41 protein-coding genes, 1 tRNA gene and 1 pseudogene are annotated in these 57,671 nt (G+C 42.0%); 28 read left to right on the top strand and 15 right to left on the bottom strand.

The genetic code is table 11. The features are described 5' to 3' along the window. Positions 1-33: 33 nt before the first annotated feature. Together DX073_RS05725 and DX073_RS05720 are read right to left on the bottom strand one after the other, a co-directional pair. Complete coding sequence (locus DX073_RS05725; RefSeq protein ID WP_115006534.1) at positions 34-921, bottom strand: class II glutamine amidotransferase; 888 nt, start codon at positions 919-921, stop codon at positions 34-36. Position 922: 1 nt separating this feature from the next. Next, positions 923-1,609 carry a hypothetical protein gene (locus DX073_RS05720; protein ID WP_115006532.1) on the bottom strand — a complete coding sequence of 229 codons (687 nt, stop codon included), beginning with the start codon at positions 1,607-1,609 and terminating at the stop codon, positions 923-925. Positions 1,610-2,866: 1,257 nt separating this feature from the next. On the opposite strand from DX073_RS05720, the gene DX073_RS05710 reads away from it, so the two are divergent. The 5 genes from DX073_RS05710 to DX073_RS14665 all read left to right on the top strand — a co-directional run bounded on the left by DX073_RS05710 (position 2,867) and on the right by DX073_RS14665 (position 9,884). Continuing rightward, positions 2,867-3,880: a hypothetical protein gene (locus tag DX073_RS05710; protein WP_115006528.1), complete on the top strand. Its 1,014-nt coding sequence runs from the start codon at positions 2,867-2,869 to the stop codon at positions 3,878-3,880. A 21-nt stretch (positions 3,881-3,901) separates the two neighbouring features. After that, complete coding sequence (locus tag DX073_RS14680) at positions 3,902-4,036, top strand: hypothetical protein (protein ID WP_258556890.1); 135 nt, start codon at positions 3,902-3,904, stop codon at positions 4,034-4,036. 139 nt (positions 4,037-4,175) lie between these two features. After that, positions 4,176-5,180: a hypothetical protein gene (locus DX073_RS05705; RefSeq protein WP_115006526.1), complete on the top strand. Its 1,005-nt coding sequence runs from the start codon at positions 4,176-4,178 to the stop codon at positions 5,178-5,180. Continuing rightward, positions 5,167-9,738, top strand: coding sequence for a putative Ig domain-containing protein (locus tag DX073_RS14890; RefSeq protein WP_115006524.1), 4,572 nt, complete (start codon positions 5,167-5,169; stop codon positions 9,736-9,738). The genes DX073_RS05705 and DX073_RS14890 overlap by 14 nt, the downstream gene beginning before the upstream one ends. 14 nt (positions 9,739-9,752) lie before the next feature. Beyond that, complete coding sequence (locus DX073_RS14665) at positions 9,753-9,884, top strand: hypothetical protein (protein ID WP_258556889.1); 132 nt, start codon at positions 9,753-9,755, stop codon at positions 9,882-9,884. 129 nt (positions 9,885-10,013) lie between these two features. On the opposite strand, the pseudogene miaB reads toward DX073_RS14665, so the two are convergent. Continuing rightward, positions 10,014-11,516: pseudogene (gene miaB, locus DX073_RS05695) on the bottom strand (tRNA (N6-isopentenyl adenosine(37)-C2)-methylthiotransferase MiaB). Positions 11,517-11,806: 290 nt separating this feature from the next. Between miaB and pstS the strand changes: the two are divergent. From pstS to DX073_RS05650, 9 genes are all read left to right on the top strand, one after another. Further along, positions 11,807-12,985: a phosphate ABC transporter substrate-binding protein PstS gene (gene pstS, locus DX073_RS05690; protein ID WP_115006522.1), complete on the top strand. Its 1,179-nt coding sequence runs from the start codon at positions 11,807-11,809 to the stop codon at positions 12,983-12,985. 327 nt (positions 12,986-13,312) lie between these two features. After that, a complete protein-coding gene (gene pstC / locus DX073_RS05685) occupies positions 13,313-14,284 on the top strand; it encodes a phosphate ABC transporter permease subunit PstC (RefSeq protein ID WP_115006520.1) in 972 nt (323 codons plus the stop codon). Between the two features lie 445 nt (positions 14,285-14,729). Then, entirely contained in the window at positions 14,730-15,647 is a 918-nt protein-coding gene (gene pstA, locus DX073_RS05680; RefSeq protein WP_404932925.1) for a phosphate ABC transporter permease PstA, read from the top strand. Positions 15,648-15,833: 186 nt separating this feature from the next. Continuing rightward, positions 15,834-16,709, top strand: coding sequence for a phosphate ABC transporter ATP-binding protein PstB (pstB, locus tag DX073_RS05675; protein WP_404932924.1), 876 nt, complete (start codon positions 15,834-15,836; stop codon positions 16,707-16,709). Between the two features lie 120 nt (positions 16,710-16,829). Further along, positions 16,830-17,501: a phosphate signaling complex protein PhoU gene (gene phoU, locus DX073_RS05670; RefSeq protein WP_115006518.1), complete on the top strand. Its 672-nt coding sequence runs from the start codon at positions 16,830-16,832 to the stop codon at positions 17,499-17,501. 108 nt (positions 17,502-17,609) lie between these two features. Next, positions 17,610-18,290, top strand: a complete 681-nt coding sequence (gene phoB / locus DX073_RS05665; RefSeq protein WP_115006516.1) for a phosphate regulon transcriptional regulator PhoB — start codon at positions 17,610-17,612, stop codon at positions 18,288-18,290. Positions 18,291-18,344: 54 nt separating this feature from the next. Further along, the gene (locus DX073_RS05660; RefSeq protein WP_258556888.1) at positions 18,345-19,571 is read left to right on the top strand and encodes an ATP-binding protein; all 1,227 of its coding nucleotides are present in this window, start codon (positions 18,345-18,347) and stop codon (positions 19,569-19,571) included. 197 nt (positions 19,572-19,768) lie between these two features. Beyond that, positions 19,769-21,256, top strand: coding sequence for a Ppx/GppA phosphatase family protein (locus DX073_RS05655; RefSeq protein ID WP_115006514.1), 1,488 nt, complete (start codon positions 19,769-19,771; stop codon positions 21,254-21,256). 122 nt (positions 21,257-21,378) lie between these two features. Then, positions 21,379-21,454, top strand: a tRNA-Gly gene (locus DX073_RS05650). Between the two features lie 260 nt (positions 21,455-21,714). Here the strand turns inward: DX073_RS05650 and DX073_RS05645 are convergent. From DX073_RS05645 to DX073_RS05595, 11 genes are all read right to left on the bottom strand, one after another. Continuing rightward, positions 21,715-22,254, bottom strand: coding sequence for a hypothetical protein (locus tag DX073_RS05645; RefSeq protein WP_115006512.1), 540 nt, complete (start codon positions 22,252-22,254; stop codon positions 21,715-21,717). Beyond that, a complete protein-coding gene (locus DX073_RS05640) occupies positions 22,251-22,751 on the bottom strand; it encodes a polymorphic toxin type 44 domain-containing protein (protein WP_115006510.1) in 501 nt (166 codons plus the stop codon). The genes DX073_RS05645 and DX073_RS05640 overlap by 4 nt, the downstream gene beginning before the upstream one ends. Positions 22,752-23,143: 392 nt before the next feature. Beyond that, entirely contained in the window at positions 23,144-23,572 is a 429-nt protein-coding gene (locus DX073_RS05635) for a hypothetical protein (RefSeq protein ID WP_115006508.1), read from the bottom strand. Beyond that, on the bottom strand, positions 23,565-24,341 hold the full coding sequence (locus DX073_RS05630) for a hypothetical protein (RefSeq protein WP_115006506.1): 777 nt from the start codon (positions 24,339-24,341) through the stop codon (positions 23,565-23,567). The genes DX073_RS05635 and DX073_RS05630 overlap by 8 nt, the downstream gene beginning before the upstream one ends. Beyond that, positions 24,341-24,979 (bottom strand): hypothetical protein, encoded by a 639-nt coding sequence (locus DX073_RS05625; RefSeq protein WP_115006504.1) that lies wholly within the window; start codon positions 24,977-24,979, stop codon positions 24,341-24,343. Before DX073_RS05625 ends, DX073_RS05630 begins: the two co-directional genes overlap by 1 nt. 24 nt (positions 24,980-25,003) lie before the next feature. Continuing rightward, positions 25,004-25,645: a hypothetical protein gene (locus DX073_RS05620; protein WP_115006502.1), complete on the bottom strand. Its 642-nt coding sequence runs from the start codon at positions 25,643-25,645 to the stop codon at positions 25,004-25,006. 8 nt (positions 25,646-25,653) lie between these two features. Continuing rightward, positions 25,654-26,628, bottom strand: coding sequence for a type VI secretion system baseplate subunit TssG (gene tssG, locus DX073_RS05615; protein ID WP_115006500.1), 975 nt, complete (start codon positions 26,626-26,628; stop codon positions 25,654-25,656). 2 nt (positions 26,629-26,630) lie between these two features. Then, positions 26,631-28,460: a type VI secretion system baseplate subunit TssF gene (gene tssF, locus DX073_RS05610; protein WP_115006498.1), complete on the bottom strand. Its 1,830-nt coding sequence runs from the start codon at positions 28,458-28,460 to the stop codon at positions 26,631-26,633. 16 nt (positions 28,461-28,476) lie between these two features. Beyond that, positions 28,477-28,932 carry a type VI secretion system baseplate subunit TssE gene (locus DX073_RS05605; RefSeq protein WP_115006496.1) on the bottom strand — a complete coding sequence of 152 codons (456 nt, stop codon included), beginning with the start codon at positions 28,930-28,932 and terminating at the stop codon, positions 28,477-28,479. Between the two features lie 3 nt (positions 28,933-28,935). Beyond that, the gene (locus DX073_RS05600; protein ID WP_115006494.1) at positions 28,936-29,697 is read right to left on the bottom strand and encodes a type VI secretion system accessory protein TagJ; all 762 of its coding nucleotides are present in this window, start codon (positions 29,695-29,697) and stop codon (positions 28,936-28,938) included. A 76-nt stretch (positions 29,698-29,773) separates the two neighbouring features. Continuing rightward, positions 29,774-30,259 (bottom strand): Hcp family type VI secretion system effector, encoded by a 486-nt coding sequence (locus tag DX073_RS05595; protein ID WP_062500990.1) that lies wholly within the window; start codon positions 30,257-30,259, stop codon positions 29,774-29,776. Between the two features lie 249 nt (positions 30,260-30,508). Between DX073_RS05595 and tssI the strand changes: the two genes are divergently transcribed. The 4 genes from tssI (at position 30,509) to DX073_RS05575 (ending at position 39,649) form a co-directional block, all read left to right on the top strand. Next, entirely contained in the window at positions 30,509-34,231 is a 3,723-nt protein-coding gene (gene tssI / locus DX073_RS05590; RefSeq protein ID WP_115006491.1) for a type VI secretion system tip protein TssI/VgrG, read from the top strand. A 4-nt stretch (positions 34,232-34,235) separates the two neighbouring features. Further along, positions 34,236-35,243: a hypothetical protein gene (locus DX073_RS05585; RefSeq protein WP_147279685.1), complete on the top strand. Its 1,008-nt coding sequence runs from the start codon at positions 34,236-34,238 to the stop codon at positions 35,241-35,243. 37 nt (positions 35,244-35,280) lie between these two features. Further along, positions 35,281-36,576: a type VI immunity family protein gene (locus DX073_RS05580; RefSeq protein ID WP_181814383.1), complete on the top strand. Its 1,296-nt coding sequence runs from the start codon at positions 35,281-35,283 to the stop codon at positions 36,574-36,576. A 208-nt stretch (positions 36,577-36,784) separates the two neighbouring features. Continuing rightward, on the top strand, positions 36,785-39,649 hold the full coding sequence (locus DX073_RS05575; RefSeq protein WP_115006485.1) for a type VI secretion system Vgr family protein: 2,865 nt from the start codon (positions 36,785-36,787) through the stop codon (positions 39,647-39,649). Between the two features lie 27 nt (positions 39,650-39,676). Here DX073_RS05575 and DX073_RS05570 read toward each other — a convergent pair whose 3' ends face one another. Beyond that, positions 39,677-40,375, bottom strand: a complete 699-nt coding sequence (locus DX073_RS05570) for an IS1 family transposase (RefSeq protein WP_115004781.1) — start codon at positions 40,373-40,375, stop codon at positions 39,677-39,679. 163 nt (positions 40,376-40,538) lie between these two features. Here DX073_RS05570 and DX073_RS05565 point away from each other — a divergent pair, with 163 nt between their 5' ends. The 10 genes from DX073_RS05565 (at position 40,539) to DX073_RS05520 (ending at position 57,549) form a co-directional block, all read left to right on the top strand. Next, entirely contained in the window at positions 40,539-41,792 is a 1,254-nt protein-coding gene (locus DX073_RS05565; protein ID WP_115006483.1) for a type VI immunity family protein, read from the top strand. Between the two features lie 9 nt (positions 41,793-41,801). Continuing rightward, the gene (locus tag DX073_RS05560) at positions 41,802-43,115 is read left to right on the top strand and encodes a VRR-NUC domain-containing protein (protein ID WP_115006481.1); all 1,314 of its coding nucleotides are present in this window, start codon (positions 41,802-41,804) and stop codon (positions 43,113-43,115) included. Positions 43,116-43,304: 189 nt separating this feature from the next. Then, positions 43,305-46,124, top strand: a complete 2,820-nt coding sequence (locus DX073_RS05555) for a type VI secretion system Vgr family protein (RefSeq protein ID WP_115006479.1) — start codon at positions 43,305-43,307, stop codon at positions 46,122-46,124. Positions 46,125-46,147: 23 nt separating this feature from the next. Next, entirely contained in the window at positions 46,148-47,266 is a 1,119-nt protein-coding gene (locus DX073_RS05550) for a DUF6402 family protein (protein WP_147279684.1), read from the top strand. Between the two features lie 2 nt (positions 47,267-47,268). Next, positions 47,269-47,733, top strand: a complete 465-nt coding sequence (locus tag DX073_RS05545; protein ID WP_115006425.1) for a hypothetical protein — start codon at positions 47,269-47,271, stop codon at positions 47,731-47,733. Positions 47,734-48,102: 369 nt separating this feature from the next. Then, complete coding sequence (locus DX073_RS05540; protein ID WP_115006423.1) at positions 48,103-49,200, top strand: PoNe immunity protein domain-containing protein; 1,098 nt, start codon at positions 48,103-48,105, stop codon at positions 49,198-49,200. A gap of 153 nt (positions 49,201-49,353) precedes the next feature. Next, positions 49,354-52,158 carry a type VI secretion system Vgr family protein gene (locus tag DX073_RS05535; RefSeq protein ID WP_115006421.1) on the top strand — a complete coding sequence of 935 codons (2,805 nt, stop codon included), beginning with the start codon at positions 49,354-49,356 and terminating at the stop codon, positions 52,156-52,158. A 119-nt stretch (positions 52,159-52,277) separates the two neighbouring features. After that, complete coding sequence (locus tag DX073_RS05530; protein ID WP_181814382.1) at positions 52,278-53,351, top strand: DUF2931 family protein; 1,074 nt, start codon at positions 52,278-52,280, stop codon at positions 53,349-53,351. A gap of 20 nt (positions 53,352-53,371) precedes the next feature. Continuing rightward, positions 53,372-54,757, top strand: coding sequence for a phospholipase effector Tle1 domain-containing protein (locus tag DX073_RS05525; protein WP_115006416.1), 1,386 nt, complete (start codon positions 53,372-53,374; stop codon positions 54,755-54,757). 221 nt (positions 54,758-54,978) lie between these two features. Next, positions 54,979-57,549 (top strand): type VI secretion system Vgr family protein, encoded by a 2,571-nt coding sequence (locus DX073_RS05520; RefSeq protein ID WP_115006414.1) that lies wholly within the window; start codon positions 54,979-54,981, stop codon positions 57,547-57,549. Positions 57,550-57,671: the final 122 nt, after the last annotated feature.

The raw sequence follows: 57,671 nt of genomic DNA, 5'->3' as shown, positions 1-57,671 counted from the left end.
TTCTTAATTGGTTGCCATTGATTGCCATGCCCATCACACGCTTGCCCCCACACTTCTTGCCAAAGCGATGCCGTCTTCGATAGATAGATAGGTTTTTTTGCTGGGCGTATCCTTAAACACCACGTCGCCGTCCCTAAATACCACACATTCGTCCACGGCAATCTGTTGCCATTTTTCGTTGTTGGTGAGCGGTATGGTAACGATGACGGTAACTTTGTCTTTGGCAGTGGTCAAATCGCCAAAATTTACGCTCATCTCGCCGTCTGACAGATGAGCCTCGCCAAAAGGGGCTTTGCGAGTGAGATAAAACAAAAGACTGCCTGCATAGGCAAATTGCCAATTTCCATTAGAAATCAAGCAGTTAAAAAGCCCATTGGCGGACAGATAACGGCATTGTGCGGTCAAAAAGGCAAACAACGCCTCATCGGACGGACGGGATTTAAAAGTGGCTTTTAGGCGGTTTAACAGATAACAAAACGCAAGCTCGCTGTCGGTCGTGCCTACGGGCGTATAATGCTCGGCATTGCCGTTGGCGTGTAGGCGTTCGGTGCGACTGATAAAGCTCGCTGTCATCTGCCCGTTGTGGGCAAATACCCACTGCTCGCCCCACACTTCACGCACAAAGGGGTGTAGGTTGGATAGGTTGCTTTTTTCGCCTGTGGTCGCCCGTCTGATATGGGCGATGACGTTCATGGCTTTTATGGGGTAATGGTTTATCAAATCCGCCACGGGCGATAGGTAGCTTGGCTTGTTGTCGTGAAATTGGCGAAGTCCGATGTTGCCCGATTCGCTTTTTTCAAAAAACGCAATGCCAAAACCGTCCTCATGGTGGTCGGTCAAGCCCCCACGCTGGCGAAAGCCTGTAAAGCTAAATCCGATGTCGGTGGGGGTGTTGCAGTTCATTCCAAGTAGTTGACACATATTAGTTGGCTCGTTGTAATAATTTGGGTTGGACATAGGTTTTGTGATGCCAGTCGGTCATTTGCTTGGCTGTCATTTTGACCCAATGCTCGGTGTTAATGGTTTTGTCTTTTTCAAAATCTTTTAAAAGATTTAGGGTGTCTTTGAGTGTTTGCTTTGCCAATAAATAAAAAGTGTTATTTGGCATATTTAATACAACATCATAATTGTCAGGCATATCATTTTTATAAATGGCTAATGATGATTGATTGATATAATCAATGCGTTTTAGAACAAATAAATAATCCCCCAAATGCTCTAATTTTGCGATGTCGTTTTGATGATAAATAGGGATTTCATTAACCCTTAGATTGTATAATAATTCGTATGTTTGGGTTTGTAAAAGTTTGCCTGTTTGTTTATCCAAAATAAATCGTCTGTTGCGTCTATCAGTTGCGATAATATGTTTATCAGTGGTGTATTGAATGCAAGTGATATTAAACTGAACATCGGCTTCTAAATGCGGGTCTAGCACTTTGTCATTTTCCAATAACTTAGTATGCCAAAGTATTTGCTTATTTTCAATTGGCTTTGGGTGGATTGTGTTTGTTTGATTGTGCGTGGTGTAAGACGCTTCCACAAAATTGCCATGACTTCTATAACGGATGTTATTTTCATCAATGGCAGGGCAATTGGCAATTTTAGCCATGCTTGATTGGGGTATTGACCATAAGCATGAAAATAATACCAAGACGGATAAGTGTTTAGTAGATTTCATCAAATATAATTTCCATACAGCTGGTTGAATGATGATTTATCAATCAATAAATTTACCAAAACCGCATTTAATATTGGCTTGGGTATGATGGTTTTCAAATAGTTGGTATATGATTTTCTCTTTTTGTAATCTTGCCTGACAAATTATGCAAGTTTGCACTATAGTGAAGGTTAATACACCCCCAGACCCTACCTAATTCTTTGAACAAAGATAATCTTAGATCTTTTTTTGCAGTTTTTGAGCCTTAAACATACAGTCCAATCACAACCAATGAAAAGATATTCATTATTGCTCATAATATTGTTACCACACAAATCAAAAAGTAACCATGAACACCTACAAACATCTTAGCATAAATGAACGAGAAAAGATAATATTAATGCTTGCACAAGGCACAAAACCGAGAAAATCGCAAGCATGTTAGGACGTTCTTGTTCAAAAATGCCAAGAGAACGGTCGAAAAATTGGAGATGTCAAATTGGTTCATCGTAAGCTACACCATAAGAACAAGACATGCTAAGAATCATGATGAAAAGCATGGTAAAATCAAAATATTACTGCTTTTTTTGACGTTTTGGTATATTGCAACTTGGCGACCTAGATGGTAGTTGGGATATTACACCCAAGAAACTTTAAAATTACTAAAAATACAATGATGTGTGGACGTAGGGGCGTGCTGAGCACGCCTTGTATGGTAATATCACCAAAGGGTGTGCTCAGCACACCCCTACAAACCCGTGGTAAATATCAAGTTGGTTGGGTGTATTTGGTTTATCATTTGGTTGCTTTTTGCTTTTGCAGTATTACTGCTACGGCTATTTGAAGCAGGTTGTGCGTGGCGACAATCTAATAGTTGGTTTGGAAGATTGATTGGCTGGGCATTTGCTTTGTTTCACTTGCTTTTTGCATTTTTAACTTTTGCTATTGGCGTGGTGATTATTTTATGGATTTTGTATAACAAGCCTCTTTTCAAGCTAAGCATAAGCCCTTGTAAATACTGGGGTTAAAGTTTTTAAAAATCGACAAAAATGTGGGTTTGATTGGGTTGAGGCACGAAACCTAACAAGTTCAAAACCTAAACTGTTGGGTTTCACTATCGTTCAACCCAACCTACGAGCTGAGAAAATATATTGACAATGTATTTTTGCTATGTTAAATTAAAAAGATATTTAAACATATGTACCAAAAATGCCCCACCACACCAACACCATTGCCGACTGGCTTATTTCCAACCGTCTGTATGAAGACAATCTGTTTTATTATGCTCTTATCATCTGTTTTTGGTTTTTTTGGGGGTTTGCTTTTCTTGGCTTTGAGCTAGAAGGATTTAGCTTACAGCAAAATCTGTTCTTTAACTTCATCTATTATCTATTTATCTGCACCATGATGGCACTTTGTCCTGTTTGGTTTAGGTTGTTTTTTGGGAAAACCCACACTGCAAAACGAGAACAAGAATTACAACAAGCCCTAGATGAACTTGATGATCATGACAGGGCGGAAGTAGAAGCAGAGCTTGCCCATACAGGAGGGCTTGCCATGCGACCTATCCAAAGGTGGGCGTTGGTATTTCTTGGGTCATACTTTTTATTTGAAGTGTTTTTTATTTCGGCGTGGGTGAAGGATTTGACGTTGGTGTGGCAACCTGATTGGGTGATGGGGATTGTGGAGTGGGTGAGAGTAAACACCAACTTACCGCCGTTAAATGTAGATAGAAAGTTGTTTATTTTGGATATTGGTTCATCAAGTGATAAAATCCTGCATACTATGTATAATTCTGAGATAGAATTTCTTAATTCTGAATTCGGTAAATCAGCTTTATTTTTTCACTTTGTTCGTTTTATCGGTGTCCCGTGTATTATTATTGCAATTAATCCATCTTTCTTGGGTATTATTGGCTGGAGTGGCTTAAATAAATTTAAACATAGTCATAACGGTGATTTATTTTCATTTTTAAAATCTTATTTATGGACTTCATTTTTGGCGTTTTTCTGTGCTTTGATGATGTGGGGTGGAATACTTCTTGTTCAATCCGTAGACATATCTGCCGAGATGTCTATGAATATTGTAATGTGGCTAGATAATTTGTATTTAAATTTTTGTCTAGTCCTTATGATTATTAGTTTTTTTATTATTGTTTCTTGGCTTAAAATGAGCAAACTACTTATTTTGGGCGTTATTGATTTTATTAAACAATTTTTTTAAACTAACCTAACGAGGTATTTTATGAGCAATCTAACTGGTCTAGCAGATGCTTTCTTTATTGAAGAAGCAAGAAAAATTCTTGAAAAACATTCATTTGGTTCTGTAACCGACAAAGAGGACTATGAAGAAGTTTGGGAAGCTCGTAGGTTGGGTTGAGGTACGAAACCCAACAAGTTCAAAACTTAAACTGTTGGGTTTCACTATCGTTCAACCCAACCTACGAGCTGAGAAAATATATTGACAATGTATTTTTGCTATGTTAAATTAAAAAGATATTTAAACATATGTACCAAAAATGCCCCACCACACCAACACCATTGCCGACTGGCTTATTTCCAACCGTCTGTATGAAGACAATCTGTTTTATTATGCTCTTATCATCTGTTTTTGGTTTTTTTGGGGGTTTGCTTTTCTTGGCTTTGAGCTAGAAGGATTTAGCTTACAGCAAAATCTGTTCTTTAACTTCATCTATTATCTATTTATCTGCACCATGATGGCACTTTGTCCTGTTTGGTTTAGGTTGTTTTTTGGGAAAACACATACTGCCAAACGAGAACAAGAATTACACGCCCATCTTGATGAACTAGATGATGAGGACCGTCAGGAAGTCGTTGCTTATCTCAATGAAACAGGACAGCTTGCCATGCGACCTATCCAAAGGTGGGCGTTGGTATTTCTTGGGTCATACTTTTTATTTGAAGTGTTTTTTATCTCAGCATGGGTTAAGGATTTGGCACTTGTATGGGAACCAAGATGGGCAAGTGCATTGATTGAGTGGGCGATTAGTCATACCAATGTACCACCATTGAATGTGGATAGGGATATTTTTGTCTTGGATGTACTTGATGATGGCATCAATGAGCTTGGCTATAAAGACGACTATTTTTTTATGAACTCAGATTTTGGTCATGCAGTCATGCTGTATCGGGTGATAAAAACTTTTACTTTACCATTTGTGATGTCATCATTAATTGTTATTTTGTGGAAACCTATTGATTGGCTTGGATTTTATCGGGCAGACCCAAGACATATTGATGGCGTTTCATCTTTCCTATATAGCGTGTTTTTAAGTTTTGGGGCTTTTTTATTATTCATTGGTGCAACATTGGCATTTGTTTCTGATGTGGAGCTAGTTGTTCACTATATTTTTGGCAAATTTAACTGGCTAAGTTTATTCTGGCAACATATTGGGCTAATTTTTATACTTTTCTATTTTAAATTTTTGTTCGGCTGGTTTGTGTTTATCAAGCAGTCTATTTTTTCAATCTTTGGCTTAGGAGCTAAATATGAGCAATGTTAATCAAAGCAGTAGTCTTTCAGATTTTGTTAATGAAAGAATTATTGATTCACTAAAAGCTGTGCGTGATAATACCATTAATACAAGCGTTGGGTTTTATGTTGACAGTGAGGGCAATGTACAATCCGATGCTAATGCCGGTATTTTTGTATCCAACGCCAATAAACTGCTATCCGCGATAATACTAGAAGAAACTCTACAATCATTATATGGTCTTAAAGCAATAGATAAAATTAAGAACATCTCTGATGAGTCTTTTAATGCTATTGGCTTGTCTGTACAAAAGCAATGGCTAAGCGATGCAATTAATCAACTACAAGATAGTGCTAATAAAACTGATAATCTTGCCAAAAAAGAAATTTATCAGAATTCCATTAACACCATTAATGCACAATTGCAAAATGTAAATAATAACATTCAATCAAAATTATCCCATATTGGCGTTAGTGGCGTAGATGTCCATAAGAGTAATGCCCAAGAAGTTATGCAAAAAATCTTTGATAAAGATTTGGGGAGTTATGCCAATGGTATTGATGATAAGATTTTTAAATCATTGAGCCATGTGTTTAATGGTGGAACCTTGGCTTTTTTGCTATCCAATGAAATTGATGCTAAAAATCCTGAGGAATTGCTAGATAGAGCGACTTATTGGACAAACTGGGCAACATCTAGCATTTTGACAATATTTCCAAAATGGGATGTGCCTTTTAATGATGGAGCATTTAAAATGCTATCTCAGGTAAAATCATTATCCCACCCCAATTTAACCGCTTTGGCGGCTCGGGGTGTTATTGTGGGCATTGCAACTGATGTGGCTTTTAAGGGTGGTTACTGGCTTGGAGAGGAAATTATTTGGGGTAAAATTTTTGAAATTGCTTTTGGTCAAGAACTTTACGAAATGGACTGGTTTATTGAATTTTCAGATAAATTTTATTCAGCTTATTTGGGGCATTTAGATGCAACAGAACTCAACGCCGTCATCGCCTTTAACACCATGATACTGGGTAACTTTGTTAATAAACAAGGCAAATCAGTAGTAATGGAAGACACTGCCATTTTGTTTAGTGCCAAAGATTACCAAGAAATGAGCTTTGAAAAAGCCCTGCATATCTATAAAGTTTTGCATAAAGCCATCACAGGCACAGACAGTGCTGATAACATCACCACTGCTGATGACATGATTCAATCAATGGAACAAGCCTACCCATTCTTTAAAGAACTGCGTGGTAAAACAATGATTATCCCACAAAGTTTCAAAGAAACAACCAATTATGGCGAACTTGCCCTGCAAGACAATGAGCTTGCGATGGCATATCGGTTTTCATTACAACACCTGCTACCAATGGTGATTACAGACCTAGATTATTCTAAATACAATCAAAATGGCGAATTGGAGTTATATTCAAAAGACAACCCTAATGGCATGACCCAAGAATATCTAGAAGCTAGAAATGAGATGTTGAGCTTTAAGCTTCAATATTCTGATATGGATATTGATTATGATGATAAACTGCAAGTATTTGGATTGCTACCTTTACCAGTTGTTCAAGGAGACCATATCTACCAAGACTTAGACAGTAACTTAAAGTTAGACATTGATGGGGTGGATATTGACGGAAATCATTATAATGTATTTGGCGGTAAGGGTAACGATACAATTAAAGGTGGTTCAATTACTGACAAGCTCTTCGGCGGTAAAGGCAACGACACCCTAGACGGTGGCAAGGGCAATGACTACCTAGAAGGCGGTGCTGATTTTGACACCTACCACATCAAAGACCACGACACCATCTATGACGCTGACGGCAAAGGACATATTCTCTTTAACAACAAACCCCTACCCACAGACTTTATCCTAAAACAAGGCGCATCAGGCATATGGGAAGCCAAAGACAGTGCAGGCAATGTGCTATATACTGCTCATCGTATTGGCGATGATTTATCCATATATGACACCAAAGTGCCTGACATTGCTAGAATCAAAGACTTCTTTAATATCGCCATCGCCAATGGCACGACATACACCGCATTGTCTATTAATTTAGGCGACAGCCAAGAAGACATTGATAAAAATCGCACCTACACCATCAAAGCCATTGATGGTTTTTTATCGCATATAGGTACAGGCGCTTTTCCTGCTCAGTACTTAGACATCTATGGTTCAAACAAGACTGACACCATCTTTGGCACAGGCAGAAAATACCTAAACATCGATGCAGGTGATGGGCATGACCTGATATTCGGTGGCGATATGGCGGATGTGATCAGAGGTGGGGCAGGTAATGATGTTATATCAGGTTCGCCCATCTCTTATGAACTAAGAGACCCAACCGACCCAGAAATACCCAAAGAAGACCATGATCTGCTTATCGGTGGAGAGGGTAACGACCTAATCTCGGCAGGGATTGGCGATGACATTATTTGGGTGGATCATGAGTATAAATCAAATGGTAAAACACCGATACATACCGACTCAAATAATCCCAACAACACCCATAACAACAAAAAAGGCGATTGGGCATTGGGCGGACGAGGTGATGATGTGATTCATGGTGGTGCAAACCAAGACTTCCTACAAGGTGGGGCGGACAGTGACATCATCTATGGGGGTGGCGGTGATGATGTGATATTGGGGGATGGGTATGTGAGATTTGGGGTAAAATCTGTCAGTATTGTTCATAATGATACCGTGATTCATACACCCACACCCATAAGCGTACATCCACTTGTTCCTGTCTTTACGAACTTAACCCCCACCATCATACCAGCCAAAAAACCCACAATAGAATATGGCTACACCAATGGCAAGTATTTGGAAACCAGACTGGGAAATGAATACATAAGAGATGCAAAAACATTTGATTGGCAATTACAGATAGATGCAGACAAAGGTGATTATACCATCACACCACATGAAGAAGTGAAGCTAAGTTATGATAAGCATGCTTTTGAATCAGAACATGCCAATGACTTTTTGTACGGCGGCAAGGGAGACGACCTTATCATCGGTCAGTATGGTAATGATTATCTAGATGGTGGTGAGGGTGATGACATCCTATGGGGTGATGATAACAGAGATGAGAATATTGAAGGGAATGACACGCTAAAAGGCGGTGCAGGACGAGATAGGCTAATTGGTGGCAAAGGGAATGATACGTATGTGTTTGACCTAGAAGACCTAGCCAAAAGTGGGGCGGATGACAAAACCATCATTGACAGTGATAATAGTGGCATCATCAAAATCAATCATTATGATCTAACAGGCACACAGTTTTTTAAATCCGCCAATGCCAGCAACCTCTACCAAAGCGATGATGGCAAATTTGACTTGATAAGATACGATAACGGCAACTACAGCCTATTAAGCAAAGACTTCAACGCCTCCATTGCCATCAAAGACACCCCCACCACAAAAGATGGCGACAATGACATCTTGCTAGGCATGATACTAAAAGAAACCAAAAACACCGCTCCCATCGTTCATAATCGTGTCTCTGACCAGATGGTGTTGGCAGGGCGAGACATCGCGCTCGGTCTTGGCGAGGTATTCCTCGATGCTGATGGTGATGAGCTGACGTATAGCATCCAAGGGGCGGATGGACTGCATTTTGACCCTGCTACGAAGATGCTAACAGGCAGGGCGCCTGATAAAGGGGTATTTAACATCACATTGACCGCCACCGACCCCAAGGGCGAGCATGCCAATACCAGCTTCACACTAAGAGTAAATGAACGGCCAACGCTCGTCTCTGCCTTGACTCTACCGCTTGTGCTAAGCCAAGATGATGCCATGATGCAGATGGGTCTAGATAAGCTGTTTGTTGATAACAATGGTGATGCGTTAAGTTATTCGCTATCGGCAAATTCTTTGAGCGGTATCTACATTGACAACAATCATCTCATCATAGACCCTGCGACCACAGAGATTGGCATGCATGACATTACCATAACAGCGACAGACAGCTTCGGTCAGAGTGTCAGTACCAATGCCAGCTTTACCATCAAAGGCAGTGAGCCCATCGTGATGCCAGAGCCTGTTCTGCCCATCACGCCAACGCCTGACCCCATCACTGTTGGCAAGCGATATGTGGGCAAGCTCGGTGCTGATGACATCACAGGTGATGATAAAGCCAATACCATGAGTGGTCTGACAGGAGATGATGTCCTAAGTGGCGGTCGTGGTAATGACACGCTCATCGGTGGATTTGGTCATGATACCCTAATTGGCGGACTCGATAACGACCTGCTTATCGGTGGCTATGGCAATGATACTTATCTGTATCACAAAGGCGATGGTCTGGACACGATTCGTGATGTTGGTGGGCTCGATATCTTAAAGATTTCGGGGCTGACGTTGTCTGATTTGGGCTTTGCCAAACAGGGCAATCATCTGTTTATCGATGTCAAGCAAAATGATGATGGCATTATTATTGAAGATTATTTCAAATCAGGCAGTATCATACCAAGCCAAAAATCATTCCCCAACATAGAACGTATCTACATCAATGATAAGTTTGTCGGGCATGATGAGATCATCAAGATGGCGGATGTGGTGATTTAGACTTAAGGCCAAGCGTGTTAAAAAGAGTGTTTAATAACACTCTTTTTTATGGTCTGCTGATGGCGGATTGTGCTGATTGGGGTGTGCCTGCCTTTGGTATTTGCATGAAAGATGAGATTTGGCTATTTTTATGCAAAATTGGTTAAAATTGTCAAATTTTTTACCTTAATTTTATAAAAATGTCATCAATGGTAGGTATGCCCTAATACGCCTAAAAACTTAACATGGTGTATTTGTCATAAATACACCAATCTTAGTATCTTACCTATTGTCCATTATCCTAATACCGCCACCAGCTCGCCTTCTACCAAATGCATACTAATCGCCTTATCAATGCGGACATTGACAAATTTACCCAGTAGCTCATCACTGCCACGAAAAATCACCGAACGAGTGTTGTCGGCTGTGCCATGCAAATAGCCGTCTCTGCGGTTGGCTCGCTCCTCGACCAGCACTCGCACGGTTTGACCGACCATCGCTCGGGTCTTGGCAAAGGTGGACTCCTTGATGACTTCCTGAAAAGTCGCTAGACGTTCTTTTTTGGTCTCAAAGCTGACATTGTCAGGCAAATCAGAGGCAGGCGTGCCAGGGCGTTTTGAGTAGATAAAGCTGTATGAATGGTCAAAATCTAACTCTTTGGCAAGATTTAGTGTATCGGCAAAGTCTTCATCGGTCTCATTAGGAAAGCCGATAATAAAGTCGCTAGATAAGTGCAAATCAGGGCGAATGGCTTTTAGTTTGTTGATTTGATTGATCTAAATGTCAATGGTGTGATTGCGTTTCATCGCTTGCAAAATGGCGTTGGAGCCAGATTGGACAGGCAGGTGCAAATGCGAGACGAGTTTGGGAATATGCCGATAAGCGTCAATGATGTCATCGGTAAACTCTAAGGGGTGGCTTGTGGTGTAGCGAATGCGTTCAATGCCGTCAATGTGGGCGACATAGTGCAAAAGCTCGCTAAATCGGCAAATCGTGCCGTCATCTTTCTCGCCCCGATAGCCATTGACGTTTTGCCCTAATAGGTTAATTTCACGGACACCTTGTTCGGCAAGTGCGTCAATCTCGGCAAGCACGTCATCGAGCGGACGAGATAACTCTTCGCCACGAGTGTAAGGCACGACACAAAACGAGCAGTATTTTGAACAGCCTTCCATGATAGAGACAAATGCCTTATAGCCTTCGACCTTTGGCTCGGGCAAAAAGTCAAATTTCTCAATGCTAGGAAATGACACATCAACCACGCCAATGCGAGTTTTGCCGTTTTTGCCAGTGTTGGTATGTTCCACGTTTAACGCTTTGGCACGAGCGGTCTTGGCGGTCAGCTCATCATACATCTGGGGCAGGCGGTGCAAGGTCTGGGGGCCGAAAACCATGTCCACATAGGGGGCACGTTTTTGGATATTATCGCCTTCTTGGGACGCCACACAGCCCCCCACGCCGATGACCAAATGGGGATTTTTATCTTTGAGTTTACGCCAGCGACCCAACTCGGAGAATACTTTTTCTTGGGCTTTTTCACGGATAGAGCAGGTGTTCATGATAAGCACATCGGCTTCATTGATGTCATCGGTAACTATCATGCCATGAGAGTCGCCCAACACGTCGCCCATTTTTTGGCTGTCGTATTCGTTCATCTGACAGCCTTGGGTGGCGATAAAGACTTGTTTGGGGGCGGTTGGGTCTTTGGGTAATTGTTCTAAGTGAGACAAATCCAACTGCGATAGCGTGGGGGCGTGGGGTTTGGTGTCGGTTTTGGGATTAAAAGTAGCAACGGTCATGGTTTTCTCCAAGGGTTTGCCAAATGGGGGATAAAGGGGCTATTATAGCACATGGCAGTGGTATTTTGGAAAAATATGGCTTGCTCATTTGGCGGTTTATTCTTTTTTAAATTGTCAAACTGTCAAATTGCTAATTTTACCCGTCCCATGCCCATCCCTTTTTACCCTGTCATAAAACTGTCATCAAACATTCACTAAGCTGTCATACAAACACGGCAAAATACGCACAGCGATTGTAAATTGCCATCTGCAAGCAGTCGCACCAATTTTCCCATTACATCGGAGTTTGTATGTCAGTTCAGTTATCTTTTACTCACAAACTGCTTGCTCTAAGCGTGGCAGGCGTATTTGCCCTAACAGGGTGCAACCAAAACACCCCTGCCGAAGGCACGCCCATCGGTGCCGATGGCAAACCTGCCGAAACTGCCCCCGCTACCACCGCCACATCTGACGGACAGACAGCCGCCCCAAGCACAGGCGAATTTGCTGAGCTAAAAATCACAGGGGCAGGGGCATCATTCCCACAGCCTATCTATGCCAAGTGGTCGGCTGATTTTAATTCTGCCACAGGCGGACAAGTCAATTACCAATCCATCGGCTCATCAGGCGGTATCAAGCAAATCAAAGAAAAAACCGTGGACTTTGGGGCATCGGACGCACCGCTTACCGTGGACGAGCTAAACGCTGATGGACTGATTCAGTTCCCAACCGTGATTGGCGGTGTTGTGCCTGTCATCAATGTTGATGGCGTGAGTGCAGGGCAATTAAAGCTAGATGGCGACACGCTTGCCAAGATTTATCTGGGCAAAATCACCAAATGGAACGACCCCGCCATCACTGCCCTAAACGAAGGCGTAACCTTGCCTGACGCCAACATCACCACCGTGTTCCGCTCGGACGGCTCAGGCACGACCTTCAACTTCACCGACTATCTCACCAAAGCATCGCCTGACTGGGCAAGTGCAGTTGGCGTGGACAAAGCGGTCAAGTGGCCAACGTCCGCCACAGGTATGGGTGGTAAGGGCAATGACGGCGTGGCAAGCTACGTGGGGCGTGTCAAAAATTCCATCGGCTATGTGGAATACGCCTTTGCCAAACAAAACAACATGGCTCACGTCTCCTTAAAAAACGCCAAAGGCGAATTTGTCCAACCATCGGCAGACAGCTTTGCGGCGGCAGGGGACATTGACTGGTCGGCAGAAGCAGGCTTTAACAAAGTGCTGACCAATTCAGACACGGCAGGGGCATGGCCGATTGCGGCGGCGACCTTTATCATCGTCCACAAAAATCCCCAAAACCCCGAACAAGTCAAAGGCGTGCTTGAATTCTTTAATTGGGCGTATGCCAATGGCGATGACTCTGCCAAAGCCTTGGATTATGTGCCATTTAGCGACACGGCAGTCGGTCTGTTTAAGGCAAGCTGGGCACAAATCAAAGGGGCGGACGGTCAGCCGTTGTTTAATAAATAATGTGGATAAAAAATAAGGGCGGATATTCTCGCCCTTATGCCAAATTAAATTAGGTTAATTAAAAATATATAAATCGCAATTTAAAATAATTTGGAACTCATAATGTTTTAAATGATTAAAAACAAGTTACTCCCAACCAACTTGATATTTACCACGGGTTTGTAGGGGTGTGCTGAGCACGCCCTTTGATGATATTACTATACAAGGCGTGCTCAGCACACCCCTACGTCCACACATCATTGTATTTGTAGTAATTTTAAAGTTTCTTGGGTGTATTTTGCATTACCATTTAAATAAAGTTTAATTTAAAAATCAAAAAGGTCAATCATGACAACACACACCGCCCGTGCCGACAGCCTAAAAGATCAATTAAACAAACAAAAAAAGCTAGACGCCATCTTTGTGCTTGCCACCAAATTTTTTGCCCTGCTTGTATTGTTGTCATTGGGTGGGATTTTGGCATCTTTGGTCATTGGGGCGATTCCGAGTATGCAAGCCTTTGGCTTGGGCTTTTATACCAGTAGCGAATGGAATCCTGTGTCGGGCGAGTATGGGGCGTTGGCTCCGATTTATGGCACGCTTGTTACGTCATTTATCGCCATTTTGATTGCCGTGCCAGTGAGTTTTGGCATTGCGGTGTTTTTGACCGAACTGTGTCCAAAAATGCTCAAAAAGCCCCTAGGCATCGCCATCGAGCTGTTGGCAGGCGTGCCGTCTATCATCTATGGAATGTGGGGTTTGTTTGTGTTTGCTCCGTGGTTTGGCGATAAGGTTCAGCCGTGGCTCATTCATCATTTGGGCGGATTGCCTGTGGTCGGCACGCTGTTTAATGGGGCTCCCATGGGCATTGGGCTGTTTACCGCAAGCCTTGTCCTCGCCATCATGATTATCCCCTTTATCGCTGCCACCATGCGAGACGTGTTCGCTGTCGTGCCTGACCTGCTAAAAGAATCCGCCTATGGCGTGGGGGCGACCACGTGGGAAGTCATGACCAAAATCGTTCTGCCCTACACCAAAGCAGGCGTGGTTGGCGGTGTGATTTTGGGGCTTGGGCGTGCGTTGGGCGAGACGATGGCGGTAACGTTTCTTATCGGCAACACCTTTAACATCACGCCCAGTATGTTCGCATCGGGGGTGTCCATCACGTCCGCCCTTGCCAATGAATTTGCCGAAGCGTCCAGCGAACTTCATTTATCATCGCTACTGCATTTAGGCTTAATCTTATTTGTCATCACCTTTATTGTCTTGTCAATTTCCAAAATTATGCTGATGAAAATTGATAAAAAGGCAGGGAAATGATTAAACGCTTTGTGTATTTTAAAGTTGTAGGGGTAATTTATTCGCCCAAATTTAAAAAATTTGGTATTGTTAAATAAAGATAGATTTTAAGGTTTTCCGTTCGGACTGAGCTTGTCGAAGTCTAGGAAAACCGTTATGGTTCGACAAGCTCACCACGAACGGCTTTCTAGAAAAGTATACTCAATTAACAATACCAAAAATTTAATTTGTTTAATTAAATGCCTTTTTAAATTATAAATTTGTAAAGACAAATAAAACGCCAAAAAATAAATGCGTTGCATAAATAATTTAGATAGGAAAAGGTAATTTTCCCCTACAAATCCGTTCAAAGGCGGTATTGATTGACAATGACAAAATATTAAAACCATGTAATTTAAAATTGTAGGCGAAATTTATTCGCCCAAATAAATACATCACCAACCCCAAAGGTTAAAAGAAGGTTATCATGACCACACTCACGCACGAAAAGCCAACTGCCCCAACGCCCAAATTCCATGAGCGGATGAATGGCACGTTGTACCAAAAACGCAAATTCAAAAACGCCCTTGGCATCGGCTTTACCATGTCAGCGATGGTGTTTGGGCTGTTTTGGCTTGTTTGGATTTTGATTACGCTGTTTTCTCGTGGGGCGACAGGCTTTATGGAATTGCCCATTTTTACCGCCAACACCCCGCCCCCTGCCACCGTGGGCGGTCTCAAAAACGCCATTGTTGGTTCGGCAATGCTTGCTTTCTCGGGACTGTTTATCGGCACGCCCGTGGGACTCATGGCAGGGATTTATCTGGCGGAATTTGCCGATAATGATGGCAAATTTGGGCGGACGCTTGGCGGTGTTACCCGTTTTTTAAATGACATTTTGCTGTCTGCTCCGAGTATCGTCATCGGTCTGTTTGTCTATGCTCTGATGGTGTCGGGCGGTCGGGGTTTTTCGGGCTGGGCAGGGGCGACCGCTTTGGCTCTGATCGTCATTCCTGTGGTCGTGCGTACCACCGAGAATATGCTCGCCCTTGTGCCAAATACCCTACGAGAATCCGCCTACGCCCTAGGCACGCCTAAGTACAAGCTCGTGGGACACGTTACCCTAAAATCCGCCAAAGCAGGCGTGATTACAGGCGTACTGCTTGCCTTTGCTCGTATCACAGGTGAGACCGCTCCGCTACTGTTCACCGCTTTAAATAACTTGTATTTTAGCATGGACATGAGCCAAACAATTGCCAATTTGCCAAATACGATTTATCAATTCTCCATGAATCCTGATATGACTTGGAATAAATTGGCGTGGTCGGCGGCACTCTTGATTACCCTTGCTGTCTTATCATTAAATGTCTTGGCAAGATTTATTGGCGGTAAGGAATATAAATAAGTATTTTAAAATTTAGCATTGCTTAATAAATATATATTTGAAAAATTGGACGTGTAGGGGCGAATCACATTCGCCCAATTATCAAAATCCAATAAAGGGCAAATTGCAATTTGCCTCTACAAATCCACCCAAAGGTAGATTGAATTAACAATACCAAAAGTTTAATTATCCATTAGGAAAAATCCCATGTCAGCGTTATTAGAAAAACCCACCCAAACCCATACTTCATTTACCAATTATCAGGCGGATTTTATGACCCTAAACGCCCCCATTGTGGATAACCATATCCGCCAAACCGACAAAGTCATCGTGCCAAAAATGTCGGTGCGTGAATTGGACTTTTATTATGGTGATTTTAAAGCCCTAAAAGGCATCAATTTAGACATTGCCGACAAAAAAGTAACCGCCTTTATCGGACCTTCAGGCTGTGGCAAATCCACCTTACTTCGCACGTTTAATAGAATGTATGATTTGTATCAAGGCATGAGAGCGGACGGGCAGATTATCCTAGATGGCGAGAATATTTTGGATAAATCGGTGGACGTGAACTTACTCCGTGCCAGAGTGGGCATGGTGTTCCAAAAGCCCACGCCATTTCCAATGTCCATTTATGACAATGTCGCCTTTGGGGTAAAACTGTATGAAAAACTCTCAAAATCCGAGATGGACGACAGGGTGGAGTGGGCATTAAAAAAGTCTGCCCTATGGAATGAAGTCAAGGATAAGCTAAAAGCGTCAGGGTTGTCCTTATCAGGCGGACAACAGCAACGCCTATGTATCGCCCGTGCCGTGGCAACCCGCCCCGAAGTTTTGCTACTTGATGAGCCAACGTCTGCCCTTGACCCGATTAGCACAGGGGCGATTGAAGATTTGATTGATGATTTAAAAGAAGATTATACCATTGCCATTGTTACGCACAATATGCAACAAGCGGCACGGTGTTCTGATTATACCGTTTATATGTATTTGGGTGATATGATTGAAATGGGCGAGACCAAAGAGATATTTACCAATCCCAAACAAAAGGCCACCGAAGATTATATTACAGGGCGGTATGGTTGATTTGTTTTTATTTAAATACTGATTATAAAAATTTAACTTTAAAAAATGATTTTTTAAATGATTTTTTAAAAAATACAATTAACAATGCCGATAATTTTTAATTAAAATTTGGAAAAAATAATGGATAAACACACCTCAAAATCCTACGACCACGAATTAACCGCTGCCAAAGAGTTGCTCCTAACGATGGGCAATTTGGCAGTCAGTAATGTCGGTAAAGCCATCAAAGCCCTATCCGATGGCGACAAGGAGCTGGCACGGGCGGTCATTGAGTCGGACAAGACAATCAATGACCATGAAAGACAGCTTGATGATAAGGTGGTCAAACTTGTTGCCATGCGTCAGCCCACGGCGGTGGGTTTGCGGTATATCATGAGCATGAGTAAGGCGGTGATTGACCTTGAACGGATTGGCGATGAAGCGGTAAAAATCGCTCGCATTGCCCTATATGACACGCCCATTCATGCCAACGTCCACACCCTTGCCGACAATGTGCGTATGATGATGCTGGACGCTCTGGAAGCCTTTAATAACCACGATAGCCGTTTTGCTTTTGATGTCATGCAGATGGACGAATTGGTGGATAGCGAGTATGGCGAGCTTTTGGCAGGGTTGCAGGACAAAGATGAGATAAAGTCGTCCGAGATTATGCACACGCTGTGGGTGTTACGAGCGTTGGAGCGGGTGGGCGACCATGCCCGTAACGTGGCGGAGCTTGCCATCTATACCAGTAGCGGTACGGACATTCGCCATAGCGAGATGAGTGTGGTGCGTGATGTTGTGGGGGAGTAGGGTGGTTGCAAATAGTTACCCACTTTTGTGATGTTTTGTGTTATTGTTATAGTATTGTTATTTTTTGGCAATGCCCTGTATGGGCTGTTGTGTAAATTAAGGAAACCCATGCCTACCATTTTAATCGTTGAAGACGAACCTGCCATTAACGAACTGATTGCTACGACGTTACAGATGGCGGATTTTGAGACGGTGTCGGCGTATGATGTCAAGACGGCTCATCGTCAGATTGTGGATGCTCGCCCTGATTTGATGATATTGGATTGGATGTTGCCCCAAGGCACATCGGGGTTGGATTTTTGTCGCTTGCTCAAAAAAGACAGCAGTACCGATGACATTCCCATCATCATGCTGACCGCCAAAGGCGAAGAAGACAACAAAGTACTGGGGCTAGATGCTGGGGCGGATGATTACATGACCAAGCCATTTAGCACCAAAGAGCTGGTTAGCCGTGTCAAGGCGGTGTTACGCCGTAGTATGCCAACCGATAAAGTGCTCAGCGTGGGCGAGCTGTGCCTTGATGACAAAAGTCAGCGTGTCTCGGTCGCTGAGTCGCCTGTGGCGGTCAGCAGCACTGAGTATAAGCTGTTAAAATTTTTCATGACCCATCCTGAGCGAGTGTACAGCCGCAGTCAGATATTAGACCATGTGTGGGGCGGTAATGTGTACATTGATGAGCGTACCATTGACGTGCATATCCGCCGTTTGCGTAGGGTGCTTGCCCCGCATGGCGTGGATGGGCTGATTCAGACAGTGCGTGGGACGGGTTATCGGTTTTCTAATCAATGATTAATAAAAATATTTGAAAATTCAAAATGATATAACAAAAGCAAGGCAAGTTTCATGTTGGACGATAAAGGGCTTGATAAGAAAGGGCTTGATAAGACAGACACGACGGCAGATGTTGTCGGTCAGTCATCGGCTGTCAATGCAAAGGCTGTCAATATAAAGTTGGGTACAGCCCCTGATTTATCCGATGATTTTTATCAGATATTAGAATCGTCCGATGACATGCTGATGATATTAGACGAGCATGAACAGATAGTGTGGCATAACTCATCGGCACTGTTTATCTTGACCGCTTATGTGGATAAGCCCATCATCGGTGCTAAGGTGTCATCGCTGATTTTAAATCATGAATTTTTGGAAAAATTCCCTGATATTTTTCACGCCATTTATCAATCTGTCAAACTGACCAATACCGCCAAACCTGCCGAGCCTACCGCCAAATCCGCCAAACAAGCCTTTGAGTTTTTTGGGCAGATTTACCGTGTCGAGATTTATAAGGTCACGCTCGCTAGGATTAATAACGCCCACAACCACGTGCTTTTGACCGTCGCCAATCACACCTACATTCATCATCTAGAACAAATGCGAACCGACTTCGTGGGCAATGTGTCGCACGAAATGCGAACGCCTTTGACGGTGCTGATGGGCTATATTGAGACATTCTCAAACGCCCCAAGCCTAGAACCCAAATGGCAACGGGGCTTTGCCTTGATGAGTGAGCAAGCACGGCGGATGAATAACTTAGTCAATGACCTGCTCATGTTGTCACGACTAGAACATGATGACAGTGAGCAACAAGTGGCGGTGGACATGCCCCGACTGCTCATGCAGGTCTTTGATGATGCCCGTGCGACCAACAAAGAGTTCGGGCATTTGTTAGACATACACTTAGACACCGAGCGTCATGTGTTAGGCATTGAGAAATATTTATACAGTGCCATTTTAAATCTTGTCATCAACGCCATGAAATACACGCCTACAGACAGCACCGAGACAGGCAGGCAGGGCGAGATTAGCATTTTGTGGGAAGAGACATCAGATGGCGGACTGCTGAGTATTGCCGATAATGGCATTGGCATTGAAGAGACGCATTTGGCACGCCTGACCGAGCGGTTTTATCGGGTGGATAGTGGGCGTTCTCGTGCCACGGGTGGGACGGGGCTTGGGCTTGCCATTGTCAAGCATGTTCTGCACAAACATGGGGCGAGCTTGCATATTGATTCGGTGCTGGGTCAAGGCTCTACCTTTAAAATCCTATTTCCCAAAGAGCGGTTGGTTTGATGATTTTAAAATTGGGCGTGACCATGATTTAGGGTTTTTTAAAAATATGTTAAAAACATATTAAATATGGGTGTGCAGATATTGATAACACCAAATTTTAAAATCCTTCTAAACCTTCTAAACCTTCTAAACCTTTTAAAATCAATCTGACAATTTTATCCTTTTTATCCACTTAGTCACACAGCCAAAGGACAGTTATGTCAAGTATCATCGATGATGAACTCTTATGTGCCATTGATTTGGGGTCAAACAGCTTTCACATGGCAATCGCCTATGTCAAAGATGGCGAGCTAAAAAAAATTGCATCCATGTCCGAAAAAGTCCAATTGGGGGCAGGGTTAGATGAGCAAGGTCATCTAAGTGCCGACGCCCAAGAGCGTGGGCTGGCCTGCTTGTCTCGCTTTATGGGTCGCTTAGATAACGTGGCAGGCGAGCGTTTGCGTGTGGTTGCGACCAATACCCTAAGACAGGCGACCAACAGCGATGAGTTTATTGCCAAGGCAAATCAGATTTTGCCCTGCCCCATTGAAGTCATCTCAGGGCGTGAAGAAGCTCGCCTTATCTATCTGGGCGTGGCGAACACAAACCCTAGTGATGAGCTTCGGTTTGTCATTGACATCGGCGGTGGCTCAACTGAGCTTATCATCGGACAGGGCAGGCAGTCGCTCCTGACTGAGTCGGCACAGATGGGGGCGGTGAGTTTTACGCAGAAGTTTTTTAAAAATGGCGTGATAAATGACGAAGCCTTTGGGTATGCCATGCGTTCTGCCAAAAAAGAGATGGCTCAGCACATCAAGCGTTATCAGAAAATGGGCTTTGAGCGAGTGATTGGCTCATCAGGGACGATTAAGGCGGTGCTTGGGGCGTTGACGGGGCTTGGACTTATCAAGCATGGGCTGATTACCAAAGGGGCGGTATTGGCTCTAAAACAGCATTTGATAGATGCTTGGCATATTGAGAACATTGACTTACAAGGGGTCAAGGCTCATCGCAAGGCGATTTTCCCTGCTGGTGTGGCGATACTGCTGGCGGTGATGGAAGCCTTTGGGGTCAAGGCGATGAGCTACTCTGATGGGGCTCTTCGTGAAGGGGTCATGTATGACATGCTCTCACGTTTTGACAGTAATGACGCCCGTGATGGTGGGGTGATGAAGCTCATTGATAAGTTTAATGTGGACAAAAAACAAGCCAAACGGGTCGCCAAGACCGCCCGTCTGCTTTTTGATGTCGCCAAAGAGCCACTGGGGTTAAACCAAAACGACCATGACCTGCTCAGACGCTCGTCACTATTGCATGAGATTGGCATGAGTATCGGGCATAGTAGTTATCATCGCCACAGTGCGTATATCTTGGAGTTTGGCGAGATAGCAGGCTTTTCGCAGATGGAGCAGACCAGACTGGCAGGCATGGTGCGTTACCATCGCCGAAGAATCACCGCAAACGACCATAAGGCGTTGATGAGTATCAGCACCGACAGAATGACCAAGCTGGCATTGCTACTGCGTTTGGCGGTGGCGATTAACCACACTCGCACCGACATCCAAAAATCCGACATCAAATTCACCCTGTACAGTCCGACACACTGGGTGCTGGACATGCAAAAAGAGAAGCTATTCACGGGGCTTGTTGATGAGATTGATAACTTTCTGTCGTGGGGCGTGACTTTGGATGTGCTAAGTCGTTGATTTGTTTTTAAAAATTTATAACGGCTAAAATTTTTTGAATTTTTTTTTAAAATTTTTAAAAAAGTGCTTGACGTCTGCCAAAAATCCTATATAATACGCACCCATACAGCGAATGCTGATATGCGGGAATAGCTCAGTTGGTAGAGCACAACCTTGCCAAGGTTGGGGTCGCGAGTTCGAATCTCGTTTCCCGCTCCAAATTTTAAAAAGTCCAAATCGAAAGGTTTGGGCTTTTTTGTTGTTTGAGACTTAAGGAATATAGGGGAGTGAATTTTGATTGAAGATGGTTATTACAGAGTTGCTCAGTTTGTCTATATGAGCTATGGCTGTTTTGTATTAGAGTTCTTGCGAAATTCAAAAATTTTGGCTTGCAAACCTTGATTTTATTGGATTTAGAATTTTGACAAGCTCAATAAAATCGTAATTTCGCAAGAGGTCTATTATACTAAATATCACACCTAAATATCATAAAGATTAAAATTCTCATAGTTATACATCGGTTTTTTACAAAATCGCTTATAGGTTGGTGTTATCACAGTTCTGTCAGAATAAACTTCTATTTTAAAAGAACAGGAGGGTTTTTGATGATTTTCTATTGGTTTTGTAGAAAAATTTACATGAAAACGTTCATAAATATTATTGTTAGTTAAATCTTTTCCGCCATATCTTGTTTCAATAGAAACGTAAACCTGATTTTGTTCATGGTGATACTTTGGATTTAAGAAAGATTTTGATTTTCCATTCCTTTTTATGTCATAATAATATTTAAAACTTTTATATTCATCCTCATCTTCAAAATCAAAACTATCTTCATTTTTATGTTTGTATTGAAAATTTGAGAAAGAAATTTGTTTGCCTGTTTTATTGTGTATTTCAAATACTGTATCGTAAAAAAATATAGATAATTGTACGTATAAATACATTGTTATGATGCAAAAAATAAAAAAAGAAGTTTTTTTATATTTCTTTATTAATTTTACTAAATTTAATTTTTTCATTTTTTAATCCTATTTGGATTGCTTGGATTGTTACACCAATGGATTTGTTTTGATTCTGGCATTTTACTGATATCTGTGTCATGCAAAATCTTCAATATATCTTCAGGGGTTAATTTGTCAGCAAATTTACCACGTTTTTTATAAAGCTCAAAGCCAATTTTCATTGCAGTATTGTCATCTAAGGTATCTGCTCTTGGCAATCTTCTTTCTTTGAATGCAGATATAATATCACTCCCAGCTTGTTGCACCCAAGATCCTGACAGTAAGGCCTGCTCGGAAAACCCAACACTAAGCCCAACATAGCCATAGTGAATGTTTGACCATACATCATAGAAATAATCATAATCTTTATATTTGTGATAATGACTTTTAGATAGTGGGGAATTTGGCTTATTAGATCTTAAAGGTCTATGTACAGTAATTTTGCTATTTTTGTTAAACCTATCATCCTGTACGAGTTGCCACTTATGATCCCAAGGCTTATTCGTATCAACCATGTCATACCATAATTTAAGCGATATTATGGGGTTTCTTTGGGTTTCTGGGTTACGAATGGGTTGTCCGAATTCAAATGGGTCTTTAATTTTGCCAATTCTCTCATTTGACTTATCAAACTCTCTTTGTAATTCCGCTCCTATCTCTCCAGTATTATGATAACGAATTTTTTGAGCAACCAGGGATTTTACGTTTCTCTTAATCTCATCAACAATATATTTCGCTACTTCTATCGCTCCATCTTGATTGTGAGGACAGATTGCTGTTTGTTTGTTGTGATTGGGGTTTTGTGCATTGGTGGCGGTGGTGGTTTTGTATTTGCGTTCATAAATACGGTTTTTTATTCATGGTGTCAAAAGTTGAACATCACTTGTATGTTAAATAACTTTAGGTATTAATCAGGAACATCACAACCCCCAGATTGTAAATAGTTATCAGAAAAATAATTAAAATACTCACAATAGACAGTTTCATTAATATGGGGGTTAAATGGATAAAATTTAACATCAAAAATAATAAAGTCTCCATTGTATAAAACCACAAGAAAACAAAGAGAAAAAAGTATTATTTTAAATCTTTTTAATAACAATAATTTTACTTTTTTATTTAAAATCAACAATAAATAAATAAAAGGAGTTAAAACCATAAGGTTTAACAAAAATCCAAGATAATAAAATTCAAAAAAATTCACTATGGACTTGGAGCACCAACTCCAAATAAAAGTGTATATAGATTCTCCAAAAATGACACTAACCCAATAAAAATTGGTAATAATCCAAGCAGCTATAAGAATGGCGTGTGATAAAATTTTAATATTAATCATCAATTCTAAATCCTATACCAGAAGTTTGGGTATTGTCTTTATGAAGAGCCGCTCTAACTTTCCATTTTTTGTTTAAATATAAAAACACAGAATCACTGCCATCACAAGCAAAGGCGTGAATACAGCCCTCACCTTCAAATAAGTTTCTAAATTTATAATAGCTCATTTTTGCGGTTTTATCCTCTTCTAAAAATATCACCACATTACCATTGGATTTGATACCAAAGCCTATTTTTCCCACACCTAATGATTTGCTGTTTAGTGTTGAAAATTTAGTAGAACTTCTCTGTATGAGATATTTTTTATGTTCTGGTTTGGGTTCTCCATATGATACAACATCTTGTAAATCGCTTTTGGTATACACATTTTTTTCTCCATAAAGCAGACTATTAATAATTAAAGGACACAGTCCCCCTATCCCTGTATGATGCTGTGTTGTTGGGTCTCCTTCTTTTACTATCCATTGATAATCAAGGGTTTGGGAGATGCTCCAAAGACCAGATGAAGGCATACCATAAACCTTATCATTGGCAAGAATAGACAGTCCTTGATTGGCATTTGTACCAATGTTATAGCCATACCATTGCCCATTAATACACGCATCAAAATCCCCCATCTTTTTTGAAGATGCTCGGTGAACCGTGCTACTAAAAGGGTCGGGTAAATATATGCCATATTGCACAATGGGTGTCATTCTAACCTTTTTTCCTTTTAAAATCACTTTATGTACGCCCGTCTCTTTAAAAAATACATAGTCAATTTTGCTCATCAGACAGAATCCTTAAAATTTAATTGAGACTCAGAAATTTTTTGATAAAACTCCGCAAGTTCTGCCTGCTCCCAATTTAAGGTATGAATATGCTCCAAAACAATCAAATATCTATTTAACCCATTCATAAGTATCACATTGGCATTATCCTGACCAAATCTTGTGACATAGTCTTTCTTTAATTGATTTAGATTCTCAAATTGCTGGGATAACGAATCCAAGGTATCAGCCATGCTTCCAACAATCGTTAACTCATTTTCAATCTGATAATCAATACCATCTATAGTTATTGTCTTTGAGTTTGCAATATTCTTTGGTGGTATGTAATAAATTTTATTATCAAGTGACAGCCAAAATTCTTGGATTTTAATGTTGTCAATAAATAATTCCCCGCATTCAGAAAATCCACCCTGTTTTTCAATACAACCCAAAATACCTAAACTGGCTGTTAGTTGGTTTGGTGTCAATTTTACTTTTTCCAGTTCTGATAAATCGGGTTTTAATAAGATGTTTGGTAGTCTAAATGACACTTTTTCTCCACTCATCATCACCTTCTCATTGCTCTTGACTTGGAAGGTTTTTGGGGTGGTGATGAAGATGCCGTGTTCGTTGATGAGTAGTTTAGAGCCTGCTACCATAGATGGTCTCCTTTGGGATTTAACTTAGTAGGTGTTTGGAATGTGTTCAAAATAATAGCCAGTAGATGCACCAAAGTATACATGAAAATCCATACTGCTGTCACCAAGAGTGTGGGTTTTTTTGAAAATAGGTTTAATGAGTCTTAGGTAATGCGATATGCAAGACAACTCATCAACAAACTCCTTGACAGGCTTTATGCTTTTTTGGAGCTGTTGTAATTCTAGGAGTATGTTTGTTGGGTCTGCGTGTTTGGCACTGAGTATGCTTATGCTGTTATCCTCGAATCTCTCTATGCTATCGGTGTGTATGCTATATAGTCTAGGTCCTGTGTCTAGCAGTAATGAGCAGTATATTGTGGTTAGCTGAATTTGCTCCACCAATGCTGGAGAGTTTTTAAAATGTGCCAAATAAACATCGCTAACCTTGGCAAGCTGTCGTCTTAACTCATGAAGCTCCTGGTTGCTTGCTATGGTATCAAAGACCATGTCTGACAGTTGGCTAATGCCATTGGCGGTACGGACATTTTGATGGCTGTCCAGTGTTAGTTTGGGCAGTCGCTTGTGAGGATGTGGCTTTATACGACCGTCATCAGTGATGTAGAAACTTGATGTGTCACTGACGACCACGATGCTGTCTTTGGCTTGTATGGCGATGATAAAAGTCATAGTATGCCCTAATCAATATCTATGATGACATGGGGGTTTTCTTTGGGTTGCCCAAGCCAACTGTTACGCCCTAGTGGGTGCGAAGTGTCTAGGCGACTGGGGCGGATGTCGTCTTTATCGACAATGATTTTGATGTCAAATTGATAGCTGTGCTTGGTGTATCGGACGACCCATCTGATGAGTTTATCAAATAGATGTCCTCCTTTTAAAAAGTCCAAATATTTGGCAGTGCTCACAGGCCCGATGATGACTCGAAATTTTTGAGTGGCATCAAAATAATGTGTACCAATCAAAAGTCCTGAACCTAAAGGTTCTAGAAGTTGAGAGGAAAGGGTGGTGGTGTGTGCTTCGGCAGGAATCCATTCGCCAATATTTTCTTCTATCTGTATGGGTGTGTCAAAGTAGCCACTGAGTATCTCGATGAGATTGTGTGTGGGCATATTTTGATTGAGTAATAAGCTAGAATAGTAAAACTGGCTGTATTTTAACAGTCCCTCCATGCCTTCATCAGCCAAAGACTGGTTGCCAACAAAGCCAGCGATGTGCTCACTAAATAGAGGGTTGCTCTTATTGTCAAGCATGACCGCAGGTTCTGAGCTAAGCCACGCTTTATAAAATAGGCTGATCAGACGATGATGAAAGATGTCTAAAAAATCATTAAAGGTATGATCTTTTTCGTGTAAATTCTTCTCATAAATCGCCTCGGATAGGTGCAAGGGTAGGGCACCGTTTGTCCCTAGCATGCCAAAGCCTTTTATCTTGACTTTGAGAAATTTACCCTGTGAGATGATTTGGTGTACTTGTCGCTCCTGAAATGATAGTTTGGCGAGCTGTCCAAATCGCACATTGTGCTCTGTTAGTTGCACTTCGTCTCCGATGTTTTTGGTGAGATTGGCATGCAGATGTAAATATCTAAGTAGAGCAAACAGTTGCATGTCATCGGTGTTTAAAGGGGTTGCTTGAACTGAGATATCAGATGACATGACTACTCCAAAGAACTCAATGTGGCAATAATTTCACTTTTTTTATTGCGTAATGTTAGTTTGGTAAAATGATTGATGGGTGAATACCCTTTTAGATGACTGAGCAAAACACAGCCCCAAATATAAGGATGGGCATGACTCATGACTGCCTCATCTATGATGATTTCAAAATGTAAGCCATTTAAGGGGATGAGCTTGCGATTGCGTTTGTGGCTTTCGTGAGTTTTGCAGGCTGTAATGCTAATGATTGCATCAATCTGTGCTTTAAAAGATTGATTTTTTGACATTTCATGAATGGTCAGCAGACTGTCTTTGATATGGTTGGTTAGTGATTCTACATTATTCAAATCATCAATGATGAAATTAGAGGCGATTAGATTCATCAGTCGCCACTGGGCGACAGTGTGAGAGGGTGAGTCCAAAGGTTCGGTGAAACGACACTGCCTGACGATTTTGGTGATCTTGAATCGGTCATCAAGTTGCAAATCTTCATCAAGCGTCCAGCTGATGTCTCTGACCAGACTTCGGTTGCTACACCAAGCTTCAACCGATAGCTGATTTAGGTCGTGCTGAGTGATGTGCTGATATTGATTGGTGATGGTAACATAGCATTCATTGCCCTTGTAGGAGTTGTTCGTAGAGGCTAGTTGGTTTGAGCGATAGGTGTCAGTATAAAAGCCAACATCTTGGGTGTTCTCCAAGGTGTGATAACCATCGACTTTGTAGATGGGTTCAAAAGATTTTATTTTGGTATTGACTGAATTAAATCCTTCTATGGATTTGATGGAGATGATTTCAAAATCTTTGGCTCTGATTTTGTCCATGACGATGTGTTGTTCGTTGGTATTTTGGTCAATGACAAAACGTGTTTTTTTGATAAAATGATTGCTAATAATCATGCTGTTTAGGTCTAGACAATCATGAGTGAGATATTTTTCAATATTATCAGAAAAGTCACTTAAACCAAACGATAAAGTAAATTCCACCATGTCGTCAGAGGAGGTTTTTTTATGTCGTTTTAGGCAATCTGTTATGATAGCCTGTAAATCGTTTATGGCAAAGAACAAGGTCTTTTCAGGCAGTATGCTATATTCCACCACATCTTTTAAATGGCTGATTTTTCTATCATTGGATATGTCAAGATTAAAATCCATGCCAGTAAGCTTAATTTTGGGGGAGTAGATGTTTTTGTGGTCTTTTTGACTGACACTAAGAGAAGTGGCTTTGGTTGATAGGTGATATAATAGCTCTGTGGCGGTATAATGGTCGGTATTTTTGATGTAAAAATGAATACAAGAAAAGTCAATATCCTTAATGGATAGTGTTTTTGGAAAGCTAAAAATGATGTCTAATTTGGCTTTTTGGCGTTCTTGGGAGAGGTAATTGTTTTTAAAGGTCTTGATGTAATTGACTTTTTGGATGTGAAAAGGAGTGATTTGTAGCGGATGACAGGTAGAAAAATTGCAGGTAGCTGTATTCTTTTTTTTGGCATGCGTGAATACGGAACTTTGAGCAGGAATGATAAAGGGGGTGTTCTCATTGGTGTAACAAGAGACGACAGCACAGCTGGGTATGACCTTATTAAAACTTGGTTGGATGACTTGAAAGATGTGTTCTAGAAATTTGGGGTATTGCTCATCGATTTTTAGATTGATGCGAGCAGTTAAGAAGCTCACTGCTTCAATCAATCTTTCAACATAAGGGTCTTCTATCTCTGGTGCTAATAATCCAAGATGTCCAGCCACAGCAGGATGCTCTTTGGCAAATTCTTTACTGGCTTCACGAAAATTTTTTAGTTCTTGATGGTATTTTTCCAAAAAGTTGCGGTTCATGACATGCTCCTAGATATTATGTTGGGTTAAAACTGCCTGTTTCTAAGTCTAGTTTAGTGGTTAAGACAAATCTCTCGGGATGTGGGCTTGAGCGTATTAGCCCTGTGATTTGTATGCTTACTTGATTGTGTAGGATGTCATCGGCGTGCTTTGTTAGGCATTTTACCTCCAAGCTCTCTGGCAGTATCCGACTTTCAAAGGCTCTGATGGATGCAGTGATGTTGCTCTCTACATCAAGCCAGTTAATCTCTGAGGCTCTTTTACCTGATAAGGGGTGTATGCCATAATTCATGACACAGTGATAGGTTTCGTTTTGGCTGAAGTAGGCGTGGTTGTCCGTGTAATAACTTGCGGTATTCAATAAAGAGAGCAAATCCCGAATCACAAACTCTCTTAACTGACTGTGAGAGATGCTAGCACCAGAGGTGTACTGCATGAGCCTGTCATAGATACTTGCGGTATTGTCTGCCATTAGTTACCCTCTTGTGATGACATCAATATCAAGCAGGGGGATATCCACATCGCCTGATGTTAATGTCTTTTGACCGTTTGCCCATGATAATTTAGACATTTGTTCCCATTGGGTGCGTTTGTTTTGTTTGATGTCTTCTGATACCTCGGTTAAAATAGGATATCTGGCAGGTATAAAGGCTGAGATTTCCTGTTGGTTTTGCAGGGTTATTTTGGCACGTCGCCATAAAATATCTGTTAGTACTTCGTGTCGCCAAAAATGAATGGATTGGATGTTATTGGTGGGTAGCCAGTAGTAATGAGCATCCACAAATATCTCAAAGACACCAGACAATCTAAAATCACTGTCAATCCATGAATCTTGATAGTTCTGTTCGTCATATGTGGTAATGGTTGCCCAAAAGTCGCACTCATCAATGAGCTGGCTGAAAATATCAACCATATTATCGTTACTGTCATAGAAGGCTTGTAATAACAGGGTCTGATTGTCATGAAAAGCTGTATCAGGGTAAGCAAGTGGTGCTTTGGTGTTTTTAAACACTGCGTCTCGCTGTATCTCGCAAAGAATATTTTGTTTAAGTAGGGATTTGACGTGTGGGTCGTTATGAATTTTTAGAAAATTATCGGTGGTGCTCAAGGCTTTTTGCCAATCCGCTTCTAGGCAATAACATTGAATGAGTGCCAGTCTAGCATTTAGGTTCATGGGGTCTTTTTTAAGCTGGCTAATGAGTGTCTCTATATGGTGGGTGATGTGATCAATAATCATAAAACGACCTATACTGATATAAAAACACAACCTAATATTAATATAAGGTTGTGTTTTAAAAAGGTGAAATGGCTGATTAGCCGATGGCTTTGTTTTGTTTGATGTCGTAACCCATTTGAGTTTCGGCACCACGACCGCCACGCTCGGTTTGTTCCCAGTATTGGTTTTTGATTTTGACGGCTTGGAATGAGTAATTCACATAAAGAACTTCATTGTCCTTGGAACCGACGAACTCAACGCCAGTTACCATGACGTCTTCTAGTGTGATTCTAGAGTACTCAATCTGTTCGCCACCTGCCTTGCAAACTGAGATTTCCACTTTGGGGATGTGCCGACCAATGGCACTGTGTTTGAGAACGGTAGGAGCTGCCTTATCAATAGCGGCTGTTACTTTTAGGTCTTGGAAATTAACCTTGCCCGCACCACCACCACCACCTGTGGTTAGAGTGGCAGGCTGACTGGCACCCCATGTAAAGTTATGAACATCAATCCAATCCTTGTGTCCTGCATCCTTGGATTCGCCATTCACGCCATCGATTTTTAAGAAAATATCTATAGCCATAATGTGCACCTTTATAAAAGAAAATGTGAGGTTGATTAACTCATCAATGGGAGATACGCTACTTTATAAATAATATCGTATCTCATTTAAATGAGTTCATGTGATTATAGCGAAAACAAAATAAATAATCAAGCAAATTTTCATCCCCCCCCTTGACCCCCCTCCCACCTCCCATGCTAAAATCCAATCACTCCTAAATCATTCTCATTAACCCCACCTAACCATTCAATCATTCAATAAGGACATCCCATGAACCATCGTGCTCATCTACACTCTGTTTATCTGCCCAAAAGTGTATCTGGCACGCCTTATCTATGGTTCGACAGCTTACAAGGGGTAGAGAGTATCAACGGACTGTTTGAATACAAACTCATCGTCAAAGCCAAAGACGAACATGGCAACCCTGCCCATGGTATAGAGGGGCTAGAAGGTTATGTCAGTTTTGAAGCTTATCATGGCAGTATCATCCACCCCAAAGAGGGTACCCCCCACCAAGGCACCACCTCCTACCAAAGCGTCGCCTCTCACTTAGACCTAAGCTCCCTCATCGGCACGCCCTTAGGCATATCCCTTGACTTAAATGACAAACACCCCATCGATGATAGAACCATCACAGGACAAGTCACAAGACATGGCATCATCACCAGCTGTGCCAAACTCACCACACACAACAGGCATGCCGTCTATGAACTCACCTTATCTCCATGGACTTACCTACTCACCAAAACAAATAACTACCACATCCACCAACACAAATCCATCCCACAAATCATCGAAGAGGTGTTATCCTGCTACCCTTATCCTTGGCAGTTTGAACTCATCCATGACTATCCTGAACAAGACTACCAAACCCAATATGACGAATCAGACTACGCATTCATCACTCGCCTCATGAGTGAGCATGGCATCAGCTTTTACTTTGAACACACCAAAGACAATCACACCCTAATCATCACCGACCATGTCAGTCACCTAAAAAGACACGCCAATCCCTTTTATGACACCTTGACGCTCTATCCACCCAATCAGCGTATGCCAGAGTATGCTGAATACCTAGAACACTTTAACCCCAAAAGCAGACTGACCTGTGCCCAAAGTCTCTTATCTGATTATCAGTTTAAAACCCCTAATGAACCCCTAATGGCTCATGATACCATAAAAGGGGTGCAAACTGACACACACAAACCACATCAGGCACTCATCCATCACCTACAACGCTATGAATGGCATCAAGGCAGACGAGCGGGGGGTGATGAGCTGGCCACAAAAAACGAACAGCTTATCGCCTCTTATCGGCATCAAAGCCTAAGTGCCACCGCACATGGCAGACTAAAGGGCATACAGGTTGCCCATTTATTTACCCTAACAGGTCACCCTCATCAAAGCATGAATACCGACTGGGTTGTCTACGCCTTACAGATGAGCATCAAACCCATCGATGAAGACAACAACACCCATCAGTACTATACCGCTGATACAAGCTTTACCGCATACCCTGCCACACATCCGCTTGTGCCCACAACCCCCTGCCCAAGACCCATTGCCCGTACCCAAACCGCCACTGTCGTCGCCCCAGAAGGTGAAGAGATACACACCGACCAATACGGTCGCATCAAAGTCAAGTTTCACTGGGATAAACCCACACTCACCCAAAGACACCTTGTAGACAATCGCACCGGTGATGACAAAGATGACCTAAGTCAGATAAACACCTGCTATCTTCGTGTCGCCAGTACCTGGGCAGGAGATCACTATGGGCACATTGCACTACCCAGAGCAGGCCAAGAGGTCATCATTGACTTCTTTGGAGGCAATCCTGACATGCCCTATGTGGCAGGCTCTTTGACCAATCCAAACAACATGCCTCTATACACCCTCCCTCATGAAAAAGTCCTCTCTGGCATCCGCTCCAAAGAGTATGGGGGAGACAAATCCAACCAACTCATCATGGATGACACTAAAGACAAACTGCAAACCCACCTAAAATCCGACCACCTACACACCGAGATTAACCTAGGACACATCAGACGTCTTACCACCCCCCAAGGACGAGGTGAATACCGAGGCGAGGGCTTTGAGGTGAGAACTGATGGACATGGGGTGGTAAGAGCAGATAAAGGTGTGGTGATTACCACGCATGGGAGGCCACATGCCACAAGTCACATCAAAGACATCAAAGAGACCACAAGTCAATTAGAACAAGCCACAAGCACCCACTCATCACTCATACAAAGTAGCATCCAAGCACAATGCGAAGAGCGAGCCTTGGATAATACCCTCATGCCCACCTTAGATGGGCTTAACACAAGCATGACAGGTAGGGAGATCAATGACCATCATGCCCATGTCAATCACCACGATGACGACTTAGATGACACCCTAAGTCATCCAGAGCTGTCAAACCCACACATCGTCCTTAGCTCACTGGCGGGCATGACCTTAACTGCCAAACAAAACATTCACATCACCACCGACAACAACCTTGCCATCACCACAAACAAAGACCTAAGCCTTGCCACCACCTCAAAGTACAATCTAACCGTCCAAAACGGCATCAGAGTCTTTGTCCAAACAGGAGGTATTAAACACTACACCGCCAAAGACGACATAGAACTACAAGCCCAACAAGGCAACATCAAACACATCGCCAAAGACAACATAGAGATTATCTCAACAGAAGGTAAAATCCAAATCACAAGCCCCACTCAATTATCCATCAACATCTGTGGTTCTGAGTTTAAAATGAACGAACAAGGCGTGTTTATCACAACACCTGGGGTGTTTAGGGTTAAGAGCAATGAGAAGGTGATGGAGGGGGGTGAGTATGTGGGGTATGAGGTGCCGAGGTTGCCACAATCCGACCCAAAAAAACGACAAAAAGGCTTTGTTCTGATTGATGAGACTACGCAAAAAGCGTTGCCTTTTAGGGAATATCGTATTCTTAATGAAGATGGCGAAACATTCCGAGGCGTATCAGACAGATTTGGTTTTATTCCTCAATTTGAAGATGGTATGCTTGAAGTTGTGCCAAGCATGGGGTATTACGAAGTACTAGATCTCCGTGAGGTTGCGGATTTGTGGGTAGATGATGAGATAAATCAAAATAACCCATCTGAGTTATCCGCTGTGCCAGCAAGTAGTAAGGCAAAGACCATTCCAGATAATCAAGCAACAAGCAGTGGCTATATCGCTGAATTAAGAAAAAAAGATACCGCTCTCGCCAAAAAGATTGACGACATGAAGCTTCAAGGATATGCACTAGATGCTGTGCCTGATGTACCAAAGGGTGCAAAATTGGTAACCATTGAGAATCTTATCAAGAATACAAAGGGTGCTTCTATTAAGCAGGTTGAATATGTGAATTGGTTTTCAACAGATGATTCATTATATCCTGTGACAGAGACCATCATTAAAGAAAAGCATTTAAAAGCTGGATATTTTTATTTGTTTACTCATGCCAATCCTAATATCATTATGTATGGTGAAGAACGCTACACAAGAGTTGCTGATATTGCCAACCAGTTAATAAAAGATGGCTACAAATCAGACAAACCCCTTGTTATCATTGCTTGTCAAGCAGGTAATGGTGTCAATTCTATCGCAGAACGTTTGGCAAAACACTTAGGAGTTACAGTTTATGCTCCAACTTCATTGGCGTGGTTTAAAACAGCTGTGGGTCATCATAAATTTAGTGGCATTTATGCCAGATTCAAAAAAGGCAAAGATCAAATCGGCGAACCTAGAATCAAAGGTGCTTTCCGTGTCTTTCATGGTGCTGTTGCCAAACCCGTGCAATGCAATCCACAAAGCAACCCTAGTAAGATGAAAATCCACACCGTACGTAAAGGCGAAAGCCTAGCAACCATTGCCAAACAATATGGTACGACCATTAATGCCATTGCCAAGGAAAATAACCTATCCGACATTAACAATCTTAAAATCGGACAAAAACTTCTTATTCCATGTGGGTAAACAGATGTTAAAGTATGCTATTTTATTATCAGGCACAGCGTTGATAATGGCTTGTCAGCCAACTGATACCACCAATTCAAACCAATCCAATCATATAGGAGAAACCACGATGAGCAGCAAATACCCTTGGCTTGCCAATCCAAGATGGACGCCAAGGCAAGCATCCAAAGCAACCGAATTCTTTCGTGATAGTTACTATCATAAGCCAGAGATCGTTGAGATGATGATTGTCAAAAAACTAGCCAGTGAAGGTCATCTGGATGCGATGTACGCATTGCAAGCTTCAAAACTGACTGCCGACCTTAACGACCCTAACTTTTCCTATACAGATGAGGATAAATATCAAGATGGCAAAGTCTATTATGAATTGGCAAGACAAGGACAGATGAATGCCAAATGGCGTATTATTGACTGGTATGCCGACCACGCTTATGATGAGTTAGAAACCAAAACATATTATGAAGCTTTAAAGGAGTTTAGTAATTACCAAAGCGACGAGTTTTTAAAAGAAATGATTAATGATTATTACTACGAACTTGTCATGGCAAAGGCACGAGACAAGAGTCTGTTAAGAGGTTACATCTCTTTTATTGCCAGCAACCAAAGTTATCAATCCAAAGATAATTATTTTAACTGGGGAGAGAGTTATTTTTACGCTGATTTGCGTGACTTTAAAGCCTTAACTAATTCCAAGACCGCCAATGAGTTTTTTACCGTCATCAATCATTATTTTGAACGCTCACATGACCCTGAATTGCTACCCTATCTAACCCAACTTTATGCTTTTGGTTTTGGTACTACCAAGAATTTAGATAAAGCCTGCCAATACTTCGCTTATGCTCAAGATGATCATGAATTTGCACAAACATCGTTGGCTTTTGATGCCTTAACCACTTTATTTCATCAGCATAACATGAAATGCACCAAAGATCCAAATATTAAAATCGCCACCCTAGAGGAAGCAAATGAGTGGTACAAATCTTTATATTGGGGAGAGAATGAGAACAAATAGTGATTTTTTAAGATTAGATCTTAACTTGGAGAACCCCGTGAAAACCCTAAACGACATGAACGAATACAAAGAAGACTTTCATTACTATGACATCATAGACGGCAAAGAAGTAACCGTTAATGATGTACATCTGACCGCTTGTTTATTTTTTAGAGATGGACACCTACAAGAAACACGAGAACATTTAAGAGATTGTATCAGTCAGTATATGGCACTCTTTGGCGAGCATATCACTTGGGGGTTTAATTCCAAGAACCGCAGATGGACAGAAAAACCCTTTGATAAATTACCGAGCTTTAACGAAATCCTAGAAGAGCGCAAAGACCCAGATGATGTCATTGAATGGTTTGTGTCAGCAGGCAACCATAAGCTCATGCAAGAAGCGGTGCCTTATGAGCTGTTTTGTCTGACTGAACGAGACTGGCAACTTGAAAATATTAGCCAGCTTAGATTTCGGGTGGATAGGGCGGATTTTTTTAACCCTGACAAACAAGCAGTAATTATCAATTTGTTTAATTATTGCGTGCATAAATTAAACCCTTATTTTGCTTATATGGGTTGGGGAACGGCGATTGGTTATGAAAAGGAATATGGTTTTGATGAGCTAAATCAATGTAAAAAATTTATTGGCATAGCTGTGCCAAGTACATGGGATGCTGTTGCTATGCACCACGGCATTCGTAGTATTGATTGGTGGACTTATATCAGTGATGACTTGGCAGAGCGTATTGGTGGTAGGAATAAATTATTAGAGCAAGTAACCGCCAAGTCAGTGGAGCATAAATTATACGATAATGGCGTACTCTTGATTGCCGATGAAGTGCCACAGCTGTTACCTGCTGATGAGCCTATTCCACAAAGTTATTTGGATGTTAATGACATTTGTCGTCCGATGCGAAACGGGCATTATGGCTCTCTTAGATTAATGAACGAATATGATGGTGGTATCGGCTACCAAACCTTTAACGCCTACTTCACTGACCTTTGGTTAAGACGCTTTGATGACCCTAATCTATGGCGAGCTTTTCCCCAAAAAAGCAAACCTGACATTACCGCAGAGCCTATTAAGTCAGAAACAGGCGATGTTATTGCTGTCAAGACAGGGGAGGTTTGTCAGCAAGATGGGCGTTATATTTATTTAGACGAGTATGATTATAATCGTGGTCAGTTTAGGTACCACAATATCAACGAATATGACGGACAACTCATTGACTACCGCCAATATGTCGTCCTTAAAAAAGGTGACATCGCCCCTTATTTTATCCATATGGACACAAACTGGCGTACTGTGGAGGCGATGGAGATTACTTGGACTTTGGTGGAAGTGTTATAATTGTAATACAAAACCTTTTGATTTTATTTTCTTAAATTTGAAAAGCGTTCCTGTTTGGACGCTTTTCATCAACTGTCTTTTCCAACAATCAAGCAAATTTTCATCCCCCCCCTTGACCCCCTCCCACCTCCCATGCTAAAATCCAATCACTCCTAAATCATTCTCATTAACCCCACCTAACCATTCAATCATTCAATAAGGACATCCCATGAACCATCGTGCTCATCTACACTCTGTTTATCTGCCCAAAAGTGTATCTGGCACGCCTTATCTATGGTTCGACAGCTTACAAGGGGTAGAGAGTATCAACGGACTGTTTGAATACAAACTCATCGTCAAAGCCAAAGACGAACATGGCAACCCTGCCCATGGTATAGAGGGGCTAGAAGGTTATGTCAGTTTTGAAGCTTATCATGGCAGTATCATCCACCCCAAAGAGGGTACCCCCCACCAAGGCACCACCTCCTACCAAAGCGTCGCCTCTCACTTAGACCTAAGCTCCCTCATCGGCACGCCCTTAGGCATATCCCTTGACTTAAATGACAAACACCCCATCGATGATAGAACCATCACAGGACAAGTCACAAGACATGGCATCATCACCAGCTGTGCCAAACTCACCACACACAACAGGCATGCCGTCTATGAACTCACCTTATCTCCATGGACTTACCTACTCACCAAAACAAATAACTACCACATCCACCAACACAAATCCATCCCACAAATCATCGAAGAGGTGTTATCCTGCTACCCTTATCCTTGGCAGTTTGAACTCATCCATGACTATCCTGAACAAGACTACCAAACCCAATATGACGAATCAGACTACGCATTCATCACTCGCCTCATGAGTGAGCATGGCATCAGCTTTTACTTTGAACACACCAAAGACAATCACACCCTAATCATCACCGACCATGTCAGTCACCTAAAAAGACACGCCAATCCCTTTTATGACACCTTGACGCTCTATCCACCCAATCAGCGTATGCCAGAGTATGCTGAATACCTAGAACACTTTAACCCCAAAAGCAGACTGACCTGTGCCCAAAGTCTCTTATCTGATTATCAGTTTAAAACCCCTAATGAACCCCTAATGGCTCATGATACCATAAAAGGGGTGCAAACTGACACACACAAACCACATCAGGCACTCATCCATCACCTACAACGCTATGAATGGCATCAAGGCAGACGAGCGGGGGGTGATGAGCTGGCCACAAAAAACGAACAGCTTATCGCCTCTTATCGGCATCAAAGCCTAAGTGCCACCGCACATGGCAGACTAAAGGGCATACAGGTTGCCCATTTATTTACCCTAACAGGTCACCCTCATCAAAGCATGAATACCGACTGGGTTGTCTACGCCTTACAGATGAGCATCAAACCCATCGATGAAGACAACAACACCCATCAGTACTATACCGCTGATACAAGCTTTACCGCATACCCTGCCACACATCCGCTTGTGCCCACAACCCCCTGCCCAAGACCCATTGCCCGTACCCAAACCGCCACTGTCGTCGCCCCAGAAGGTGAAGAGATACACACCGACCAATACGGTCGCATCAAAGTCAAGTTTCACTGGGATAAACCCACACTCACCCAAAGACACCTTGTAGACAATCGCACCGGTGATGACAAAGATGACCTAAGTCAGATAAACACCTGCTATCTTCGTGTCGCCAGTACCTGGGCAGGAGATCACTATGGGCACATTGCACTACCCAGAGCAGGCCAAGAGGTCATCATTGACTTCTTTGGAGGCAATCCTGACATGCCCTATGTGGCAGGCTCTTTGACCAATCCAAACAACATGCCTCTATACACCCTCCCTCATGAAAAAGTCCTCTCTGGCATCCGCTCCAAAGAGTATGGGGGAGACAAATCCAACCAACTCATCATGGATGACACTAAAGACAAACTGCAAACCCACCTAAAATCCGACCACCTACACACCGAGATTAACCTAGGACACATCAGACGTCTTACCACCCCCCAAGGACGAGGTGAATACCGAGGCGAGGGCTTTGAGGTGAGAACTGATGGACATGGGGTGGTAAGAGCAGATAAAGGTGTGGTGATTACCACGCATGGGAGGCCACATGCCACAAGTCACATCAAAGACATCAAAGAGACCACAAGTCAATTAGAACAAGCCACAAGCACCCACTCATCACTCATACAAAGTAGCATCCAAGCACAATGCGAAGAGCGAGCCTTGGATAATACCCTCATGCCCACCTTAGATGGGCTTAACACAAGCATGACAGGTAGGGAGATCAATGACCATCATGCCCATGTCAATCACCACGATGACGACTTAGATGACACCCTAAGTCATCCAGAGCTGTCAAACCCACACATCGTCCTTAGCTCACTGGCGGGCATGACCTTAACTGCCAAACAAAACATTCACATCACCACCGACAACAACCTTGCCATCACCACAAACAAAGACCTAAGCCTTGCCACCACCTCAAAGTACAATCTAACCGTCCAAAACGGCATCAGAGTCTTTGTCCAAACAGGAGGTATTAAACACTACACCGCCAAAGACGACATAGAACTACAAGCCCAACAAGGCAACATCAAACACATCGCCAAAGACAACATAGAGATTATCTCAACAGAAGGTAAAATCCAAATCACAAGCCCCACTCAATTATCCATCAACATCTGTGGTTCTGAGTTTAAAATGAACGAACAAGGCGTGTTTATCACAACACCTGGGGTGTTTAGGGTTAAGAGCAATGAGAAGGTGATGGAGGGGGGTGAGTATGTGGGGTATGAGGTGCCCAAGCTTAGACATCCATTTGTTGGTCAATATATCATCACCTCCAGCAGAACCAACAAACCATTAGCGAACTATCCGTATCAGATAAATGTCAGTGATAATAGGAAAATTCAAGGTAGAACAAATGCTCGTGGTGAAACCATGATAGTAACTACAGCTCAGGCTGAAAGCCTGGAGCTTATTAACGACAAACCTAAGCCAATCAAAACCCGCACATTATATGTGGCGGGCAAGGACAGTATGGAGTTATTTTTTGAGTACATTGATGATTAATGATTTGGCTCTGGTCTAAAAAGTATGCTAAACCCAACCATAGTTAATATAATGAAACACCAACTCAAATGCTTTGAAATGGTTTTCTAGCTTTTTAGAAAAACAGCAAGTTCTCCTAAATGCTCGCCTGACGAAGGTTCTCAGTCTGGTGTTATTGCCTTCAATACCCACAGTAAAGCGTTTACCAACTTGTTTTAAAGAGTGCTTAAAGGCAGTTAAAAAGCTATCCCAATCATCACAAGCAATTTTGTTGAAAGTAATGCCTAGTTGGGTAAGTTGTATTTTGAGTTTTTTGGCAGTAGCAAGGTTTCGTTTGCCCCACACAAAAGCAACAATCTCACCTGTGCCTTTGTCATAAGCATAGATGAGCCAAACTTTGTTTTTCTTGTTACCAACATAAGTCCAAAACTCATCTACTTCTAAGGTGTCGTAATGTTGTTGTTTGGGTTTGATTTTGTGGTTGCTGTTTGTGAGTACACTTAGCACCTTTGCTTTGCTCACTTGTTCAATTACCACAATATCTGCAATGCTACCACGAGCAAGCATTAAGCGTATTTTGTTGTCTATGTGCGAATAACAGCCCTTGTAGCTTAGTTCTGACTGTTGGACAAACTGTCTGTGGCAATTTTTACAAAAATAATTTTGTTTGCCATAGCTTTTTACGCCATTTTTCTTTATACTATGACATAGGCAACTTGGGCAAGTAATGGTAATTGTCGTCTTCATAACCGTAAATTACCACTGTTTGGTTAAGTTGTCTTTTTAGTTTTTGTTACAGCATACTTTTTGAACCACTGCCAATGATTTATAATTTGTTATAATCTAACCAAATCAACTCTCAACACTTTATCCAACCTCAAGAATATCAAGCAATACAAGGAGCTTTTTTATGAACAATATTGAATACACCCCACCCACCGATGAGGCGATTATAGAGGAGCTAAAAAAGGCAGAAGATAAGATTTTATGGCAAAAACAGACAGGCGATATTTATGCCAAACTGTCGTTTATCATTTTGGTTTATTTTAAAAATGATAATAGCCCAGAAAAAAAATTAAAAACAATCAACCTATTAGAACGGTTTAAAGCTCGCTATCCGATGAAAGCTCATTTTAAAAAAGGCTCAAGAGGTTTTGTGAAATTAACTGATAAAAGTTTTGAGAGTACTAAGGCTAAATTTTTGGCGTTTGAAAATTATAGAGAAGCCATCGAGTGGCACCTTACTTCCAATACCTCAGGCGAGTTTGCCGAAGATTATTTTATTGGGACACTGGCAGACCATTTTTTTAGCTATCTAAAAATTCATCTGCCTGTAAGCTTACTTTATAATGCAGAGGGTAGAGCCGAGATTTTGGGTTGGGTGGATGATGTGCTTGGTACTTATGATGGTGAGCTGTTTCACGGCTATGCAGGACTTAGTACAAGATTACCCTACGACAGACACCCTTATGCATATTATGAGGCGGATGTTGCCAGAGAGTACTGGGGCATTACCGCAGATGGTTCAGCATTTTCAACCAGTGATTGGTATCGTGGCATTCGCAGCATCAGCTGGCTTAGCTTTATCGGACAGCCCTTTGTGGACAAAGTACTAGAACAGCCTTATTATGCCCAAACGCTTAAAGCCTACCCACAGGTTGAGGTAAAGAGCGTAGGACAAACCATGGTCATCCAAGCTGGCAGCTTACCTAGAGTTGCCAACAAACATCAGCCCCTACCTCTTGCTTATGTCGTGGCAGCTCATTTAACACGCCCCATTCAAACACCCCATACACAATATGGCAGTGGTGCATTTTTTTGGATTGATGCGTATTATTGGTTAAGGCGTTGGGATAATGATAACTTTGAACAAGGGGTGTTAAACCCCAAGGGCAATAAGCCAAATTTGGTGCCCATCTTTGGGCAATCGTTTAGTCATCATCCTTATCACATTGTGCCACACAGTGGGATGTGGCAACCTGTGGATTTTGTCTTTGGCGAGGGCGAATGGCAAAGTATGTATCTACAACAAGGCATGCCCTTTCCAGAAAAAGGAGTGTATCTGTATCTTGAAAGTGGCAAAAAAAGTTTGCATAATGCAATCGATTGGCGTCTTATTAGCCGAGAGGATGGCGGTGAGACTGTTATGCCCAATCCGTTATAGGGGCGGAAGATGAGTCGGTACATTACTAGGGTTAAGAACGACCCAGAGTATGCCTTGGTGGATGCCCCTGACAAGGGCTATATTTGGGTGAAGTGTGATTTTGTCTTAAAGCACATGAAAGGCATTAATATCCCTTTGCCTACTGAGAATAAAAAAGAGTTTCGCAGCTTTCAAGCGGCGTTTCATCTGCTTATCAAACTAGACCAAGAGCACGCTGATTACCGATGGCATTATAAGTCGGAGGTCACATTTAGCGTGCCTGACCCTGACTTGAGAGAGACCAACCCCATCCCCGCCATTCCTCATCTCACCCAAAACAGAGCAAAAGGACGAGACTCATCTAAGGGCTATAACCGCCGTCATACCAATGGTTGGAATAGTCGGTTGGTCTATAAAGAGGGGGTGGCACCAAACGCCTATCGCCGTCGCCCTGATTTGATTATTGTTGAGAACCCTGAGCGTCGCTGGCCGGGGGGCGAAGTTTCTGCTGAGTATAGTGTGTATAACCAAGATTATGCCGATAACATCAAGCGTGTGGTAGAAATGAAATTCCCCAACGATTCTTTATCTGAAGGACAAGAAAAGGACTACCAATACATTGCAGGCAAAGGCAGATTCTCCGTTCTGCACATCACAGAGGATGATAACTGGCAGGAACAGGAAGATGCTGATTATGCCTTTTCGCCAGAATTGGTGCCCATCTTTGCCAAAGAGCGTCTGCCTGATGCTTATAAACTTGAGCAATGGGTGTTTGAAAATCTGCCTGTCATTGATTTACTGGGTGATGTCAAATACAGTCGCCAAGAACTTGAGATGTCTGTTAGTAAACAGACAGTTGATGAGCTAGAAAACTTGGCACCGTGGCTGTTTAAAGATGTAGAACTTGTTATTTCAGAAAATGGCAATGGTGTTTATATTGATACTCAAACGGGGCAAGCGATTACAATAATTAGCAAAAAAGATTTAGACGATGCAGCTGAATATCTGATGAATGATATGGATGTACCAACATCTATCGTACCAACCAAATCCAATGAAATTGAACCTGTATCATCGTGTAGCTTGGAGAATAATTTGCCATGCGTGGAGCTTGAACCAGAAATCATTACAATACAAAGACCAAAACCATCTGCATTTCCTGTGTTAACCACAACAGATAAGGTTATTTTAGCACTAGAGATTGGTGCAACATTGGCATTGCTTATCCCGGGTGTCAATGTTGCTGCTGCACCATTGCGAGCAGGGTTGTTTCTACTTAGAATGGGCATAATGTCCAAACGAGCCAATCAGGTCAGAAGAACTGCTAAAATTTTTGGTCATTAAAAAACCAAGCAATCACACTTGCCCTAATCATAACTTTAAGTTGTCTCCAAAGTGTCTGAATTCGGGCACTTTCCATAAATAGTGCAGCCCCCTTGACCCCCCTCCCACCTCCCATGCTAAAATCCAATCACTCCTAAATCATTCTCATTAACCCCACCTAACCATTCAATCATTCAATAAGGACATCCCATGAACCATCGTGCTCATCTACACTCTGTTTATCTGCCCAAAAGTGTATCTGGCACGCCTTATCTATGGTTCGACAGCTTACAAGGGGTAGAGAGTATCAACGGACTGTTTGAATACAAACTCATCGTCAAAGCCAAAGACGAACATGGCAACCCTGCCCATGGTATAGAGGGGCTAGAAGGTTATGTCAGTTTTGAAGCTTATCATGGCAGTATCATCCACCCCAAAGAGGGTACCCCCCACCAAGGCACCACCTCCTACCAAAGCGTCGCCTCTCACTTAGACCTAAGCTCCCTCATCGGCACGCCCTTAGGCATATCCCTTGACTTAAATGACAAACACCCCATCGATGATAGAACCATCACAGGACAAGTCACAAGACATGGCATCATCACCAGCTGTGCCAAACTCACCACACACAACAGGCATGCCGTCTATGAACTCACCTTATCTCCATGGACTTACCTACTCACCAAAACAAATAACTACCACATCCACCAACACAAATCCATCCCACAAATCATCGAAGAGGTGTTATCCTGCTACCCTTATCCTTGGCAGTTTGAACTCATCCATGACTATCCTGAACAAGACTACCAAACCCAATATGACGAATCAGACTACGCATTCATCACTCGCCTCATGAGTGAGCATGGCATCAGCTTTTACTTTGAACACACCAAAGACAATCACACCCTAATCATCACCGACCATGTCAGTCACCTAAAAAGACACGCCAATCCCTTTTATGACACCTTGACGCTCTATCCACCCAATCAGCGTATGCCAGAGTATGCTGAATACCTAGAACACTTTAACCCCAAAAGCAGACTGACCTGTGCCCAAAGTCTCTTATCTGATTATCAGTTTAAAACCCCTAATGAACCCCTAATGGCTCATGATACCATAAAAGGGGTGCAAACTGACACACACAAACCACATCAGGCACTCATCCATCACCTACAACGCTATGAATGGCATCAAGGCAGACGAGCGGGGGGTGATGAGCTGGCCACAAAAAACGAACAGCTTATCGCCTCTTATCGGCATCAAAGCCTAAGTGCCACCGCACATGGCAGACTAAAGGGCATACAGGTTGCCCATTTATTTACCCTAACAGGTCACCCTCATCAAAGCATGAATACCGACTGGGTTGTCTACGCCTTACAGATGAGCATCAAACCCATCGATGAAGACAACAACACCCATCAGTACTATACCGCTGATACAAGCTTTACCGCATACCCTGCCACACATCCGCTTGTGCCCACAACCCCCTGCCCAAGACCCATTGCCCGTACCCAAACCGCCACTGTCGTCGCCCCAGAAGGTGAAGAGATACACACCGACCAATACGGTCGCATCAAAGTCAAGTTTCACTGGGATAAACCCACACTCACCCAAAGACACCTTGTAGACAATCGCACCGGTGATGACAAAGATGACCTAAGTCAGATAAACACCTGCTATCTTCGTGTCGCCAGTACCTGGGCAGGAGATCACTATGGGCACATTGCACTACCCAGAGCAGGCCAAGAGGTCATCATTGACTTCTTTGGAGGCAATCCTGACATGCCCTATGTGGCAGGCTCTTTGACCAATCCAAACAACATGCCTCTATACACCCTCCCTCATGAAAAAGTCCTCTCTGGCATCCGCTCCAAAGAGTATGGGGGAGACAAATCCAACCAACTCATCATGGATGACACTAAAGACAAACTGCAAACCCACCTAAAATCCGACCACCTACACACCGAGATTAACCTAGGACACATCAGACGTCTTACCACCCCCCAAGGACGAGGTGAATACCGAGGCGAGGGCTTTGAGGTGAGAACTGATGGACATGGGGTGGTAAGAGCAGATAAAGGTGTGGTGATTACCACGCATGGGAGGCCACATGCCACAAGTCACATCAAAGACATCAAAGAGACCACAAGTCAATTAGAACAAGCCACAAGCACCCACTCATCACTCATACAAAGTAGCATCCAAGCACAATGCGAAGAGCGAGCCTTGGATAATACCCTCATGCCCACCTTAGATGGGCTTAACACAAGCATGACAGGTAGGGAGATCAATGACCATCATGCCCATGTCAATCACCACGATGACGACTTAGATGACACCCTAAGTCATCCAGAGCTGTCAAACCCACACATCGTCCTTAGCTCACTGGCGGGCATGACCTTAACTGCCAAACAAAACATTCACATCACCACCGACAACAACCTTGCCATCACCACAAACAAAGACCTAAGCCTTGCCACCACCTCAAAGTACAATCTAACCGTCCAAAACGGCATCAGAGTCTTTGTCCAAACAGGAGGTATTAAACACTACACCGCCAAAGACGACATAGAACTACAAGCCCAACAAGGCAACATCAAACACATCGCCAAAGACAACATAGAGATTATCTCAACAGAAGGTAAAATCCAAATCACAAGCCCCACTCAATTATCCATCAACATCTGTGGTTCTGAGTTTAAAATGAACGAACAAGGCGTGTTTATCACAACACCTGGGGTGTTTAGGGTTAAGAGCAATGAGAAGGTGATGGAGGGGGGTGAGTATGTGGGGTATGAGGTGCCAGAATTACCTGATATACAGATTGGTGATTACTCTGAAGGCTTTCATGTTGCTGATAAAGAGACTCAAAGACCGCTATCCAATCAAACTTTTTGGATTAGACGATCAAATGGAAAAATTCAAAAAATCAATACAGATGCCAAGGGTTTAACAGGTATGATAAAATCTGAAGAAGCTGAAGAAGTAACATTAATGGTTTCTATACCTTTGGAACCATTAATTGATTAATGTGCATTTATAGAGAGTTAATTATGAGTGATAATATATTTTACTTTACTAAAGATGATGCAACCATTAATAAAGATGGTAGCATCAATATATCAGGAAAAAAATCTGATGGCACAATTATTAATATAAAGTGTAGTGCTCAGGATTTATGTACTGCAACTTTAAAACCTAATAATAAAAACAGTAAGATATCAACCACAACTAATTTTTTCAAACTAACAGATATACCCAATGTGATGGAAAGTAAAGGGTGGGTACAAGCGGCTTTTTTGCAAAGAAAGTGGTTCAATGATTCTAATTTAGAAATGACTTTATCGGATAAAAGAGGAGGTTGGGGTAATTCAAATCCAAAACTTGATTATTATAACCCTAGTAGATTTAATCATGAATGGCTATCAAAATTTCCACGCTATAATCAAGCATTAAATAATCTAATTGCAAATTTATTAACAGAAAAATCAAAAAAAGTTATTATTAAATCATTAAAAAAACTATCTTTTTCCCCTTTTAATTTTGAGGATTCTGACACTTATGAGTTCTCGAGTTCTTACTATAGAGGAGCTGATATAGAATTATTAAAATCATTCCATAGAGATTGGCAAATACAAAGGGAGGCAATTGATAATTCTTTCCCTGCAAAATCAGCAACATATATATCCAACTCTCTTAACATTGATGATTTATGGGCTGCATTTGGAGCGTTCAATATCTATGCGTCTATTGGAGATTATAGTGTTTCTTATATTAAGAGTAATGATAGCTATAAAATAAACATAAAATCCATATATTGTTATGCAATAGACAGCTACGATTTTATTATTGATGGAAATAAGGGAAAAGGAGACTATTTAGGTCATTGGAATAAAAATGATATGACTTTTTCCTTATATGATAAAGATGATATTAAAAACAGCATGATGACCGTTGTCGTTGATGATACAGGAACAACGGAAAAGTATTTTATTCCCGAGAAATTATTTTTTCCAATTTTTAATCAGCACTATCAACTTTATCGTAAAAAACATAATAAAGGCAAAGATATGGTGATTTGGACAAAACCACATTTAATAAAACTTGAATCTAACAAAAATTCATTTTTTCAGATAAGTAAGAAAGAAGTGGATAAAATATTAGGAGGATAAGAATGAATAAATCAAGAATTTTTATATTATTAATTTCATTAATATTTGTTGCCATGGCATGGTTTTCTGTTTATATTGTTTACTATTTTCAAGCACAAAAAATAATGAAAGAAGTTAATTTAAATAATTTTGATGACAGGTGTTATGGTATGTCAACATTGGAATTTAGATGGTCAGAAAAAATAAAAAAAGAACATCTGTTTTTTAGTTGTCATCTGACATTTTATGGCAGTAATTTTTACTCTTTAGTGTTTTTTTATAGTCCTAAAGAGAAAAAGGTGGTAGACTACCTAATGATAAATAATTTTTATCAAGAGGATATTTTTGATGCAGATTATATGAAGTTGTGTTTTACTTGGAAGGATAAAAAAGATGAATTGAGAGTTATGCATGAACAGTGTGAGGTAGTGTTAGAGGATTCTTATTTTTTTCAAGAGCAATACAAACTCCAATTTATTCTTATATAGAGCAGGAGTAAATATACACTCTGCAAAATGAAAAAGTACTACGTTTGCAGTTCATAGTAAGGTTTGTCAAACAATAACGAAAACTGACCTTTCTATAAGCTCGAGTGAATGATTTCCGTAGCAAAATTCAATTTTGTTAGTTGTACTCTTTGTTTATAATAATGGCAAGTTATCGGTCGGTAGGATAAATTGATATTAATACAAGCTCGTCAACGACAAAGACCACGAACCAGACCACACCCCAACCTTTCATTGGACGGACGCAGATATTGATAAATCCATCAATACCCGTGTTGCCAATGCCAACAAACCAAAAACTCAAGCTAAACAAGCAAAATAATCCGATTAACACCAACCTAGGAGCATATCATGCCAAACGCCTTTATCCAAAAACGCCGTCAGAAGTTTATGACCAAGGATTATTATGAAAAAATGAAAGAATACTATGATGATGTTGTTGATTACAGTATACAAGACCAAAACCATTATGTGGATGAATTTAATTTCTTGTCTGTGGATTTACAGCCAGACTGGATAATCCTATTTGATGTATATTACGGACAACTCCTACTTGCCTATACCGCAGGTGATGACATCAAGACTCTGATTCCTTATCTATACAAATGTATCGAATGCAAAGAAAATGAAGCTGCCGCCATTGCCAAACATCATTATGATGAAGGCAGTCTACCAAGTGTTTTAGGTTCTAATTCTGACAAAGTCTTACAATTTATCAGTCTAGCCTATTTGTTAGATTGCCGTGATTTATTACCTAAAATTAAGCTGTTGGCAGAAGGTCAAAACCAAGATGTCTTTGATGCCACCGATGCAATGACTGACCGTTTGTTTAGAATCAGTGGTCTTGTGCAAGAAGTGCGAGCTGGCAATGTGGACGGTGGTTTATACAACAACCCTTGGTATACGATTATCTGTGACTGCCTAGATGATTTATATCACAACACAGGCAACACCCAAAAAATCAAAGACGCCATCATCGATGAGCTAAGACAAAACCTAGAAGAATGGTACGAATACCACAATGATAAGCTATGGCATAACAGCCATCTTAGAATGGAAGATGAATACGGCTATTTTGGCTACTGGGAATTTGTGCCAGCATGCCTTGTCTATCTTTTTGATTTGGACGATACACCCTTGCACAAATTCATCCATTACCCCAAAGATTTGGTGGCGTGGGCAAGACAAAACAGTCCTAAGCCAACACCAACCACCCCACCCAAATATGATGAAACCTGCATCATCCAAGAAGGACAACCTGCTACTGTATCAGGTTATTACCAAGACCGCATGACTAAAAAAATCATCTACCTAAACATCGGTGATGTATCACCCATTTACCCAACCCCAAGCCACTTATCTAAATCACAGGCTTATGTTTGGTGCAAACTCACAGAGCATGGCATCAGTCTCATCCCAGAAGAAATCCTCGCCAATGCAAAAAAATAATCCGTTAAACACACCCCAAAAAACACAGCTTCTAGCTGTGTTTTTTCACCCCCCCCCTTGACCCCCTCCCACCTCCCATGCTAAAATCCAATCACTCCTAAATCATTCTCATTAACCCCACCTAACCATTCAATCATTCAATAAGGACATCCCATGAACCATCGTGCTCATCTACACTCTGTTTATCTGCCCAAAAGTGTATCTGGCACGCCTTATCTATGGTTCGACAGCTTACAAGGGGTAGAGAGTATCAACGGACTGTTTGAATACAAACTCATCGTCAAAGCCAAAGACGAACATGGCAACCCTGCCCATGGTATAGAGGGGCTAGAAGGTTATGTCAGTTTTGAAGCTTATCATGGCAGTATCATCCACCCCAAAGAGGGTACCCCCCACCAAGGCACCACCTCCTACCAAAGCGTCGCCTCTCACTTAGACCTAAGCTCCCTCATCGGCACGCCCTTAGGCATATCCCTTGACTTAAATGACAAACACCCCATCGATGATAGAACCATCACAGGACAAGTCACAAGACATGGCATCATCACCAGCTGTGCCAAACTCACCACACACAACAGGCATGCCGTCTATGAACTCACCTTATCTCCATGGACTTACCTACTCACCAAAACAAATAACTACCACATCCACCAACACAAATCCATCCCACAAATCATCGAAGAGGTGTTATCCTGCTACCCTTATCCTTGGCAGTTTGAACTCATCCATGACTATCCTGAACAAGACTACCAAACCCAATATGACGAATCAGACTACGCATTCATCACTCGCCTCATGAGTGAGCATGGCATCAGCTTTTACTTTGAACACACCAAAGACAATCACACCCTAATCATCACCGACCATGTCAGTCACCTAAAAAGACACGCCAATCCCTTTTATGACACCTTGACGCTCTATCCACCCAATCAGCGTATGCCAGAGTATGCTGAATACCTAGAACACTTTAACCCCAAAAGCAGACTGACCTGTGCCCAAAGTCTCTTATCTGATTATCAGTTTAAAACCCCTAATGAACCCCTAATGGCTCATGATACCATAAAAGGGGTGCAAACTGACACACACAAACCACATCAGGCACTCATCCATCACCTACAACGCTATGAATGGCATCAAGGCAGACGAGCGGGGGGTGATGAGCTGGCCACAAAAAACGAACAGCTTATCGCCTCTTATCGGCATCAAAGCCTAAGTGCCACCGCACATGGCAGACTAAAGGGCATACAGGTTGCCCATTTATTTACCCTAACAGGTCACCCTCATCAAAGCATGAATACCGACTGGGTTGTCTACGCCTTACAGATGAGCATCAAACCCATCGATGAAGACAACAACACCCATCAGTACTATACCGCTGATACAAGCTTTACCGCATACCCTGCCACACATCCGCTTGTGCCCACAACCCCCTGCCCAAGACCCATTGCCCGTACCCAAACCGCCACTGTCGTCGCCCCAGAAGGTGAAGAGATACACACCGACCAATACGGTCGCATCAAAGTCAAGTTTCACTGGGATAAACCCACACTCACCCAAAGACACCTTGTAGACAATCGCACCGGTGATGACAAAGATGACCTAAGTCAGATAAACACCTGCTATCTTCGTGTCGCCAGTACCTGGGCAGGAGATCACTATGGGCACATTGCACTACCCAGAGCAGGCCAAGAGGTCATCATTGACTTCTTTGGAGGCAATCCTGACATGCCCTATGTGGCAGGCTCTTTGACCAATCCAAACAACATGCCTCTATACACCCTCCCTCATGAAAAAGTCCTCTCTGGCATCCGCTCCAAAGAGTATGGGGGAGACAAATCCAACCAACTCATCATGGATGACACTAAAGACAAACTGCAAACCCACCTAAAATCCGACCACCTACACACCGAGATTAACCTAGGACACATCAGACGTCTTACCACCCCCCAAGGACGAGGTGAATACCGAGGCGAGGGCTTTGAGGTGAGAACTGATGGACATGGGGTGGTAAGAGCAGATAAAGGTGTGGTGATTACCACGCATGGGAGGCAGGGGACGGTGGGGCATGTGAAGGATGTGGGGGAGTCTTCTGAATCTTTAATGGTTTCTCATCAAATTCATAAGTCTTTTTTAAAACTCTCGGCATCTCATGATGTTAATGAATCATCATTAGACATTGACGTGGAAGAATCATTTAAGCAGGACTTAGATGGCCTTATGGGCAACAACATCATCAAGGACGAGTTGCACGAAAGTGAGTTGGACGATGAAGACAATAGTCAAATACACCCTGAACTATCCTCTGCCCAGTTGCTGTTATCATCAAAAGACAGTACCATACTATCATCACAAAACAACATTAATATCGCAAGCCAAAAAAATACCACATTAACCACACAAGGAACATTGAGCATTGCCAGTGCAAAAAACTTATTAACAAACATTGCACAGGGGTTAAGGGTGTTGGTACAAAACTTAGGTATAAAGCTATTTACTGCTCGTGGTAAAATTCAAATTCAAGCCCAAAGCGATGATATAGAAATCATTGCAGAGCAAGTACTAAAATTAATCAGTGCCAAAAACAACATTGAGATTGTCGCTGATAAAGAAATCATCTTAACTTCCAATGGCAGTTATATCAAGATAGATAAAGAGGGGGTGGAGATAGGCTCGCCTAAAAAGATTAAGCTACATTCATCTGTGGAGGTGTTGGGGGGTAATTCCCTAAATTATGCTCTGCCAGAATTTCATATGACCCACGATGAGGCGTTTAGATTATTGGATGATAATAACGACCCTATTGTTGGATTTAAATACAAAATCATCACCCCAAATGGTACCGTTTATCGTGGAAAAACAGATGATGAAGGCTATACTATGCGAATCAACACAGGATTTAGCAGTGAAGAAATTTTCATTTATCAGGATTTGGATGATGAGAGAAATGAAGAAAATTAAGTTGCATTTTTATATAAGGTATGCCTATGAAGCAAAAAATTCCTAAAAATCTCAAATTTGTTTTGGTAGGTTTAGGGCTGTTAGCAATTGTTATTTTTTTTGGTTATAAGAGGTATCAGATGATGGACAAAGCTGAGTATAGCGTGAATTTCGACTCTGTCTATTCTTATAATATAGGCAATAATCGTAAGCATTCAAAACTGTTTAATAAAGATGGTAAGCCCTTTTTTTGGTTTGGGTATATGGAGCAAGGGACAGGGGGTGCACCGAATAGTTTTATACCCCAACCCAAAACTTACGACACTTGGGACATTCCTGCTCGTGTGGAGTTATTATTATATTCTTCTACCGATGATCAGTTTTATGAGTTAAAAACCGATTTGCCTTATGAGCGGATTAAGGCGATGTTTAAGGAGACTGTTCCACAAATAATGTATGCAGATAAATATTTTCCCCTAAAAACAGGTCGCAGGTACGAACATTTAGTCTTTTGGTTTGCCCCTAAGGGCAAAATCTATCTGTATATCTCAGGCTATGAAGCAAGACTGATTGGCACCTATCAAGCCACACCCATTGACTATGATTGGTGGCAAGATACGTTAGAAGATGCCACTTATCCTCCAGAAATTGAAGCCTTACAGCGGGGAGAGCGGTGCTATCAAACTTATGCTACGAAGGGTACGGACATCTGTTATGAAATTGCAGACCGAGAAACTTCTGCCAGAAATTATAAGTTAGGAGAAGAATACAAAGACTTTCAAGAAAAGGCACATCTGTATTACAACGAAGGGTTTTTTGATCCTGTACAAGTGCATTTTAAGCTGACGGGTCGCAATGCCAAATTGCTTGCTTATAGAACCAATCTGTTGAATGGCGAAGAATTCATTATCCATAAACCAGAAGAACACACCGAACCCTTTAAATCCATTCCTGTGGTGTTTGTGCTACGCTTTGCCATAGATGACAAGCCTTACGAGTTGCTACTCAATTTATCGGGCGATATGTTTGGTACTGGGGGAAGCGATCGTTCCTCAGAATATTACCAATACTGGCAAGACAATTTTGATATGTCCAAACCTGTGGAGATTGAAGTGGAGCTTGTCAATGATGAACTTCTTAAAGTTTGGTTTAAACAAGGCGACAAAAAACTGTTATCAGAAGTGGCTTATGTAGAAGAGTTTGATAAATTTTAATATTAAATTTGAGGATAATTATGGCAAATTACAATCAAGATGGCGGTTCTACCATCAAAAAAGCAGGTACAAGCCCAATAGGAAATGGTACCACCACCAAACCTACCAACACCAGTAAGGATGTGAAGTTAAAAACCATAACGATTCATATCTTCTTTGATGGTACAGGTAATAATATTTATAACTCAGCCGCTCATAGAGACCCTGAGTTAAAACACTTGGATAGACCAAGTCAAAGAAGCTATACCAATTATTATTCTAACATTGCTTTATTGTTTGAGATGATGGAAGCTGATGGCAACAATGTTATTAAACTGTATGTAGAGGGTTCTGGTACCACCCAGTATAAAAATGATGATAGTCAAGGCTTGGGTTTAGCGACAGGGTCTAGCGGACGAACCACTCGTCGTAATTCTTTGACAAGTCAACTACACAGAATGGTTCAAAAGACAAATATAGAACCTGCAAATATTATTTTTAATGTTTATGGATTTAGTCGTGGAGCGGCTTGGGCGAGACATTTTTGTAGCCATATAAAACAAACAGAAACATTCAAAAGAAGCAAAATTAACTTCGTTGGGATATTAGATACCGTCTCATCTGACGATGTTAAACATTATAATGATGTTAAAGAATTAGGTCTAGACATCGGCAAACCCCAAGACATTAACTATATTTTTCATTTGACTGCCCAAAACGATTACCGCTATCATTTTCCTCTAACCCAAATCAAGGGGGCAATCAAAGATGGTATTGGCTTTGAGTGTAGCCTACCTGGGGCTCATTCAGACATTGGGGGAGGGTATCCAGAGGAATACAGGGAAGTCAGTAGAAAATTGACCACTGACTACCGTCAGGATAAAGAGTATATTGATTATAATTGGTTTGTAAGTAAAGGCTATTATACTAAAAAGCAGTTAACTGAAAAACCAGTGACAGGTCGCACCGCCCAAGAACATGGTCGCCTTATGCAAGTCTACGCAAAGAGAACCGTCAAATTTCACTATCAATTTATTTGTTTTGAAATCTTAAAAGCGGTAGCTATTAAAAAAGCAGGGTATAGGGCTAGAAAATATCATTCCGCTTCAAACCCACAAAACAAAAATAAAAAAGAACACGATGCCATGAAAAACATTGATAAATATTTAAATGAGATGAAATCCGATAAAATCTTAAACGCCTTTTATAATAAATGTTACAACTACATTTTAACAAACTACACTAAAAAAGGTGGTGGATATGCAGTACCATTATTAAATGATAGCGATATGAAATATATCTATGGTACTTACATTCATAATTCTTTGGAGTATGGGGATATCGCCAACAAAGGTGGTGAAAACAATAAAATCAATGGTAATTCTAGCCAGCCAACAAGACCAATGGTTATTGACGGGTTTAGGTAATAACTGTTAACATGGAAGAAACCGTTATGGATAAGCATTGCTTGCCACCAACGGTTTTCTTTGCGGTGTTATTTTAAGAGTACCCCCCCCCTTGACCCCTCCCACCTCCCATGCTACAATCAAATCATTCTCATTAACCCTGCATGTCTGTTCAACACAGCCCAGAAATATATACCACACACATCACACACATGACATCTTGCCCATAAGGAGATACCCCCATGAACCATCGTGCTCATCTACACTCTGTTTATCTGCCCAAAAGTGTATCTGGCACGCCTTATCTATGGTTCGACAGCTTACAAGGGGTAGAGAGTATCAACGGACTGTTTGAATACAAACTCATCGTCAAAGCCAAAGACGAACATGGCAACCCTGCCCATGGTATAGAGGGGCTAGAAGGTTATGTCAGTTTTGAAGCTTATCATGGCAGTATCATCCACCCCAAAGAGGGTACCCCCCACCAAGGCACCACCTCCTACCAAAGCGTCGCCTCTCACTTAGACCTAAGCTCCCTCATCGGCACGCCCTTAGGCATATCCCTTGACTTAAATGACAAACACCCCATCGATGATAGAACCATCACAGGACAAGTCACAAGACATGGCATCATCACCAGCTGTGCCAAACTCACCACACACAACAGGCATGCCGTCTATGAACTCACCTTATCTCCATGGACTTACCTACTCACCAAAACAAATAACTACCACATCCACCAACACAAATCCATCCCACAAATCATCGAAGAGGTGTTATCCTGCTACCCTTATCCTTGGCAGTTTGAACTCATCCATGACTATCCTGAACAAGACTACCAAACCCAATATGACGAATCAGACTACGCATTCATCACTCGCCTCATGAGTGAGCATGGCATCAGCTTTTACTTTGAACACACCAAAGACAATCACACCCTAATCATCACCGACCATGTCAGTCACCTAAAAAGACACGCCAATCCCTTTTATGACACCTTGACGCTCTATCCACCCAATCAGCGTATGCCAGAGTATGCTGAATACCTAGAACACTTTAACCCCAAAAGCAGACTGACCTGTGCCCAAAGTCTCTTATCTGATTATCAGTTTAAAACCCCTAATGAACCCCTAATGGCTCATGATACCATAAAAGGGGTGCAAACTGACACACACAAACCACATCAGGCACTCATCCATCACCTACAACGCTATGAATGGCATCAAGGCAGACGAGCGGGGGGTGATGAGCTGGCCACAAAAAACGAACAGCTTATCGCCTCTTATCGGCATCAAAGCCTAAGTGCCACCGCACATGGCAGACTAAAGGGCATACAGGTTGCCCATTTATTTACCCTAACAGGTCACCCTCATCAAAGCATGAATACCGACTGGGTTGTCTACGCCTTACAGATGAGCATCAAACCCATCGATGAAGACAACAACACCCATCAGTACTATACCGCTGATACAAGCTTTACCGCATACCCTGCCACACATCCGCTTGTGCCCACAACCCCCTGCCCAAGACCCATTGCCCGTACCCAAACCGCCACTGTCGTCGCCCCAGAAGGTGAAGAGATACACACCGACCAATACGGTCGCATCAAAGTCAAGTTTCACTGGGATAAACCCACACTCACCCAAAGACACCTTGTAGACAATCGCACCGGTGATGACAAAGATGACCTAAGTCAGATAAACACCTGCTATCTTCGTGTCGCCAGTACCTGGGCAGGAGATCACTATGGGCACATTGCACTACCCAGAGCAGGCCAAGAGGTCATCATTGACTTCTTTGGAGGCAATCCTGACATGCCCTATGTGGCAGGCTCTTTGACCAATCCAAACAACATGCCTCTATACACCCTCCCTCATGAAAAAGTCCTCTCTGGCATCCGCTCCAAAGAGTATGGGGGAGACAAATCCAACCAACTCATCATGGATGACACTAAAGACAAACTGCAAACCCACCTAAAATCCGACCACCTACACACCGAGATTAACCTAGGACACATCAGACGTCTTACCACCCCCCAAGGACGAGGTGAATACCGAGGCGAGGGCTTTGAGGTGAGAACTGATGGACATGGGGTGGTAAGAGCAGATAAAGGTGTGGTGATTACCACGCATGGGAGGCCACATGCCACAAGTCACATCAAAGACATCAAAGAGACCACAAGTCAATTAGAACAAGCCACAAGCACCCACTCATCACTCATACAAAGTAGCATCCAAGCACAATGCGAAGAGCGAGCCTTGGATAATACCCTCATGCCCACCTTAGATGGGCTTAACACAAGCATGACAGGTAGGGAGATCAATGACCATCATGCCCATGTCAATCACCACGATGACGACTTAGATGACACCCTAAGTCATCCAGAGCTGTCAAACCCACACATCGTCCTTAGCTCACTGGCGGGCATGACCTTAACTGCCAAACAAAACATTCACATCACCACCGACAACAACCTTGCCATCACCACAAACAAAGACCTAAGCCTTGCCACCACCTCAAAGTACAATCTAACCGTCCAAAACGGCATCAGAGTCTTTGTCCAAACAGGAGGTATTAAACACTACACCGCCAAAGACGACATAGAACTACAAGCCCAACAAGGCAACATCAAACACATCGCCAAAGACAACATAGAGATTATCTCAACAGAAGGTAAAATCCAAATCACAAGCCCCACTCAATTATCCATCAACATCTGTGGTTCTGAGTTTAAAATGAACGAACAAGGCGTGTTTATCACAACACCTGGGGTGTTTAGGGTTAAGAGCAATGAGAAGGTGATGGAGGGGTGAGTATGTGGGTATGAGTGCCGAGGTTGCCACAATCCGACCCAAAAAAACGACCAAAAAGGCTTTGTTCTGATTGATGAGACTACGCAAAAAGCGTTGCCTTTTAGGAATATCGTATTCTTAAT

The organism is Moraxella lacunata (genome assembly GCF_900453205.1).
Classification (GTDB): Bacteria; Pseudomonadota; Gammaproteobacteria; order Pseudomonadales; family Moraxellaceae; genus Moraxella; species Moraxella lacunata_B.
Note: the sequence above shows the minus strand (reverse complement) of the source record. Positions and strands in the feature narration are given on the sequence as shown.

Bases quoted from the DNA above. Each gene is read 5' to 3' on its own strand.
- DX073_RS05725 (WP_115006534.1), bottom strand. From the start codon at position 921: ATGTGTCAACTACTTGGAATGAACTGCAACACCCCCACCGACATCGGA.
- DX073_RS05720 (WP_115006532.1), bottom strand. From the start codon at position 1,609: ATGGCTAAAATTGCCAATTGCCCTGCCATTGATGAAAATAACATCCGT.
- DX073_RS05710 (WP_115006528.1), top strand. From the start codon at position 2,867: ATGCCCCACCACACCAACACCATTGCCGACTGGCTTATTTCCAACCGT.
- DX073_RS14680 (WP_258556890.1), top strand. From the start codon at position 3,902: ATGAGCAATCTAACTGGTCTAGCAGATGCTTTCTTTATTGAAGAAGCA.
- DX073_RS05705 (WP_115006526.1), top strand. From the start codon at position 4,176: ATGCCCCACCACACCAACACCATTGCCGACTGGCTTATTTCCAACCGT.
- DX073_RS14890 (WP_115006524.1), top strand. From the start codon at position 5,167: ATGAGCAATGTTAATCAAAGCAGTAGTCTTTCAGATTTTGTTAATGAA.
- pstS (WP_115006522.1), top strand. From the start codon at position 11,807: ATGTCAGTTCAGTTATCTTTTACTCACAAACTGCTTGCTCTAAGCGTG.
- pstC (WP_115006520.1), top strand. From the start codon at position 13,313: ATGACAACACACACCGCCCGTGCCGACAGCCTAAAAGATCAATTAAAC.
- pstA (WP_404932925.1), top strand. From the start codon at position 14,730: ATGACCACACTCACGCACGAAAAGCCAACTGCCCCAACGCCCAAATTC.
- pstB (WP_404932924.1), top strand. From the start codon at position 15,834: ATGTCAGCGTTATTAGAAAAACCCACCCAAACCCATACTTCATTTACC.
- phoU (WP_115006518.1), top strand. From the start codon at position 16,830: ATGGATAAACACACCTCAAAATCCTACGACCACGAATTAACCGCTGCC.
- phoB (WP_115006516.1), top strand. From the start codon at position 17,610: ATGCCTACCATTTTAATCGTTGAAGACGAACCTGCCATTAACGAACTG.
- DX073_RS05660 (WP_258556888.1), top strand. From the start codon at position 18,345: ATGTTGGACGATAAAGGGCTTGATAAGAAAGGGCTTGATAAGACAGAC.
- DX073_RS05655 (WP_115006514.1), top strand. From the start codon at position 19,769: ATGTCAAGTATCATCGATGATGAACTCTTATGTGCCATTGATTTGGGG.
- DX073_RS05645 (WP_115006512.1), bottom strand. From the start codon at position 22,254: ATGAAAAAATTAAATTTAGTAAAATTAATAAAGAAATATAAAAAAACT.
- DX073_RS05640 (WP_115006510.1), bottom strand. From the start codon at position 22,751: ATGGTTGATACGAATAAGCCTTGGGATCATAAGTGGCAACTCGTACAG.
- DX073_RS05635 (WP_115006508.1), bottom strand. From the start codon at position 23,572: ATGATTAATATTAAAATTTTATCACACGCCATTCTTATAGCTGCTTGG.
- DX073_RS05630 (WP_115006506.1), bottom strand. From the start codon at position 24,341: ATGAGCAAAATTGACTATGTATTTTTTAAAGAGACGGGCGTACATAAA.
- DX073_RS05625 (WP_115006504.1), bottom strand. From the start codon at position 24,979: ATGGTAGCAGGCTCTAAACTACTCATCAACGAACACGGCATCTTCATC.
- DX073_RS05620 (WP_115006502.1), bottom strand. From the start codon at position 25,645: ATGACTTTTATCATCGCCATACAAGCCAAAGACAGCATCGTGGTCGTC.
- tssG (WP_115006500.1), bottom strand. From the start codon at position 26,628: ATGTCATCTGATATCTCAGTTCAAGCAACCCCTTTAAACACCGATGAC.
- tssF (WP_115006498.1), bottom strand. From the start codon at position 28,460: ATGAACCGCAACTTTTTGGAAAAATACCATCAAGAACTAAAAAATTTT.
- DX073_RS05605 (WP_115006496.1), bottom strand. From the start codon at position 28,932: ATGGCAGACAATACCGCAAGTATCTATGACAGGCTCATGCAGTACACC.
- DX073_RS05600 (WP_115006494.1), bottom strand. From the start codon at position 29,697: ATGATTATTGATCACATCACCCACCATATAGAGACACTCATTAGCCAG.
- DX073_RS05595 (WP_062500990.1), bottom strand. From the start codon at position 30,259: ATGGCTATAGATATTTTCTTAAAAATCGATGGCGTGAATGGCGAATCC.
- tssI (WP_115006491.1), top strand. From the start codon at position 30,509: ATGAACCATCGTGCTCATCTACACTCTGTTTATCTGCCCAAAAGTGTA.
- DX073_RS05585 (WP_147279685.1), top strand. From the start codon at position 34,236: ATGTTAAAGTATGCTATTTTATTATCAGGCACAGCGTTGATAATGGCT.
- DX073_RS05575 (WP_115006485.1), top strand. From the start codon at position 36,785: ATGAACCATCGTGCTCATCTACACTCTGTTTATCTGCCCAAAAGTGTA.
- DX073_RS05570 (WP_115004781.1), bottom strand. From the start codon at position 40,375: ATGAAGACGACAATTACCATTACTTGCCCAAGTTGCCTATGTCATAGT.
- DX073_RS05565 (WP_115006483.1), top strand. From the start codon at position 40,539: ATGAACAATATTGAATACACCCCACCCACCGATGAGGCGATTATAGAG.
- DX073_RS05560 (WP_115006481.1), top strand. From the start codon at position 41,802: ATGAGTCGGTACATTACTAGGGTTAAGAACGACCCAGAGTATGCCTTG.
- DX073_RS05555 (WP_115006479.1), top strand. From the start codon at position 43,305: ATGAACCATCGTGCTCATCTACACTCTGTTTATCTGCCCAAAAGTGTA.
- DX073_RS05550 (WP_147279684.1), top strand. From the start codon at position 46,148: ATGAGTGATAATATATTTTACTTTACTAAAGATGATGCAACCATTAAT.
- DX073_RS05545 (WP_115006425.1), top strand. From the start codon at position 47,269: ATGAATAAATCAAGAATTTTTATATTATTAATTTCATTAATATTTGTT.
- DX073_RS05540 (WP_115006423.1), top strand. From the start codon at position 48,103: ATGCCAAACGCCTTTATCCAAAAACGCCGTCAGAAGTTTATGACCAAG.
- DX073_RS05535 (WP_115006421.1), top strand. From the start codon at position 49,354: ATGAACCATCGTGCTCATCTACACTCTGTTTATCTGCCCAAAAGTGTA.
- DX073_RS05530 (WP_181814382.1), top strand. From the start codon at position 52,278: ATGATGGACAAAGCTGAGTATAGCGTGAATTTCGACTCTGTCTATTCT.
- DX073_RS05525 (WP_115006416.1), top strand. From the start codon at position 53,372: ATGGCAAATTACAATCAAGATGGCGGTTCTACCATCAAAAAAGCAGGT.
- DX073_RS05520 (WP_115006414.1), top strand. From the start codon at position 54,979: ATGAACCATCGTGCTCATCTACACTCTGTTTATCTGCCCAAAAGTGTA.